Source organism: Burkholderiales bacterium (assembly GCA_035518095.1).
In the GTDB taxonomy this organism is placed as follows: Bacteria; Pseudomonadota; Gammaproteobacteria; order Burkholderiales; family JAHFRG01; genus JAHFRG01.
The window spans coordinates 1-55,081 of the sequence record DATIXX010000013.1; the positions used below are offsets into that span (position 1 = coordinate 1).

The 55,081-nt window shown below is 54.6% G+C and carries 50 protein-coding genes and 3 tRNA genes; 36 read left to right on the forward strand and 17 right to left on the reverse strand.

Annotation, left to right across the window (positions count from 1 at the left end; all coding sequences use genetic code 11):
• The first annotated feature begins 48 nt into the window (after nt 1-48).
• The 5 genes from VLV32_02715 (at nt 49) to VLV32_02735 (ending at nt 7,022) form a co-directional block, all read left to right on the forward strand.
• Complete coding sequence (locus VLV32_02715; GenBank protein ID HUL40810.1) at nt 49-999, forward strand: D-2-hydroxyacid dehydrogenase; 951 nt, start codon at nt 49-51, stop codon at nt 997-999.
• A gap of 64 nt (nt 1,000-1,063) precedes the next feature.
• Nucleotides 1,064-2,257 carry a malate--CoA ligase subunit beta gene (locus VLV32_02720; GenBank protein HUL40811.1) on the forward strand — a complete coding sequence of 398 codons (1,194 nt, stop codon included), beginning with the start codon at nt 1,064-1,066 and terminating at the stop codon, nt 2,255-2,257.
• 11 nt (nt 2,258-2,268) lie between these two features.
• Nucleotides 2,269-3,177 carry a succinate--CoA ligase subunit alpha gene (gene sucD / locus VLV32_02725; GenBank protein ID HUL40812.1) on the forward strand — a complete coding sequence of 303 codons (909 nt, stop codon included), beginning with the start codon at nt 2,269-2,271 and terminating at the stop codon, nt 3,175-3,177.
• Nucleotides 3,178-3,257: 80 nt separating this feature from the next.
• The gene (locus VLV32_02730; protein HUL40813.1) at nt 3,258-6,011 is read left to right on the forward strand and encodes a phosphoenolpyruvate carboxylase; all 2,754 of its coding nucleotides are present in this window, start codon (nt 3,258-3,260) and stop codon (nt 6,009-6,011) included.
• A 33-nt stretch (nt 6,012-6,044) separates the two neighbouring features.
• On the forward strand, nt 6,045-7,022 hold the full coding sequence (locus VLV32_02735; GenBank protein ID HUL40814.1) for a CoA ester lyase: 978 nt from the start codon (nt 6,045-6,047) through the stop codon (nt 7,020-7,022).
• A gap of 60 nt (nt 7,023-7,082) precedes the next feature.
• On the opposite strand, the gene VLV32_02740 is transcribed toward VLV32_02735, so the two are convergent.
• From VLV32_02740 to VLV32_02760, 5 genes are all read right to left on the reverse strand, one after another.
• Entirely contained in the window at nt 7,083-7,526 is a 444-nt protein-coding gene (locus tag VLV32_02740) for a DUF2721 domain-containing protein (GenBank protein ID HUL40815.1), read from the reverse strand.
• A 163-nt stretch (nt 7,527-7,689) separates the two neighbouring features.
• Entirely contained in the window at nt 7,690-8,418 is a 729-nt protein-coding gene (locus VLV32_02745; GenBank protein ID HUL40816.1) for a Mut7-C RNAse domain-containing protein, read from the reverse strand.
• A 112-nt stretch (nt 8,419-8,530) separates the two neighbouring features.
• On the reverse strand, nt 8,531-9,070 hold the full coding sequence (locus tag VLV32_02750) for a ferritin-like domain-containing protein (protein ID HUL40817.1): 540 nt from the start codon (nt 9,068-9,070) through the stop codon (nt 8,531-8,533).
• Between the two features lie 113 nt (nt 9,071-9,183).
• Entirely contained in the window at nt 9,184-9,714 is a 531-nt protein-coding gene (locus tag VLV32_02755; protein ID HUL40818.1) for a hypothetical protein, read from the reverse strand.
• Complete coding sequence (locus VLV32_02760; protein HUL40819.1) at nt 9,711-11,417, reverse strand: glutamine--tRNA ligase/YqeY domain fusion protein; 1,707 nt, start codon at nt 11,415-11,417, stop codon at nt 9,711-9,713. The genes VLV32_02755 and VLV32_02760 overlap by 4 nt, the downstream gene beginning before the upstream one ends.
• Before the next feature lie 235 nt (nt 11,418-11,652).
• On the opposite strand from VLV32_02760, the gene rimP reads away from it, so the two are divergent.
• The 7 genes from rimP to pnp all read left to right on the forward strand — a co-directional run bounded on the left by rimP (nt 11,653) and on the right by pnp (nt 20,083).
• Complete coding sequence (gene rimP, locus VLV32_02765; GenBank protein ID HUL40820.1) at nt 11,653-12,084, forward strand: ribosome maturation factor RimP; 432 nt, start codon at nt 11,653-11,655, stop codon at nt 12,082-12,084.
• A gap of 16 nt (nt 12,085-12,100) precedes the next feature.
• A complete protein-coding gene (nusA, locus tag VLV32_02770; protein HUL40821.1) occupies nt 12,101-13,573 on the forward strand; it encodes a transcription termination factor NusA in 1,473 nt (490 codons plus the stop codon).
• Nucleotides 13,574-13,607: 34 nt separating this feature from the next.
• Nucleotides 13,608-16,139, forward strand: a complete 2,532-nt coding sequence (infB, locus tag VLV32_02775) for a translation initiation factor IF-2 (protein HUL40822.1) — start codon at nt 13,608-13,610, stop codon at nt 16,137-16,139.
• A gap of 85 nt (nt 16,140-16,224) precedes the next feature.
• Complete coding sequence (rbfA, locus tag VLV32_02780) at nt 16,225-16,602, forward strand: 30S ribosome-binding factor RbfA (GenBank protein HUL40823.1); 378 nt, start codon at nt 16,225-16,227, stop codon at nt 16,600-16,602.
• Nucleotides 16,603-16,608: 6 nt separating this feature from the next.
• Nucleotides 16,609-17,502, forward strand: coding sequence for a tRNA pseudouridine(55) synthase TruB (gene truB, locus VLV32_02785; GenBank protein HUL40824.1), 894 nt, complete (start codon nt 16,609-16,611; stop codon nt 17,500-17,502).
• A gap of 116 nt (nt 17,503-17,618) precedes the next feature.
• The gene (gene rpsO / locus VLV32_02790) at nt 17,619-17,888 is read left to right on the forward strand and encodes a 30S ribosomal protein S15 (GenBank protein ID HUL40825.1); all 270 of its coding nucleotides are present in this window, start codon (nt 17,619-17,621) and stop codon (nt 17,886-17,888) included.
• Nucleotides 17,889-17,974: 86 nt separating this feature from the next.
• Nucleotides 17,975-20,083 carry a polyribonucleotide nucleotidyltransferase gene (pnp, locus tag VLV32_02795; protein ID HUL40826.1) on the forward strand — a complete coding sequence of 703 codons (2,109 nt, stop codon included), beginning with the start codon at nt 17,975-17,977 and terminating at the stop codon, nt 20,081-20,083.
• Nucleotides 20,084-20,155: 72 nt separating this feature from the next.
• Here the strand turns inward: pnp and dksA are convergent, their stop codons facing one another.
• The gene (gene dksA, locus VLV32_02800) at nt 20,156-20,518 is read right to left on the reverse strand and encodes an RNA polymerase-binding protein DksA (protein ID HUL40827.1); all 363 of its coding nucleotides are present in this window, start codon (nt 20,516-20,518) and stop codon (nt 20,156-20,158) included.
• 196 nt (nt 20,519-20,714) lie between these two features.
• Here dksA and VLV32_02805 point away from each other — a divergent pair.
• The 7 genes from VLV32_02805 (at nt 20,715) to VLV32_02835 (ending at nt 24,888) form a co-directional block, all read left to right on the forward strand.
• Nucleotides 20,715-20,791: transfer RNA gene (locus tag VLV32_02805), tRNA-Pro, on the forward strand.
• A 58-nt stretch (nt 20,792-20,849) separates the two neighbouring features.
• Nucleotides 20,850-20,926, forward strand: a tRNA-Arg gene (locus VLV32_02810).
• Nucleotides 20,927-20,975: 49 nt separating this feature from the next.
• Nucleotides 20,976-21,050 (forward strand) — tRNA-His (locus VLV32_02815).
• Nucleotides 21,051-21,395: 345 nt separating this feature from the next.
• On the forward strand, nt 21,396-21,683 hold the full coding sequence (locus VLV32_02820) for a hypothetical protein (GenBank protein ID HUL40828.1): 288 nt from the start codon (nt 21,396-21,398) through the stop codon (nt 21,681-21,683).
• A 51-nt stretch (nt 21,684-21,734) separates the two neighbouring features.
• Complete coding sequence (gene ppk2 / locus VLV32_02825) at nt 21,735-22,556, forward strand: polyphosphate kinase 2 (protein HUL40829.1); 822 nt, start codon at nt 21,735-21,737, stop codon at nt 22,554-22,556.
• A gap of 43 nt (nt 22,557-22,599) precedes the next feature.
• On the forward strand, nt 22,600-23,148 hold the full coding sequence (locus tag VLV32_02830; protein HUL40830.1) for a GNAT family N-acetyltransferase: 549 nt from the start codon (nt 22,600-22,602) through the stop codon (nt 23,146-23,148).
• 42 nt (nt 23,149-23,190) lie between these two features.
• Nucleotides 23,191-24,888 (forward strand): SulP family inorganic anion transporter, encoded by a 1,698-nt coding sequence (locus tag VLV32_02835; protein ID HUL40831.1) that lies wholly within the window; start codon nt 23,191-23,193, stop codon nt 24,886-24,888.
• Nucleotides 24,889-24,926: 38 nt separating this feature from the next.
• Here VLV32_02835 and smpB read toward each other — a convergent pair whose 3' ends face one another.
• Nucleotides 24,927-25,376 (reverse strand): SsrA-binding protein SmpB, encoded by a 450-nt coding sequence (gene smpB / locus VLV32_02840; GenBank protein HUL40832.1) that lies wholly within the window; start codon nt 25,374-25,376, stop codon nt 24,927-24,929.
• 51 nt (nt 25,377-25,427) lie between these two features.
• Here smpB and VLV32_02845 point away from each other — a divergent pair, with 51 nt between their 5' ends.
• Nucleotides 25,428-25,859, forward strand: coding sequence for a type II toxin-antitoxin system RatA family toxin (locus tag VLV32_02845; GenBank protein HUL40833.1), 432 nt, complete (start codon nt 25,428-25,430; stop codon nt 25,857-25,859).
• On the forward strand, nt 25,860-26,171 hold the full coding sequence (locus VLV32_02850) for an RnfH family protein (GenBank protein ID HUL40834.1): 312 nt from the start codon (nt 25,860-25,862) through the stop codon (nt 26,169-26,171).
• A 16-nt stretch (nt 26,172-26,187) separates the two neighbouring features.
• On the opposite strand, the gene VLV32_02855 is transcribed toward VLV32_02850, so the two are convergent.
• Nucleotides 26,188-26,670, reverse strand: coding sequence for a DUF4124 domain-containing protein (locus VLV32_02855; GenBank protein ID HUL40835.1), 483 nt, complete (start codon nt 26,668-26,670; stop codon nt 26,188-26,190).
• A 198-nt stretch (nt 26,671-26,868) separates the two neighbouring features.
• Here VLV32_02855 and guaB point away from each other — a divergent pair, with 198 nt between their 5' ends.
• Both guaB and guaA read left to right on the forward strand, forming a co-directional pair.
• Nucleotides 26,869-28,329 (forward strand): IMP dehydrogenase, encoded by a 1,461-nt coding sequence (gene guaB, locus VLV32_02860; GenBank protein ID HUL40836.1) that lies wholly within the window; start codon nt 26,869-26,871, stop codon nt 28,327-28,329.
• Between the two features lie 48 nt (nt 28,330-28,377).
• A complete protein-coding gene (gene guaA, locus VLV32_02865; protein ID HUL40837.1) occupies nt 28,378-29,943 on the forward strand; it encodes a glutamine-hydrolyzing GMP synthase in 1,566 nt (521 codons plus the stop codon).
• Between the two features lie 201 nt (nt 29,944-30,144).
• Here guaA and VLV32_02870 read toward each other — a convergent pair whose 3' ends face one another.
• Together VLV32_02870 and VLV32_02875 are read right to left on the reverse strand one after the other, a co-directional pair.
• On the reverse strand, nt 30,145-31,203 hold the full coding sequence (locus tag VLV32_02870; protein HUL40838.1) for an MBL fold metallo-hydrolase: 1,059 nt from the start codon (nt 31,201-31,203) through the stop codon (nt 30,145-30,147).
• A gap of 374 nt (nt 31,204-31,577) precedes the next feature.
• Complete coding sequence (locus VLV32_02875) at nt 31,578-32,180, reverse strand: hypothetical protein (protein ID HUL40839.1); 603 nt, start codon at nt 32,178-32,180, stop codon at nt 31,578-31,580.
• Between the two features lie 340 nt (nt 32,181-32,520).
• Between VLV32_02875 and tadA the strand changes: the two genes are divergently transcribed.
• The 3 genes from tadA (at nt 32,521) to fabG (ending at nt 34,393) form a co-directional block, all read left to right on the forward strand.
• Complete coding sequence (gene tadA, locus VLV32_02880) at nt 32,521-32,988, forward strand: tRNA adenosine(34) deaminase TadA (GenBank protein ID HUL40840.1); 468 nt, start codon at nt 32,521-32,523, stop codon at nt 32,986-32,988.
• Nucleotides 32,988-33,473: a L,D-transpeptidase gene (locus VLV32_02885; protein ID HUL40841.1), complete on the forward strand. Its 486-nt coding sequence runs from the start codon at nt 32,988-32,990 to the stop codon at nt 33,471-33,473. Before tadA ends, VLV32_02885 begins: the two co-directional genes overlap by 1 nt.
• 179 nt (nt 33,474-33,652) lie before the next feature.
• Nucleotides 33,653-34,393, forward strand: coding sequence for a 3-oxoacyl-[acyl-carrier-protein] reductase (fabG, locus tag VLV32_02890; GenBank protein ID HUL40842.1), 741 nt, complete (start codon nt 33,653-33,655; stop codon nt 34,391-34,393).
• 51 nt (nt 34,394-34,444) lie between these two features.
• Here the strand turns inward: fabG and mtnA are convergent, their stop codons facing one another.
• The 5 genes from mtnA to VLV32_02915 form a co-directional block, all read right to left on the reverse strand.
• Nucleotides 34,445-35,509 carry an S-methyl-5-thioribose-1-phosphate isomerase gene (gene mtnA, locus VLV32_02895; protein HUL40843.1) on the reverse strand — a complete coding sequence of 355 codons (1,065 nt, stop codon included), beginning with the start codon at nt 35,507-35,509 and terminating at the stop codon, nt 34,445-34,447.
• Nucleotides 35,510-35,607: 98 nt separating this feature from the next.
• On the reverse strand, nt 35,608-37,581 hold the full coding sequence (locus VLV32_02900; GenBank protein HUL40844.1) for a bifunctional aldolase/short-chain dehydrogenase: 1,974 nt from the start codon (nt 37,579-37,581) through the stop codon (nt 35,608-35,610).
• Between the two features lie 26 nt (nt 37,582-37,607).
• Nucleotides 37,608-38,390 (reverse strand): NRDE family protein, encoded by a 783-nt coding sequence (locus VLV32_02905; GenBank protein ID HUL40845.1) that lies wholly within the window; start codon nt 38,388-38,390, stop codon nt 37,608-37,610.
• Between the two features lie 21 nt (nt 38,391-38,411).
• Nucleotides 38,412-38,690 (reverse strand): DUF4936 family protein, encoded by a 279-nt coding sequence (locus tag VLV32_02910; GenBank protein HUL40846.1) that lies wholly within the window; start codon nt 38,688-38,690, stop codon nt 38,412-38,414.
• Nucleotides 38,690-39,751 (reverse strand): folate-binding protein, encoded by a 1,062-nt coding sequence (locus VLV32_02915; protein ID HUL40847.1) that lies wholly within the window; start codon nt 39,749-39,751, stop codon nt 38,690-38,692. The genes VLV32_02910 and VLV32_02915 overlap by 1 nt, the downstream gene beginning before the upstream one ends.
• A 108-nt stretch (nt 39,752-39,859) precedes the next feature.
• Here VLV32_02915 and VLV32_02920 point away from each other — a divergent pair, with 108 nt between their 5' ends.
• The 10 genes from VLV32_02920 (at nt 39,860) to egtB (ending at nt 50,260) form a co-directional block, all read left to right on the forward strand.
• A complete protein-coding gene (locus tag VLV32_02920) occupies nt 39,860-41,521 on the forward strand; it encodes a CTP synthase (protein ID HUL40848.1) in 1,662 nt (553 codons plus the stop codon).
• Nucleotides 41,518-42,405, forward strand: a complete 888-nt coding sequence (gene kdsA / locus VLV32_02925; protein HUL40849.1) for a 3-deoxy-8-phosphooctulonate synthase — start codon at nt 41,518-41,520, stop codon at nt 42,403-42,405. Before VLV32_02920 ends, kdsA begins: the two co-directional genes overlap by 4 nt.
• Nucleotides 42,389-43,672, forward strand: a complete 1,284-nt coding sequence (gene eno, locus VLV32_02930) for a phosphopyruvate hydratase (protein HUL40850.1) — start codon at nt 42,389-42,391, stop codon at nt 43,670-43,672. The genes kdsA and eno overlap by 17 nt, the downstream gene beginning before the upstream one ends.
• Complete coding sequence (ftsB, locus tag VLV32_02935; protein HUL40851.1) at nt 43,673-43,960, forward strand: cell division protein FtsB; 288 nt, start codon at nt 43,673-43,675, stop codon at nt 43,958-43,960.
• A gap of 274 nt (nt 43,961-44,234) precedes the next feature.
• Nucleotides 44,235-44,810, forward strand: a complete 576-nt coding sequence (locus VLV32_02940; GenBank protein HUL40852.1) for an HNH endonuclease — start codon at nt 44,235-44,237, stop codon at nt 44,808-44,810.
• A 353-nt stretch (nt 44,811-45,163) separates the two neighbouring features.
• Nucleotides 45,164-45,583: a quinol oxidase gene (locus VLV32_02945; protein ID HUL40853.1), complete on the forward strand. Its 420-nt coding sequence runs from the start codon at nt 45,164-45,166 to the stop codon at nt 45,581-45,583.
• Between the two features lie 52 nt (nt 45,584-45,635).
• The gene (locus VLV32_02950) at nt 45,636-46,694 is read left to right on the forward strand and encodes a 3-oxoacyl-[acyl-carrier-protein] synthase III C-terminal domain-containing protein (GenBank protein ID HUL40854.1); all 1,059 of its coding nucleotides are present in this window, start codon (nt 45,636-45,638) and stop codon (nt 46,692-46,694) included.
• 21 nt (nt 46,695-46,715) lie between these two features.
• Nucleotides 46,716-47,438: a methyltransferase domain-containing protein gene (locus VLV32_02955; protein ID HUL40855.1), complete on the forward strand. Its 723-nt coding sequence runs from the start codon at nt 46,716-46,718 to the stop codon at nt 47,436-47,438.
• Nucleotides 47,428-48,648: an FAD-dependent monooxygenase gene (locus VLV32_02960; GenBank protein HUL40856.1), complete on the forward strand. Its 1,221-nt coding sequence runs from the start codon at nt 47,428-47,430 to the stop codon at nt 48,646-48,648. Before VLV32_02955 ends, VLV32_02960 begins: the two co-directional genes overlap by 11 nt.
• 292 nt (nt 48,649-48,940) lie before the next feature.
• Nucleotides 48,941-50,260 (forward strand): ergothioneine biosynthesis protein EgtB, encoded by a 1,320-nt coding sequence (egtB, locus tag VLV32_02965; protein HUL40857.1) that lies wholly within the window; start codon nt 48,941-48,943, stop codon nt 50,258-50,260.
• Between the two features lie 92 nt (nt 50,261-50,352).
• On the opposite strand, the gene VLV32_02970 is transcribed toward egtB, so the two are convergent.
• Both VLV32_02970 and VLV32_02975 read right to left on the reverse strand, forming a co-directional pair.
• Nucleotides 50,353-50,964 carry a hypothetical protein gene (locus VLV32_02970; protein ID HUL40858.1) on the reverse strand — a complete coding sequence of 204 codons (612 nt, stop codon included), beginning with the start codon at nt 50,962-50,964 and terminating at the stop codon, nt 50,353-50,355.
• Nucleotides 50,965-51,268: 304 nt separating this feature from the next.
• A partial coding sequence (locus tag VLV32_02975) for a PilC/PilY family type IV pilus protein (GenBank protein ID HUL40859.1) occupies nt 51,269-55,081 on the reverse strand: 3,813 nt, incomplete at its 5' end.

Consider the following 55,081-nt stretch of genomic DNA (forward strand, 5'->3'; position numbering starts at 1 on the left):
GCCTCACACTCGACCGGTTCGATATATTGATCAAGGACCGCGGCACTCATGCAACACCACATCGTGTTTCTAGACCGTTCCACGCTGAGAGCGAATGTGCGCCGCCCGGCGTCTGAGCATACCTGGAACGAATACTCAACCACCGCGGCGGCTGAAATGCTCAATCGTTTAGGTGATGCCACAATCGCCATCAGCAACAAAGTGCCGTTGCGCAAGGAAACACTCTCTAAGCTGCCCAAGCTCAAGATGATTGCGGTCGCCGCCACAGGCTACGACGTTATCGACACCGATTACTGCAAGGCGCGCGGGATTGCGGTCGCGAATATCCGCAACTACGCCATTCACACTGTTCCCGAGCACGCCTTCGCGTTGATTCTGGCGCTGCGTCGAAATTTGCTCGCATATCGCCAGGACGTGGAGAACGGCGTTTGGCAGCAAGTCGATCAATTCTGTTTTTTCAACCATCCAATCGGTGACCTGTTCGGAGCTACTCTCGGCATTTTTGGCGAGGGCGCAATTGGTCAGGGCACGGCTAAAATCGCGCGCGGCTTCGGAATGCGTGTGTTATTCGCGGACCACGCTCCGCCCAAGGCTCCTGGTGTCGAATTCACGCCTCAGGACACCGTGCTGGCCGAATCTGACGTGATTTCTCTACATTGCCCGCTGACGCCTGAGTCCAGAAACATGATTGGGCTCGAGCAATTTCGCAAAATGAAAAGGACTGCGTTGCTCATCAACACCGCCCGCGGCGGCTTAGTAGACGAAGCCGCGCTGGTTCGCGCGCTCGACGAGAAATTAATTGCCGGGGCGGGATTCGATGTTCTTACCAAAGAACCGCCAAAGGAAGGCAACCCGCTGCTAAATGTGAGACGGCCCAATTTTATATTGACGCCCCACGTAGCCTGGGCTTCAGACAATGCCATGCAGTTTCTGGCCGACCAATTGATCGACAACATCGACGCCTTTGTAAGCGGCAAACCTCAAAACCTGGTGGTTTAAGGTGCCAAGTCGCAACCTCGAAAAAGTTTTGAAACCGAAAAATCTCAGCGCAGAGGAGTATTAAGTGAACATTCACGAGTATCAGGCCAAAGAACTGTTATCCAGCCTTGGCGTCGCGGTACCGCGCGGCGCGGTTGCATACAGCCCCGACCAGGCGGTATATAGCGCCACAGAACTGGGCGGCTGGCATTGGGCGGTGAAAGCGCAGATTCATTCCGGTGCCCGCGGCAAGGCGGGAGGCATCAAACTATGCAAGACCTATCACGAGGTCCACGAGGCGGCAAAGGCCATGCTAGGAAAAAAGCTGGTGACCGGCCAGACCGGACCAGAAGGAAAAATTGTCCAGAAACTTTATATCGAAGTGGCGGAGCCTTTTGAGCGCGAGCTTTATCTGGGTTACGTTCTGGATCGCAAGATCGAGCGCATTCGGGTCATCGCTTCGGCTCAAGGCGGCATGGAGATCGAGGAAATCGCCAAGAATTCTCCCAACGCAATTTTGCAGGAAATCGTGGAGCCGGCAGTAGGTTTGCAGGGCTTCCAGGCTCGCGAACTGGCGTTCGGTCTCGGGCTCAACATCAAACAGGTGGCGCGAGCGGTGAAAACCATGATGGGAGCTTACCGCGCGTTCCGGGATCTCGACGCAACCATGTTGGAAATCAACCCGCTGGTAGTGACTAAGGACGACAGGGTGCTGGCGCTCGACGCCAAGATGTCGTTCGATGAAAACGCGCTTTTCCGCCACCCCGATGTCGCGGAAATGCGCGACCCCGCGCAGGAGGACCCGCGCGAAGTACAGGCAGCCGAGCATAATCTGAATTATATCGGTCTGGACGGAGCAATCGGCTGTGTCATAAACGGCGCTGGACTGGCTATGGCGACCATGGATACCATCAAGTACGCGGGCGGCACGCCGGCGAATTTTCTGGATGTAGGCGGAGGCGCCTCGCCGGATCGAATTGCCGCCGCGTTGCGACTGGTGCTCACCGACAAGAATGTGCGCGCTATTCTGGTGAATATTTTTGCCGGAATCAACCGCTGTGATTGGGTTGCCGAAGGCATCGTGCAAGCCTACCGTGACGTGGATATCAAGGTGCCGTTCGTGGTGCGGCTGGCTGGAACCAATGTTAATGAAGGCCGCGAAATCCTGCGCGAGAGCAAACTCCCTCTTATCGTGGCGGAGACATTGCTCGAAGCGGCGCAGAAAGTTGTGGCCGCCGCTAAGTCGTCCGATAAACGCGGCGCCACGACTGCTTCATAGGAAGGACTACGATGAGCATATTGATTGACGAAAAAACCCCGGTCCTGATTCAGGGTTTTACCGGCGACAAGGGCACGTTTCACGCCAAGGAAATGATCGAGTATGGCACCAAGGTCGTGGGCGGGGTCACACCCGGCAAGGGCGGCATGAAGCACCTGGGACTGCCGGTGTTCAATACCATCAAGGAAGCCGTCGCCAAGACTGGCGCGAACGCCAGCATCACGTTCGTTCCACCTGCGTTTTGCATGGATTCAATCCTGGAGGCGGCGGATGCAGGAATCCGGCTGGTGTGTTCGATCACCGACGGCATTCCAGCGCAGGACATGATGCGGGTCAAGCGCTATCTCATGCGCTACCCGAAAGAGCGCCGCACGCTGATGGTGGGCCCTAATTGCGCAGGGATAATTAGTGCAGGAAAGGCCATGTTGGGAATTATGCCCGGGCACATTTACCAGCGTGGGACCGTGGGCATTGTATCGCGCTCCGGAACGCTCGGATATGAAGCGGCTGCCCAGCTCAAAGCGTTGGGGCTCGGTGTTACCACCAGCGTAGGTATCGGCGGAGACCCCATTAACGGCAGCTCCTTTCTCGACCATCTCGTGCTGTTCGAGCAGGATAACGAAACCGAAGCTGTGCTGATGATAGGCGAAATCGGCGGCCCGCAGGAGGCGGAAGCGGCAAAGTGGGTAAAAGAGAACATGAGCAAACCTGTTGTCGGATACGTGGCGGGGCTTACCGCACCCAAGGGCCGGCGCATGGGGCATGCAGGAGCCATCATTTCCGCAACCGGAGACAGCGCCGCGGAGAAAAGTGAAATCATGAAAAATTATGGCCTAGTGGTCGCACCTAGCGCTTCCGAGCTAGGTTCTTGTGTTGCAGACGTGCTGAAAAAGAAAAAGTCGCGAAAGGTTATTTCCTAAGCAATACCGTAGCCTTAATCTGCTGACATTGTTTCACGGCTGGCCTTGAACACCTGGATTTTCCTCTGGGCACACAAAATATGAAGCCCGACAACTTTTTTTCTCTCCCGACTCAGGCGGAGGCCATGGAGTACATGGCCTACGAGCAGCAACTGGTGAGTTTTTTGTTTGAGCTTTTGGCAGATGTCGTTGAGCGTCACGAGCCTCGGATCATCCCGATGCTGCGCGGCGAGTCGCGCCATTTTGATTTACCTGCCTCGGTGCTCGGAAGAGCGCTGCAGGCGCAAGGAATCTGGTTCCAGCTGCTCAGCATTGCCGAGGAAAATGCCGCAATGCGCCACCGTCGTCAGCTTGAGAATGAACGCGGTTATCAAAATGTGCGGGGAACTCTGGGCCAGGTTATCGCGGAAGCTGCGGGCAGCGGAACCGCGGCTGATGAAATATGCGCGCTATTAGACACTTTAAAAATCCGTCCCGTCATCACGGCGCATCCGACCGAAGCGAAACGCGTGACGGTGCTGGAAAGACACCGCAAAATATATCGTCGGCTAATGGACCTGGAATCGCCGCGCTGGACGGGCCGCGAACGTGAAAACTTGGTGGCAATGCTGAGAAACGACATCGAACTGTTGTGGTTTACGGGCGAACTTCGTTTGGAGAAACCGACTGTTTCCCAGGAAGTAGCGTGGGGTCTGCATTTTTTCAACGAGACTTTGTTTGATGCGGTGCCGGCACTGCTCGACAAGCTGGATTACGCATTGCGCCGCGCCTACCCCGGCGGGCACTTTCAGATTCCGCCCTTTTTCCAATTTGGTGCGTGGATTGGCGGCGACCGCGACGGCAACCCGCATGTTACAAACCGTGTGACCCGCGATGCGCTGTACCAAAACTGCCTGGCCAGCCTGCGCCATTATAAGTCTCGCCTTGTTGAGTTGCTGCAGACATTGAGCATAACTGAACGCGCCGCGCCCGTTACCGACAATTTCCGGGCCGCGCTGGCGCACGCGCTGGAACGCTCGGACAAAGGAGTTGCGATCTCCGCGCGCAATCCAGGAGAGCTGTTCCGTCAGTATCTAGCGTGCATGTTGCGACGGTTCGATTTTACGCTTGCTGAAGTTGAAAAAGGCCGTCCCATATCCGGCAACAAGGGCTATGCCAGCGCGGACGAATTAGTTGCGGACTTGAAGACGCTGGAGCAGGGATTGACGGAGAGCCAGGGTGAAACGCTGGCATGGTCTCTGGTCACTCCCATCCGGCGCGCAGTAGAAGCGTTCCGCTTCAGTACGGTTCGGCTGGACATTCGGGAAAACACAACGCGCATTACGCAAGCGTTGAACGAGTTGTGGCTCGCAACTCATTTTAATGACGGTGAACCACCCCGGTTTGATTCGGACGAATGGAAATCATGGCTTCTACAGCAGCTGGCAACGCCGTTGAGTCCCGGCCGCCCGGCGCCTCGCCTTTCCGCAAAAGCCAAGGAAACCTTGGGTATGTTTGGCCTCATCGCTGAGATGTGGAATGTTCTGGACAGGCAGGCATTCGGCACCTTCGTTCTCAGCATGACCCGTACCGTGAGCGATGTGCTGGGCGTGTACTTGTTGGCCAAAGAAAGCGGGCTCTTCTACGATCCTGCCGGAGTGGAATATTGCAGGCTGCCGATCACGCCGCTGTTCGAAACCATTGAAGATCTGCGGCGCGCGCCGGCAATCATGCGTGAGCTGCTCAACGTGCCGGTTATGAAGCGCAGCATCCACGCGCAGGGTGGGTACCAGGAAGTCATGATCGGTTATTCCGATTCCAACAAGGACGGCGGATTTTTTTCCAGTAATTGGGAGTTGGCAAAGGCGCAGGTCAAGCTCACGCAGCTTGGAAGGGAAACCGGTATACCGATTACTTTCTTCCACGGTCGCGGCGGTTCGGTAAGCCGCGGCGGCATTGCCACAGGACGCGCCATTGCGGCGCAGCCCGCGGGTTCCATTTGCGGACGTTTCCGTGTCACCGAACAGGGCGAAGTGGTGTCGTTCAAATACGCCAACAAGGGTACCACCGCGTACCACGTTGAAGTCTTGGCGGCGAGCGTGCTGGAACATTCGCTGAAATCAGACCGCGAGCAGGCATTACGCGCCAATCCCGAATTCGACGAAGCCATGGAAGCACTTTCGGCAACTGCGCAGGTTGCATACGGTCAACTTGCGCGCCATCCGGATTTGCCAGCCTATTTTCAGTCCGCAAGCCCGCTTGAAGAAATTTCATTGCTCAATATCGGCTCGCGCCCGACGCGCCGTTTTGGCGCGAAGAGTTTAGCCGATTTGCGTGCCATACCTTGGGTGTTCGCCTGGTCACAGAACAGGCATATCGTACCGGGTTGGTATGGCATGGGTGGCGGTCTCTCCGCTTTTCTGCAGGTTCGAGGCGCAGCAGGGCTTGGTCTGCTGCGGCGCATGTTCAATGAATCGCGGCTATTCCGCCTTATCATTGACGAGGTGGAAAAGACGTTGCTTCAAGTCGATCTGGACATCGCGCGTCAGTATGCGGGGCTGGTCGAAAATGAGCAGATTCGGGCGGAAATCTTTCACAGGATTGAGGCCGAATACCAGCTTACCCGCGAGATGGTGCTGAAGGTCAGCGAAGGCAAGGATATCGCCGAGCGCTTTCCAGAATATCGCCGGCGCTTTGGAATACGATTACCCATGCTTAATCAGATAAACCGGGAGCAGGTCGACTTACTGCGTCGCTACCGTCTGGAACCGGAGGGGGAAGCGAAAAACCTTTACCGTGATGCGCTGCTGCAATCGATCAACTGCATCGCCGCGGGTTTTGGCGCAACCGGTTAGCAAAATTTAATTTCAGTTTAGGAAAGGAACCTCATGAGCTTCACCGGCATTGAACCCGCAACCGCGCGCCTGCACCGCTCCGAGCTCGCCGTTCCTGGCACCAACACTGCTCTGTTCGAAAAGGCTGCGAAATCCGCCGCCGATATTATTTTTCTCGATTGCGAAGATGCCGTTGCTCCAGACGACAAGGAAAAGGCGCGCAAGAATATCATTCAGGCGCTGAATGAAATCAGTTGGGGAAGCAAAACCTTGATGGTGCGCATCAACGGCCTCGATACCCATTACATGTACCGTGACGTAGTGGATATCGTGGAAGCCTGCGCGCGTCTTGACATGATACTGATTCCCAAGGTCGGTGTACCGGCCGATGTTTATGCCGTGGATATGATGGTGACACAGATTGAGACGGCAAAAAAACGCTCGAAACGCATCGGGTTCGAAGTACTGATTGAAACTGCGCTAGGCATGGCCAACGTTGAAGCGATTGCACAGTCGAGCAAAAGGCTGGAAGCGATGTCGTTCGGGGTGGCCGATTACGCGGCGTCCACCCGCGCCCGCACCACGGTCATTGGCGGAGTGAACAAAGACTCGGGTGTGCTAACCGATAAGGATGCGAACGGCAACCGGCAATATTTCTGGACCGATCCCTGGCACGCAGCGCAAACGCGAATGATGGTGGCTTGCCGCGCGTATGGCCTGCGTCCGATTGACGGGCCGTTTGGCGATTTCAACGACCCGGACGGGTTTATCGCTGCAGCCAATCGCGCCGCAGTTCTCGGCTATGAAGGCAAATGGGCGATTCACCCATCGCAAATTGAATTGGCGAACAGAGTTTTCACGCCTTCTGAAGCAGAGGTAAGTAGAGCCAAACGAATCATGGAAGCCATGGCACAGGCTGCAAAAGAAGGAAAGGGTGCAGTATCGCTCGATGGGCGATTGATCGACATAGCAAGCATCCGCATGGCGGAAGCGCTGCTCAAGAAGGCTGAAGCTATCCGAGCCGGCGCGTAAAGCCCGTCGCGTCTCATTATGGGAGCGGGCGGGGTGAAGGTGAAGTCATCGTCGCTACCGCTAGTGAGGGCCGATTCTGAGAGTGGCGGTTGCGATATAGACCTCATACAAAAAACAAATCAGTGCAAAAATAAAAGCCATCATGGCGAAGATAAACAACACGCCGATCAGGCTGGGCAATTCCACGGAGAGAAACACTTCCAGAAAAAGAACCTGTACAAGCACGCAGATTAGCAGAGCACACACTGCGCTCAGGCTGATTGCCGCATATGATAGCCGGGCGCGCTTGGAAAGCACGGCAAGCCGTCTATGGAGATCTCTGCGCTCTTTCTCATCACTCGTAGACAGGCGGCCTTCAAGAACACGGGCAGAATCGACGATTCGGGCCAACCTGTTGGCGAGCACGGACAACGTCGCGCCTACGCCGGTAATGAGAAAGACCGGTCCAACTGCAAGTTGTATAGCGTGGCCAACCGCGGTGGGAGTCAAACCGTGACCGATCATAGTATCTGCTGAATCGTAGAGGAAGCCGTAGCAATTAGGGTCACAAAAGTCCAGATATCATGACGCAAGTAGTGAAAGAAAGGAAGGGTAATGCGTGGCGGGGCGGTCTGCTGCCGCGCTCTTTGACGTCGTCGGGCTTTCTATAAATTTGTTTCTAAATCAATCAGCCTATAGGGATCGGGCTGGTGAGCCAGGCGCCCAGCATTTCGCGCATGCGTGCCCAATGCGAACCTCGCCAATAAATGCGTCCGCAACCCGGGCAACGCGTAAACTCGGCGTAATGCTCGTAGATGCGATCGGGAACATGTCCAGTCACCTTGCTTTTTTCGAGGGCTTCGAGCTGAAGATTGCAATGCAGGCACAGCGTGAATGGCCGCATATGGCGCTCGAGGCCGAAGCGCACAGCAACTTCGCGCAGCTGCAATTCGGGTTTACGCGCGTGGACGAAGCAGCCGCGCGCCACGTCCCGAATTTTCAGCAGCTCGCGGTCGCGCGTGAGCACGATGCGCCGCTGGCGCGCCGCGATATCAATGATCTCATGGTCAGACATCGAGTTTTCGTACAGCGTATCAAAGCCGAGCATGCGCAGCATTCGCGCAAGGCCGCCGAGATGAGCATCCGCCACGAATTCTGGCGCCTTATCCGAGACTACTTCGACAAATCTGTGGGGGAAAACCTCGATCGCATCGCCTTCGCGCACAATGCGCGGGAGAGTCGCCGGATGATTGTTTACCAGCAATTGTCCAGCTTCAGTGTGTGGCACGCCGAGGGATTCAATCGCATGCTTGATGGTTGCGGCTCGCGCGCATACGTAATCGAACGCAACGTCTCTGCGGTCGCGGGCTATGAAGTCGGCAAGTTCCCCGTGGAACCTGAAAGTGGCGGTCGCCATGAGACCCGGTCTGATGACTCTTAATTTATTTTGACGTGGTCTTCACTTGAATGGCAGCAAAATGCCAACATAGTGAATTAGGTCGAATTTTGTTTTCTTAACGCGCTGAATATTACGAACCCAGCTTTTGCAGCAAACTCACCAAATCCTCAGCGTGCTCTTCTTCCATAGCCAGGATGCCTTCCATCATACGGCGGGTAGTGGGATCGTCGTTGCCGAGATAGACGATCATTTCCCTGTAACTGTCGATCGCGATCCGCTCGGCGACTAAGTCTTCCTTGATCATGCTAATCAGCGTGTCACCCTCGACATATTCGGCGTGGCTGCGGGTGAGCAATCCTTCCGGTGAAAAATTCGGCTCGCCTCCAAGCTGCACGATGCGCTGCGCAATTTGGTCGGCATGCATCTGTTCTTCGTTGGCATGCTCTAGGAATTCCTGCGCCACACTTGTGGCATTGATTCCAGCAGCCATGAAATGATGGCGCCTGTAGCGCAGCACACAGACTATTTCAGTGGCAAGCGCTTCGTTCAGTAATTTAATTACGGTTTCCCGGTTTCCTTTATAGCCAGGTGTAACCGCACCTTGTTCGATGTGCTGCCGCGCGCGTTTGCGCAGCGTCTTGATGTCGGTAAGAAATGGTTTGTTTGCCATGATTTTTCCCGGGGACTAGAAGGTTCGACTTTGGAGCGTAACATATTTAATTAGCGATTAGAGTAGAGATTTTCTTTATTTTGTTCATGTTCCGACCTACAGCATTCACGGTTTTATTGGTGGTTGCCGCCCTGAAACTGCCGTTGTTTGAAGGTATATACCACCCGCCCGGCTTGGTCAAAAATCACGGAGAAAATAGCGGAATAACCCCACAAGTCGGTGTAGTGATAATCCCATGACACCTGATCCAAATTAGGGAATGTTATAGTTTGAAAAGGGGGCCCAATCTTGTGCAGCACCTGTTCGTGAGTCATTCCCGCCGCGATTTGGGCGAAATGGTCTTCATCCAGCACCGGTTCGATCGCTTTGAGCGTCCCGCTTTTATCAAAGTAGACCAGGAAAGTTTGCGCACCCAAGGGTCCACGTGGATAGGCCCAAACGTCCCCGGCGGGTGTCATCCATGTGACTGTTGGTTTGCCCATGGCTTCTCGGATATCGGATTCTTTGGCAACGCCCGGCTTAAGCCCGTAGCCACTGTAGTAGGCGCAGCTTCCAAGCACCACCAAAAATACCCCAGAGAACCCTATGCGCTTGAGCAAATGGGCCGTGGCTGCCACGTGAAGTCGATAATGAAGATAATTCATTGTTTCGCGGACTGCCGGGTCCACGAATCGCGCAGCGTGGCGGCGCGGTTGAATACGGGCATGCCGGGCTTGGAGTCCTTTAAATCCGCGACAAAATAACCGTGCCGTTCGAACTGAAAACGGTCTTCGGCGTTGGCTGATGCCAGACCGGGCTCGAGATAGGCGCTGATTACTTCCTTGGAATGCGGATTCAAGAACTCCTTGTAGTCTTTGCCGCCGGCGTCCGGATGCGGATGAACAAACAGCCGGTCGTAGAGCCGCACTTCAGCCCGATGCGCATGCGCAGCAGAAAGCCAGTGAATATTGCCTTTTACTTTGCGTGCGTCTGCGCCGGCGCTGCCGCTCTTGCTTTGCGGATCATAAGTGCAGTGCACGATTTCAACTTCTCCCAGCGCGTTTTTTTCCACGCTCACGCACTTGACGATGTAAGCATAGCGCAGGCGGACTTCAGTGTTGGGCGACAGACGGAAGTAGCCTTTGGGCGGGTTTTCCATGAAATCCTCGCGCTCGATGAAAAGTGTTTTGGAAAACGGTAATTTGCGTTTGCCCATTTCCGGCTTTTGGGGATGATTGGGTGCCTCGCATTCCTCGATTTTGCCGTCCGTGTAATTGTCGATGATGAGTTTCAGCGGCCGCAGCACGGCAATGCGTCGTTCAGCGCGCTCATTCAAATCGTCGCGCAGCGCTTCTTCCAACAAGCCGACGTCAATCCACGAATCCGCTTTGGAGACTCCGATGCGGTCGCAAAAGAGGCGTATGGATTCTGGTGTATAGCCGCGGCGGCGCACGCCGACCAGGGTATTCATGCGTGGGTCGTCCCAGCCGTCCACATACTTGCCGTCGACAAGTTCAATGAGTTTCCTTTTGCTCATCACGGTATACGTGAGGTTCAATCGCGCGAATTCTATTTGTTGCGGCAACGGGCGCTTAAGCAGCTTATGCGTGGCCAGTTGTTCTAATACCCAGTCATAAAGTGGATGGTGATCTTCGAATTCCAAGGTGCAGATTGAGTGAGTAATGTTTTCCAGCGCATCGGAAATGCAGTGTGTGTAGTCGTATAACGGGTAAATGCACCATTTGCCGCCGGTGCGGTGGTGATCCGCGTGTCTGATGCGGTAAATTGCAGGATCCCGCATGTTGATGTTGGGCGATGCCATGTCGATCTTGAGCCTCAGCACGTGGGTGCCGTCTGGAAACTCTCCTGCTTTCATGCGCCGGAACAAGTCGAGATTTTCCTTGATTGAGCGGTTGCGATAGGGACTTTCTTTGCCGGCTTCAGTCAAGGTCCCGCGATACTCGCGAATCTGGTCGGCGCTGAGGCTGTCTACGTAAGCTTTGCCGGTTTTAATGAAATGCTCGGCAAACTCATAGAGTTTGTCGAAATAGTCGGATGCATAATAAAGGTGTTTGCCCCAGTCGAAACCCAGCCAGTGCACCGAATCGAGGATTGAATCCACATATTCCTGTTCCTCCTTGGTCGGGTTGGTATCGTCAAAGCGCATGTGGCATTCACCGCCATAATCCCGCGCCAGGCCGAAGTTGAGGCAAATCGATTTGGCATGGCCGATGTGCAGATAGCCATTGGGCTCCGGTGGAAAGCGCGTTTCCACCCGCCCACCCCATTTACCCGTGGCGTTGTCCTGGTCAATGAGGTTGCGGATAAAGTTGGGCGCGGCAGGCGATTCAGGAGACGTTTTTCCCATATTCGGAAGCTCTTTTAACATAAACCGGCATGAAAGTTAAAGAAAAAATTCCGACTTTTGTACCAAATGCTGAGGCAAATTCCACGCGAGAAGTCCTTGCAATAACGGTAAATGCTCGCGCCAGACCCGAGCCCGGTCATTTTATCCTATTTGATTCGCTTAAATATTTTGCTAGAATGGCGGAGTAAGAAATGGAGATGGGCTTTCAGCCCATTTTTTGTTTGTGATATTGATTATGGCGGATCTTCGGGCAAAAGTGGAAGCGGCCGTGAACGGCTTTGGGTTTGAACTCGTAGACATGGAAATGTCGGCGGGGGGGAAGCTGCTGAGAGTGTTTATCGACAAGTCGGGTGGAGTTAACGTAGACGATTGCGCCCGCGTCAGCAACCATCTTAGCCGCGTGTTTGCAGTGGAAAACCTCGATTACGAGAGGCTGGAGATTTCGTCCCCGGGATTGGACCGGGTACTAAAAAAAAGCGCGGATTTCGAGCGTTTTTCTGGAGAGAGAGCGCAAATCAAGGTGCGGGCGCCTGTATGCGGCCAGCGAAATTTTGTGGGCGTGCTTCGCGGGATCAATGGCGGGTTTTTGCAGCTTGAAGTGGACGGCAGGATGCTGGCGTTGGACATGGCCAATCTGGAAAAAGCCCGCCTGATCCCCAATCTATAGCTGGAGGTCGTTGGTTATGAGTCGTGAAATTTTATTGCTCGTGGATGCCCTGGCGCGCGAAAAAAGCGTTGACCGGGACATCGTTTTTGCAGCTTTGGAATTGGCGCTTGCGTCCGCCACCAAGAAGCGTTTTCACGATGATGTCGAAGTGCGGGTATCGGTGGACCGCAGCAGCGGAGAATACGCGACGTTCCGACGCTGGCAGGTGGTGCCCGACGAGGAACTGGAAGCGCCGACGCGCCAAATGACCTTGCAGCAGGCACAAAATCGCGGTCCGGAAATTCAGCTCGGCGAATATATTGAAGAGCCGCTCGAAGCCGTGGAGTTCGGGCGCATCGGTGCGCAAACCGCGAAGCAGGTCATATTGCAGAAAATACGCGACGCCGAGCGCGAGCAAATCCTGAACGATTTCCTGCAACGCAAGGAGCAGCTGGTAACCGGCGTGATCAAGCGCATGGAGCGCGGCAATGCGATGATCGAATCGGGCCGAATTGAAGCGTTGTTGCCGCGTGATCAGATGATTCCTAAGGAGAACTTGAGAGTCGGTGACCGGGTGCGCGCATATCTGATGCGCGTCGACCGCAACAGCCGCGGGCCGCAGTTGATTTTGTCGCGCATTGTTCCCGAATTTCTGATGAAGCTGTTTGAACTTGAAGTTCCGGAAATCGAAGAGGGTTTGCTGGAAATAAAATCTGCTGCAAGGGATCCGGGTTCACGCGCCAAAATTGCGGTGAAAGCGAACGACCAGCGCATAGATCCAATCGGAACCTGCGTTGGAATGCGCGGATCACGGGTACAGGCGGTGACCGGGGAGCTGGCTGGAGAGCGCGTAGATATTATACTGTGGTCGCCCGACGCCGCACAGTTCGTGATCAACGCCCTGGCGCCTGCAGAGGTGAGCAGCATCATGGTGGATGAAGAAAAGCACAGCATGGATATTGTGGTGGAGGAGGAAAACCTGGCTCAGGCGATCGGCCGCAACGGGCAAAATGTGAGATTGGCGTCAGAACTCACCGGCTGGGCGCTCAATATCATGACGGTTGCGGAGTCTCAGAAAAAAAGCACCGAGGAATCGGCGAATGTCAAGAAGCTCTTCATGGAGCGGCTGGACGTGGACGAGGAGGTCGCGGATATTCTGGTGCAGGAGGGTTTCAACACGCTCGAGGAAGTGGCTTACGTGCCGCTCAATGAAATGCTCGAAATCGAGGCCCTGGACGAAGAGACGGTCAATGAGCTGAGGAGCCGTGCTCGAAACGCGCTGCTTAACGAAGCGATTGCCAGCGAAGAGCGGGTGGAACATGATGCCGAGGATTTATTGACCCTGGAAGGAATGGACAGTCAAACGGCACGGATGTTGGCTGCCAAAGGTGTAACGACCAAGGAAGGGCTGGCTGATTTGGCAGTGGATGACTTGCTGGAAATCACCGGCATGGATGCCGACCGCGCCAAGAAGCTCATCATGACGGCGCGCGCGCCTTGGTTCGCTTGATGAGGCTAAGGGCACGGTTTAGGAAATAAGAGCCATGGCACAGATGAATGTTGAGCAATTTGCCCGCGAGCTGATGCTGGATCCGTTGCGCCTGATCGAACAATTGCAGGCGGCCGGGGTCAACAAGAGGCTCGCCGAAGATTTACTTACCGAGCAGGACAAGACTCAGTTGCTGGAGTACCTGCACCGGGTTCACGGGGCCAAAGACCAGAAAAAGAAAATCACGCTGACCCGCAGGCAAACTTCCGAAATCAAAAAATCAGACAATACCGGAAAGGCGCGCACGATTCAGATCGAGGTGCGCAAAAAACGCGTGTTTGTGAAACGCGACGAGACGGCAGCCGACGAGGAAGAACGTAAAATCGCTGCGCCGGTGCTGGATGCCCAGCAGCTGGCTCTGCGCGAGGAAGAAGCCAAAAAACAGGCGGAACTGATAGCGCGGCAAAGCGAAGAGCTGCGCGATAAACATGAGAGAAAACGCAAGAAACCCGAAATCAAGACCGAAGAGGCGCAGCAGGCCAAACCGCTGCCGACAGCCACGCTGACTCAGCTCGTTCCATCCGGAACCGGAGGCACCTTGCATAAACCGGCAGTGACCCCGGAAAAAGCCGCGAAATCGCAAAAGAAGGCTAAGAAGCAGCCCAAGGTCATCTGGCAGGACGAAACCGCTCGCAGACGCACGATCAAAACCCGGGGCGATTTTACCGGCGGGCAGGGCTGGCGGGAGCGTAAAGCACCCAAGCCGAGGCAACTTCAACAAGAAAGCCAACCTCAACAGCCACATGCATTCTCTATGCCCACCGAGGCGATGGTGCACGAAGTTCTGGTACCCGAGACCATTACGGTCGCCACACTTGCCCAGAAAATGTCGGTGAAGGCTGCGGAAGTCATTAAGGTGCTAATGAACATGGGCACAATGGTCACCATTAACCAAGTGCTCGACCAGGACACCGCGATGATCGTGGTGGAGGAGATGGGACACATCGCCAAACGGGCTAAACTGGATGATCCCGAATCCTTCTTAACTGAAGACCAGCTACCCAAGGAAGCAACGTTATTGCCGCGCGCTCCGGTGGTTACGGTGATGGGACATGTGGACCACGGCAAGACTTCGCTGCTTGACTATATCCGCCGCACGCGCGTGGCAAGCGGCGAAGCCGGGGGAATTACTCAGCATATCGGCGCGTATCACGTTGAAACCCCCAGAGGCATGATTACATTTCTTGATACGCCGGGACATGAAGCGTTTACTGCCATGCGCGCGCGCGGCGCAAAGGCAACCGATATTGTAATTCTCGTGGTGGCCGCGGATGACGGCGTGATGCCGCAGACCGTTGAAGCCGTGCATCACGCCAAAGCCGCCAAGGTTCCAATCGTGGTCGCAGTAAACAAAATTGACAAGCCGGAGGCCAATCCCGAGCGCATCAAACAGGAGCTCGTGGCGCAGGAAGTCGTGCCTGAAGGTTGGGGCGGCGATACCATGTTTGTCGAGGTTTCCGCCAAGACGGGGAAGGGCATCGACGCGCTGCTGGAGAGCGTACTATTGCAAGCCGAAGTACTCGAGCTCAAAGCGCCACGTGATACCCCCGCCAGGGGCTTGGTGATCGAGTCGCGGTTAGATAAAGGACGTGGACCGGTTGCCACAATTCTAGTGCAGTCGGGCACCTTGCAGCGGGGCGACGTGCTGCTGGCGGGAGCTGTGTTTGGGCGCGTGCGCGCGATGTTTGATGAAGCGGGACGCGCGGTGCAGGAAGCCGGACCTTCGATACCCGTGGAAATCCAGGGTTTATCGGATGTGCCTGTAGCGGGTGAGCAAGCCCAGGTTCTAGGCGACGAACGCAAAGCGAGGGAAATCGCTCTGTTCCGCCAAGGCAAATTCCGAGACGTGAAGCTTGCCAAGCAACAGGCGGCCAAACTCGAAAATGTGTTCGACCAAATGGGGGAGGGCGAGGCTAAAACACTTTCCCTGGTGATCAAAGCCGATGTGCAAGGTTCATATGAAGCTCTCGCGCATGCTCTTCAAAAACTTTCCACCGGAGAAGTCAAGGTCAATATCATACACAGCGGAGTCGGAGCCATAACCGAATCGGACATCAACCTGGCGCTCGCTTCGAAGGCCGTCGTGATCGGCTTTAACACCCGGGCCGACAGTACCGCACGCAAACTTATAAGCAATGCTGGCGTGGATGTGCGGTACTACAATGTCATATACGACGCGGTGGACGAAATCAAGGCTGCGCTGTCCGGAATGCTGGCTCCCGAGCGCAAGGAGAACATCCTCGGTCTGGTGGACGTGCGGCAGGTATTTCAAATTTCCAAAGTGGGTGTCGTGGCGGGCTGTTATGTTTTGGAGGGCCTGATCAAACGTAATTCCATGGTGCGGGTGCTGCGCGATAATGTCGTGATACACAGTGGAGAGCTGGATTCACTGAAGCGCTTTAAGGACGATGCGCGGGAAGTAAAAGCGGGCTTTGAATGCGGCCTGTCGATCAAGAATTACAATGACATTAAAGTTGGCGACCAGTTGGAAATTTACGAAGTCGTTGAAGTCGCAAGAACACTGTAGGGAAATTGGGGCTAATAACGCCCGGGTTGTCGACGCGTTACCTGACAGTTTTGCCACTAACCCCTTGTCACACCATTAATCGCGGATATTCGCGGTGCCAAAAGACTATCCTAGAACACGGCGCGTCGCTCAACAGATCCGAAGGGAACTGGCGGAAATCATGCATCATGAGTTAAAGGATCCTCGAATACGCATGATTACGCTTACCGACGCCGAAGTATCGCCGGACTACGCTCATGCCAAGATTTTTTTTACGCACCTTGGAGAATCCTGTCAAACGGCAGAAATCTTGAGCGGCCTGGAACACGCTGCGGGGTTTCTCCGCAGCCAGCTCGCGCATCGCCTCAAACTTTACGCGGTGCCGGAACTGCATTTCATATACGACAGCTCGGTTGAACGCGGCATGCGGCTCTCCAGCCTAATCGACCAAGCGGTTTCGGAAGACAAGAAACATACGTCTTAACTAACCTTGCGCAAGAGGCAAATCAACGGGGTATTGCTACTCGATAAGCCGGCAGGGCTCACCTCCAACGCTGCGTTGCAGAAGGTAAAGTCGTTTTTTCAGTCCGCGAAAGGCGGGCACACTGGGACGTTGGATCCGCTGGCGACGGGTCTACTCCCGGTTTGTCTCGGCGAAGCGACAAAGTTTTCGCAGAGCTTACTGGATTCGGGCAAGTGCTATGAAGCCGTTGTAAGGCTAGGAGAGACCACTTCAACGGGTGATGCCGAAGGAGAAATCCTCCAGCAGCGACCCGTCGATGTTTCTGCGGCGCGGGTGGAAGCGGCATTGAACTCTTTGGTCGGCAACCTGAGCCAGATTCCACCCATGTATTCCGCGCTAAAGCACCGGGGAAAACCGCTTTACGCCTATGCAAGGGAAGGCAAGCTGGTGGAACGGGCGCCGCGGACTGTGCGCATTGAAACTTTACGACTCGATCGCATGATGGGCCAAGATATTATGGTTACGATTCACTGCAGCAAAGGCACCTATATCCGCGTATTGGCCGAAGACTTGGGGCAAATAATCGGTTGTGGCGCACATTTGAAGATGCTACGACGGACTCGGGTCGGGCCCTTCCGTCTGGATGAGGCCTACACTCTGCAGCGGCTTGAGGCGATGAACTTGGAACAAAGGGATGCGAGCCTTCTGCCAATAGAAAGTCTATTGCTGGCGCACCCGAAAATACTTCTTGACGATGAAAATTGCCGCAGTTTTGTGCGTGGCAATACTGTAAAGCAAACTGCTTCCACGTTCGGCGGAATCGTGAGGATCTATAGTTTGAAACAGGGGCTTATCGGTCTTGGTGAAATTACGCCGGAAGGCGAGATAAAGCCCAAGCGCCTGCTCGCCACAAGCGCGTAATATTGTGAGGAAGCAGCGACGGGTGATTGTTGGAACTCATGCGCGAGCACAATTGCGACTTGAGCAAACAAGCCTATAAAAGGTAAAATAGCGTTTTTTGCCCCGGAGAGCAGTTAATGTCGGTAACGAGCAGCCAAAAATCAAAAATTGTGCAGGATTTCCAAACAGCCAAGGGCGATACCGGTTCCCCGGAAGTACAGGTTGCGCTGCTGACCGCGCGCATCAATGATCTGACCGAGCATTTCAAGGTGCATGTAAAAGATCATCACTCACGCCAAGGTCTGTTGCGCATGGTCAGCCGCCGCCGCAAACTGCTGGATTATCTTATGAGTCACAGTGCCGATCGCTACCGCAAGTTGATCGAACGACTTGGTCTGCGAAAATAATGCTTAAATTATGCTGCCACATCGGTGTTCGGTAATGAAGCGACAGCTTTCGTGCTGAACCGACGAATTCTCAAAGGTAAGCCGTTTTGAAGCAAATCAAAAAAAGTTTTCGTTTTGGAGATCACGAAGTCACCCTTGAAACCGGTGAAATGGCGCGCCAAGCGACCGGCGCCGTCATGGTCAACATGGATGACACGGTGGTGCTGGTTACGGTGGTCGGAGCAAAGCAGGCAACATCCGGTCAGGATTTTTTCCCACTTACAGTAGATTACCAAGAACGTACGTATGCCGCTGGGAAAATTCCCGGCGGCTTTTTTAAGCGTGAAGGCCGTCCCTCGGAGAAGGAAACGCTGACCTCGCGTTTGATCGACCGCCCCTTGCGACCCCTGTTTCCGGAAGGCTTTTACAATGAGGTGCAAATCATTGCGACAGTCGTTTCTTCAAACAATGAAATTGATTCCGACATCCCCGCTATGCTGGGTGCCTCCGCGGCGCTGGCAATTTCCGGGATTCCGTTTGACGGGCCAATTGGGGCAGCGAGGGTAGGGTTTGTCGACGGCGAATACATATTGAATCCCACTGCCACGCAGTTAAAATCGTCTCTGCTGGATCTGGTTGTTGCGGGCACGGAACAAGCGGTTTTGATGGTCGAGTCGGAGGCGCGGGAACTACCTGAAGACGTCATGCTTGGTGCCGTGATATTCGGTCACCGGGAAATGCAGGCGGCTATCACAGCCATCAACGAGCTTGCAGATGAGGCAGGCACGCCGCTTTGGGACCACCAGCCTCCAGCTAAGGACGAGGCGCTGGTCGCTCGAGTCGGTCAGTTGGCGGAAGCTGAATTACGCAAGGCCTATGAGCTCAGGCAAAAGCAAGCACGCAGTCAAGAGATAGACGCGATTCGCAGCCGGGTGCTGGAGGAACTGAAAGGCGACAACCCCGATTCTGAGCGCGAGAACCTTGTGAAAGCCGTTTTCGTGGAGCTGGAAGCTAAAATAGTACGCAGCCAGATTCTGAACGGCGAGCCTCGCATTGACGGACGTGACACGCGCACCGTCCGGCCGATTGCCATCCGCACCGGTGTATTGCCACGTGCTCACGGCTCGGCGCTGTTTACTCGGGGTGAAACGCAGGCATTGGTGGTCGCCACACTTGGCACTGCACGCGACGGACAGATTATCGATGCGCTCCAGGGCGAATATACCGACCGTTTCATACTTCATTACAACATGCAGCCTTATGCTACCGGGGAAACCGGTCGCGTCGGTTCGCCCAAGCGGCGCGAAATCGGCCATGGCAGGCTGGCAAAGCGTGCATTGATCGGTGTGTTGCCGACGGTGGAGGAATTCGGATATGCCATGCGCGTGGTATCCGAAATCACCGCATCTAACGGTTCGAGCTCGATGGCCTCGGTGTGCGGGGGGTGTCTTGCACTTATGGACGCAGGTGTTCCAATCAAGGCGCATGTCGCCGGGATCGCCATGGGACTTATCAAGGAAGGTAACCGGTTCGCTGTGCTCACCGATATTTTAGGCGATGAAGATCATCTTGGTGACATGGACTTCAAGGTCGCGGGCACTGAAAAAGGCATAACCGCATTGCAAATGGATATCAAGATACAGGGCATCACCAAGGAAATCATGCGCGTTGCGCTCAACCAGGCACGCGATGGTCGCATGCACATTCTTGAAATGATGAAACAGACCCTGCCCAGTGCGCGCGGGGAAATTTCAGTTTACGCTCCGCGCATCATGACCATAAAAATCAAACCGGAAAAAATCCGCGATGTAATCGGCAAAGGCGGAGCGGTGATCCGCGCGCTTACGGAAGAAACCGGAACCTCAATTGATATCGCGGAAGACGGAACCGTGACCATCGCTTGCGCCGCCTCGGAAGGTTGTCTGCTCGCGAAGAAGCGCATAGAAGATATTACTGCCGAAGTCGAAGTGGGGCGGGTTTATGAAGGCACCGTGCTTAAGCTTCTGGATTTCGGCGCGATTGTCAGCGTGTTGCCGGGTAAAGACGGACTGCTGCACATCTCGCAAATTGCCAATGAGCGCGTGAACAGTGTGGCGGAATATCTCAGGGAAGGGCAGACGGTTAAAGTGAAGGTACTGGAAGCTGACGAAAAGGGCCGGCTGCGCTTGAGCATGAAGGCCGTTGCCACGGAAACCACAGCCGCTTCGCAAAGTTAAGTTTTCCGTGCAAAAAAAGCAAAGGGGCGGTCGAACAAACCGCCCCTTGTGATTTCCGGCGCAGAAAAAAGACTATTTAGCTACCTGCTTCTCCCGCAGCTCGTCCAGCGTTTTGCAGTCTATGCACAAGGTCGCGGTGGGACGCGCTTCAAGGCGCTTCAGGCCGATTTCAACACCGCAGTTTTCGCAATATCCATATTCCCCCGAGTCGATTTTACCGATGGTCTCTTCGATTTTCTTGATGAGCTTACGCTCGCGGTCGCGGTTGCGCAGTTCTAGAGCCATGTCTGATTCCTGGCTGGCGCGATCATTTGGATCGGCAAAAATCGTTGCTTCGTCCTGCATGGTGTGCACCGTCCGGTCTATATCCTGGCTCAACTCGACTTTCAGGGCTTCCAGGATCTTTCGGAAGTGCCCACGCTGCTTCGGATTCATGTATTCTTCCCCTTTTTTTGGCACGTAGGGGGTGATTTGTTTATGTAGCTCCGGGGACATCTTCGTAGCATCCATTATTGGAAAAACGCCTTGATATCAGAAAACGAATTATACCGCAAGTCCAATCCGCTCGATTTGATTTTTGCTGCACGGTGAATTGACCTTTGTTTGGGTCAAGAGTATATTTACGCCCTTCCGGGGTGTAGCGCAGCCTGGTAGCGCGCTTGCTTTGGGAGCAAGATGTCGGGAGTTCAAATCTCTCCACCCCGACCAAGTCTCAAACCCGGTTGCTGGGCTCAACATTTTTTCGCAGGCGGTTGCTTTGGCTACAGTGCCCGTAGCTCAACCGGATAGAGCACCAGCCTTCTAAGCTGGGGGTTGTGGGTTCGATTCCCGCCGGGCACGCCATACTTGATGCTTTGATACCGAGTCGCGTGCCGACATGCTTGCTTCAATGGTGGACGTAGCTCAATGGTAGAGTCCCGGATTGTGATTCCGGTTGTTGTGGGTTCGAATCCCATCGTCCACCCCAAAATTTCAGAACGTCCAAACAACCCCCTACATGCTTCGAATCTGTTCGCAAATCAAGTGCTGCGAACGCGCTCTTTTTCGAGCCTTTCGAACGCCGATCGAATGAGCTCCTGACTAATGCTGCCAAGAAAGATGTTTCTCAGGGAGTTGCAGCGGTGCCATCGTATCGCACAATTCTGGGCAGAATTAGGGCGCCAAGACCAAATCAGATGATGTGCGATTTGCGAGAGAGCAATTACTCCCAAATCATGGAAGTGCGGTTCCAGAAGCAATATAATTTAGGCAAACGATTTAAGTCTTGACATGAGCCAGGGGCAGTGGCCGCGTGCGGCCAAAGGAGGCAAGCATGAGTGAAATTTCAAAGGATATCGGTGTCCTCGCCGTCCTTGCAAAGAGGATGGTCGAGGAAATACTGCCCAAGGCGCTGCAAATAAAGGAACGCGTTGACCGAGGCGAGGTGCTGAACGATCTCGATATTGCGTTCCTGGAGCGGGTGTTTGCGAACGCCAAAAACCTCGGGCCCATAATCGACAAAGATCCGCGCGCGCGCGATGTCGCGGGACGCATGGTGTCACTGTATAAAGAGATTATGGATAAGGCGCTGGAAAACGAAAAAGCCCAAAAAGGTTCCTGAAGACGAATTGTTTGGAGCGCGCGCCTGAAAAATCACTAAGGAGGCAAAATTATGGCTGACGACAGCACAGAAAAACCTAACAAAGGTTCCAAGGGCAAAAACAAACTCAAGAATAAGCAATACTTGAAAGAACTCGCGAAGCTGCATGTCGAGCTTGTCAAGCTCCAGGAATGGGTCAAGCGCAAAGGCCTCAGGGTTTGCATCGTCTTCGAAGGGCGCGACGGCGCGGGCAAAGGTGGGACCATCAAGGCGATCACCGAGCGCGTGAGCCCTCGCGTATTCCGGGTCATCGCGCTACCATCGCCGACCGAACGCGAGAAAAGCCAGATGTACGTGCAGCGTTACCTGCCTCACCTGCCGGCGGCCGGCGAAATAGTGATCTGGGACCGCAGCTGGTACAACCGCGCAGGCGTCGAGCGTGTGATGGGTTTTTGCCCCCCAGAACACGTAAAGCGCTTCCTCGAATTGGTACCCGCCTTCGAAAAGCTAATGGCCGAAGACGGAATCATCCTGTTCAAGTATTGGTTGGAGGTCAGCATGGCTGAGCAAACCCGCCGGCTCGAGGCGCGTATCAACGACGGGCGCAAAATCTGGAAACTCTCGCCAATGGATCTTGAGTCATACAGCCGCTGGTATGACTACTCGCGGGCGCGCGACGATATGTTCAAGATGACTGACACCGCATGGGCGCCGTGGTACGTGGTGAATTCGGACGACAAGAAGCGCGCGCGGCTTAATGTTATCACCCATCTGCTGAGCAAAATCCCGTACAAGAAGCTGAAGGGCGACAAAGTGAAGTTGCCAAAGCGGCAAAAGCCCCACGGCTATCGGGAACCGGACTATCCGTTCAAGTATATTCCCGAGAAGTTTTGAGGCGGCAAGTGGTCAGACTGCTGGTCGCCCGCTCGACGCTGCGATGAAAGCCGCTGCGCCGGTAGCCGAATTCAGGCCTGTCGATGTGCGGTTGCGAGGCGGGCAGCGGGTAACCTTGCGCGCGGTACGCCTGCAGGACAAGGAAGAGCTGCAGGCTGCCATCAAACGGCTTTCGGCTGAATCGCGTTACGCGCGTTTCATGACCGCACTGCGCGAGTTGCCGCCGCAGATGCTCGAGCGCGCGACCAATCCTGAGGGAAGCCGCGAGTTGCAACTGGTTGCTGTCGTGCCGGAGGGCGCGCGGAAAAAAATCATCGCCGGTGCGCGCTATGCCGCCGGAGCCGGGAGTACGGACTGCGAGTTTGCAGTCGCTGTTACCGATGAATGGCAGGGGCAGGGTCTCGCGCGCCAGCTCCTGGAAGCATTAATGCAAACCGCGCACGCACGAGGGTTCGAGCGTATGCAAGGATATATCCTTGCATCCAACACGCGCATGCTGAGTCTCGCAAAACGTCTTGGCTTCCTAGAAGTAGCCAGTCCGGAAGGCCCGATGGTTCGCATGGTTCGTTGCAATCTAACTCGCATTTCCTGATTTAACCTATTCGGCATGCCACATAAGCCGTGAGGTAACACGATGTCGAGCAACCGACCCGGCGGCTTCCGCCTCCCAGTGCCTGATTGGATCCGTGATTACCAAAAGCAATGGATTCAGCTGGACGTTATCGCGGGGCTGACTGCTGCGGCAGTCGTGATTCCAAAAGCGATGGCTTACGCCACAATCGCCGGGCTTCCAGTGCAGGTAGGCCTCTATACCGCGTTTCTGCCGATGGTGATCTACGCAGTGCTCGGGACGTCGCGGCCGCTCAGCGTGAGCACGACTACAACGCTTGCAATTCTGGCGGCCGCGGAATTTGGTGAGGTGGTTCCAGGCGGCGACCCAAGCTCGCTTTTAGTCGCTTCGGCAACATTGACATTGCTGGTCGGGGCAGTTCTGGTTCTGGCTTCGTTCTTGAGACTGGGCGTGGTGGCCAACTTTATATCGGAACCGGTGCTGATAGGATTCAAGGCAGGTATCGGGCTGGTCATCGTACTCGACCAACTGCCGAAGCTAATGGGGATTCATTTTCAGAAGGGCTCGTTTTTTCATAATGTCCTCGCCATTGTACAAGGCGTTCCACATGCGTCAATGACTACAGCGGCGTTGGGCGTGGTCATGATCGGGATACTCGTGGCGGTCGAGCGTTTTTTTCCGCGAGCGCCAGCGCCGATCATTGCAGTTGCCAGCGGAATCGCAGGAATGAGCCTCTTCGGGCTGCAGGATTACGGCGTCGGCACTGTTGGCCAGGTTCCAACGGGCCTTCCGTCGCTTACTTTGCCGAACTTGCAGCTGATCGTTCAGCTCTGGCCGGCAGCCTTGGGAATCGCGCTGATGAGTTTCACCGAATCGATTGCCGCCGGACGCGCGTTTGCCGAGAAGGACGAGCCAACGCCGCGCGCGAACCGTGAATTATTCGCGACGGGACTTGCGAATATCGGGGGCGCGCTGTTGGGAGCGATGCCGGCGGGGGGCGGGACCACGCAGACTGCGGTGAACCGGCTTGCCGGAGCACGCACCCAGCTCGCGGAATTAGTCACGGCCGCAGTCGCGCTGTTCACGATGCTGTTCCTGGCCCCCTTAATCGGCCTGATGCCGGAAGCCACTCTCGCCGCCGTCGTGATCGTCTATTCGATCGGCATGATAAAGCCGGCGGAGTTCCAAACCATCCTCAAGGTGCGTCGAATGGAATTCATTTGGGCGCTGGTTGCAATGGTCGGAGTGGTGCTGCTGGGAACACTGCAGGGAATCCTCGTTGCCATCATCGTTTCGATCCTGGCCCTTGCCTACCAAATAGCTGACCCGCCGGTGCATGTGCTGGGACGGAAGCCGGGTACCAATGTGTTCCGCCCTCGTTCCAAAGAGCACCCCGAGGACGAAACGTTTCCTGGTTTACTACTGCTGCGGACGGAGGGGCGCATATTTTTTGTGAACTATGAACGCATTGCCGACAAGATAAGGCCGCTCGTCGTCCAGGCGCAGCCGAAGGTCGTGGTTCTCGATCTCGAAGCCGTATTCGATCTCGAGTATAGTGCGCTCAAAATGCTGACCGAAGCCGAGCAGAGAATGCGCGACCGCGGAATCTCGCTGTGGCTGGTCGGTCTCAATCCGGGAGTGCTGGAGATGGTCCAGCGTTCGCCCCTTAGCGGGATCCTGGGTCGCGACCGGATGATCTTCAATCTGGAGCAGGCTGTCGCCAAACACCAGGCTTCCCTGGCGCAGGGAGATACTCGTTAGAACTTGTCTGCTGCGCGCGGGACGATCGCCTTAACCGTTTACCGGTTTTTGGCGCGTAGCAAGCGCTGTTTTTGCCGCTGCCATTCGCGTTCTTTTTCGGCTTCGCGCTTATCATGCTGCTTCTTGCCTTTAGCGAGCCCAATTTCCAACTTTACCTTGCCACGGGAGTAATGAATATCCAGCGGCACTAAAGTGTATCCTGCGCGTTCGACCTTACCGATCAGTGTATTTATCTCGTTGGAGTGCAGCAGCAACTTGCGGGTGCGAGTAGCATCGGGTAAAACATGTGTCGAAACGGTCTCCAGCGGGCTAATATGGCACCCGGTCATGAAAAGCTCCCCTTTGCGCACCACGACATAAGCTTCCTTTATTTGGCAGCGGCCCGCGCGAATGGCTTTGACTTCCCAGCCCTTGAGCACGATGCCCGCCTCGTATTTTTCTTCGATAAAGTAATCGTGGAATGCTTTTTTATTTTGAATAATGCTCATTAGGCGCGGACACTGCTAATATTTTATGATTTTATCAGCTTTCAGAATGCCATGAACCAGGTAGACAGATCGGTGCTGGTGGGCTATACGGCGCAGCAAATGTTTTCTCTCGTTGACAGGGTGGAAGAGTATCCCGAGTTTCTGCCTTGGTGCGTTGGCGCGTCGGTCAGCCAACGAACTGAACAAATTACTTTGGCGACGATTCGCCTTAAATACGGCTACCTCAAGCATAGCTTCACTACCGAGAACACCAAACATGCGCCAGATTCAATCGAAATGCATTTGGTACACGGCCCGTTCCGTTGTCTTGACGGTAGTTGGCGCTTTATGGAATTGGGCGAATCGGGTTGTAAGATCGAATTTCGGCTGTGTTATGAGTTTTCCAGCAAGCTACTGGAAAAACTACTCGGCCCCGCTTTCAAGCACATCGCTGACAGTTTCATTGACGGTTTTATCAATCGTGCCAAGGCGCTTTACGCTTGAATGATGAAGGAAATCAGCATCGAAGTGGCCTACGCCGCCCTCCGCGGCCAGACCATTATGCGGCTACGCGTGAAACGGGGCACCACAATCGGCGAAGCGATAAAACAATCCGGTATTCTAGAGCAATATCCGGAAATCGATCTTGGCACAAACAAAGTTGGAATTTTCGGAAAGATAGCGAGGACCGATTCGCCGTTGCGCGATCGGGACCGGGTGGAAATTTACCGCGCGTTGATCGCCGATCCCAAGGAGGCGCGCCGCCGCCGCGCTCACGCAGCCATTAGCACGCGAAAAAATACCCGCGGCGCCTGAAATCGGATCAAATGAATTATTTTGGAGGGTTACACCAGGAGTCCGCGCTTTTTTGCGCGTTAGCGATTTCCTCCTGCCGCTGGTTGTCGTCGAGATATTCGCGCTCGCCCTTGTCGTTAGTTCGGGTGACGCGCGCACCGGACTGCAAGGCGTGCAGGCTGTCAAGAGCGCGTTGGCAGTTCTGCTGGCGCTGTTTGGCGTCAGCCAACGCTTTTTCTTCCTTAACCTGTTTTTCCTCCGCTTCTACTTGGCGCTTGCGGAATTCAGCGTCCTGCTCAATGTAGGATTTAGTTCCCGGCGCTTTTTGGGCACCGGACTCAGCGTCGGCTGCAGTGCCCGATCTGATGTTCAAAGTTTGCTCTTGCGTTGCGCCGGGGGCCGGCTGATCCGAATAATGGACCGTGCCGTCGCTATCGACCCATTTGTAAACGTCGCAGTAGGCATTTGTCGCGGCCAGCAGCGCCAGCGCAATTGCACCCAGTACATGCGTATACGGCATAACAACTCCTGTAGGGCAAAATTACCCGTTAGTGTATTCCAAAGAATCTATAAAGTGTAGGACTTAGCGCACAGTGCCAAGCGGCCATTGACTTGAATTGCCTGGGAAATTCAGGTCACCCGCTCCTGACGTCCGGGCGTCTAATATTTACCCCCCGATGCACCTTGCGTATAATGTTATTTTGCAAAGGAACAAAATATGCAGGTAATTCAAAAAGCATTGACCTTTGATGATGTTCTGCTGGTTCCCGCACACTCCACAGTTCTGCCGCGCCACGTAAATCTCTCCACGCAATTGACTCGCAAGATAACATTAAATATCCCGCTGATTTCGGCGGCCATGGACACTGTGACGGAAGCGCGGCTTGCGATCGCTGTTGCGCAAGAAGGCGGAGTGGGCATCATTCACAAAAATATGCAGGCCAAGGCGCAAGCCGCCCAAGTTGCGAAGGTCAAGCGATTCGAGAGCGGCGTGGTGAAAGATCCGATCACAATTCCCCAGGACATGAAAGTGCGAGAGGTCGTGAATCTCACGCAACAGCACAAAATCTCAGGTTTGCCGGTAGTCGAAGGCGCGCGGGTCGTCGGCATAGTTACCAACCGTGATTTGCGCTTTGAGACCAATCTCGATCAGCCGATTAAAAATATTATGACCCCGCGCGAGCGGCTGGTGACCGTGAGAGAGGGCGCGAGCCGAGAAGAGGCGCTGAAATTGATGCACAAGTTCCGCTTGGAGCGGGTGCTGGTGGTAAACGAAACGTTCGAACTGAAAGGGCTGATTACGGTCAAGGACATACTCAAGTCCAGCGAACATCCGGATGCTTGCAAAGACGAACTCGGGCGGTTGCGGGCGGGCGCTGCGGTGGGTGTCGGCGAAGGTACGGAGGAACGCGTCGAAAGCCTGGTCGAAGCAGGCGCAGATGTGATTGTGGTGGACACCGCACACGGTCACGCACAAGGCGTTCTGGACCGCGTGAAATGGATTAAAAAGCACTTTCCTACGACTCAAGTTATTGGCGGCAATATCGGAACGGCGGATGGCGCGAGGGCGATGATGGACCACGGTGCAGACGGAGTAAAAGTCGGAATCGGACCGGGCTCGATTTGCACCACGCGCATCGTTGCCGGAGTCGGCGTGCCGCAAATCACCGCAATTCAGAACGTGGCGCAGGCTCTCAAAGGCAGCGGAATTCCGATAATAGCGGACGGGGGCGTACGTTACTCCGGCGATATCGCCAAAGCTGTCGCTGCAGGCGCGAACGTGGTTATGCTGGGCGGGCTGTTTGCCGGCACTGAAGAAGCACCGGGAGAAATCGAATTATTCCAAGGCCGTTCGTATAAATCTTATCGTGGTATGGGCTCGCTCGGTGCGATGCAGCTGGGATCAAGCGACCGTTATTTTCAGGAGCCCGAGATGAACGCCGACAAACTGGTGCCTGAGGGTGTTGAAGGCCGGGTGCCCTACAAAGGCAGTGTCGTGGCTGTAATGCAGCAGTTGACGGGAGGGCTCCGCGCAAGCATGGGTTATGTCGGCTGCTCAACCATTGATGAAATGCGTTCTCGAGCGCAATTCGTCGAAATCACTTCCGCGGGTATGCGCGAATCGCATGTTCACAATGTGCAGATTACCAAGGAGGCACCGAATTACCGCGTCGAGTAAGGTGCGCCAAATTTGCATGACCGGGCGCTCCGAGACTCTAATCCTGCAATGACGCATCAAAAAATCCTCGTTCTTGACTTCGGTTCCCAGTACACGCAGCTCATCGCTCGCCGCGTGCGCGAATCAAAAGTTTACTGCGAGCTGCATCCGTATGACGTCGGTGAAAAATTCATAAGGGAATTCAATCCGCGCGGCGTCATACTGTCCGGCGGGCCAGCCTCGGTGGTCGAAGGTAACGCTCCGCGTGCCCCACAAATCGTTTTCCAGCTCGGAGTGCCGGTGCTGGGAATCTGTTACGGTATGCAGACCATGGCGGCTCAACTCGGCGGGGAAGTTGAAAACGCGCAGGTGCGCGAATTCGGACACGCTGAGCTGCGCGCATGCGGCCATTCGGCGTTGCTAAAAGATATTCAGGACCGAAGCGACCAAGAAGGCTACGGACTGCTCGATGTCTGGATGAGCCACGGCGACCGCGTAAATACGCTCCCCGAAGGCTTCAAGGTCATTGCCGGGAACGATGCCAGCCCGATTGCAGGCATGGCGGACGATACGCGCAAGCTTTACGGCCTGCAGTTTCACCCAGAAGTGACGCATACGCGGCAGGGCAAGCGCATTATTGAGCGCTTTGTGCATGAAATATGCGGGATAAAGGGCGACTGGAATATGCCCGATTATGTTGAGGAGGCGGTCTCGAAAATCCGTAACCAGGTGGGCAAGGAAGAAGTTTTGCTTGGGCTCTCCGGCGGCGTGGATTCGGCCGTAGCCGCAATGCTGTTGCACAGGGCTATCGGCAAGCAGCTCACCTGCGTTTTCGTGGACAATGGCCTGCTGCGGCTCAATGAAGCCAAACAGGTCATGGATACCTTCAGCCGCAATTTGGGCGTTAAAGTCATCATGGTGGACGCCTCCGCCAAATTTCTGAAAAAGCTGGCGGGAGTGTCTAATCCGGAGCAAAAGCGCAAAATCATCGGTAAGGAATTCATCGAAGTCTTCCAGCGCGAAGCGAAGAAGCTCCGGCAGGTCAGATGGCTGGCCCAAGGCACAATTTATCCTGACGTGATTGAATCCGCCGGCGCCAAAACCAAGAAAGCGCAGTCCATCAAATCGCATCATAATGTCGGCGGCCTGCCTAGAACACTGCATTTGAAGCTGCTCGAGCCGTTGCGGGAATTGTTTAAGGACGAAGTGCGGGAGCTGGGTTTAGCGCTGGGCGTGCCGCGCGAAATGCTTTACCGCCATCCGTTTCCCGGCCCCGGCCTGGGCGTAAGAATTGTGGGCGAAGTGAAGCGCGAATATGCTGAATTATTGCGCCGAGCAGATGCCATTTTTATTGATGAGCTGCGCGCTTCAGGCTGGTATAAGAAAACCGCACAGGCATTTGCGGTGTTCCTCCCGGTGAAATCAGTAGGAGTTATGGGTGATGGACGTACCTATGAATATGTCGTGTGCTTGCGCGCGGTCACGACCCAGGATTTCATGACCGCGCAATGGGCGGAACTGCCTCATGATTTATTATCGAAAATTTCCAACCGTATCATCAACGAAGTGCGCGGTATCAATCGCGTGGTATACGATATCTCTGGTAAACCGCCGGCAACGATAGAATGGGAATAAGGCTACCGATAGGCAACGCAGAACCGGCTGTGAGTCGCGTTCGCGGACTTTTCAGTGAACAGCCTTGGCCGCAAGACGCCGCTATGAAGTTACCCCAGTGACCTCGTGCGTCTAAGTAAAGACAAAGGGCCAGAGCCGCATTTCTCCGCTGCTACGGAGAAAATTCAACTCTGACCCGAATTGCTGTTGTTATTGCGCGTGCTAAGCCGGTTGCGCGATTGGAGCTTTTGGACAGCAAATGCAGCCGCTTAGCGCGTGCAATTCACGACAGCTGCGCAGATCCTCCTGGTCCATTGCCACCATATGCGGCTGTCCGGCTTCGGCAAGCGTCGTGACCGTTGGGCCAAGCAGGATCGTGCTGCCAAGGCCGGCATAGACATAATGGTCACCATATGTCTGTTTCAGCGTCCCAAACGCACGCTCTCCGGTGCAATGAACCGGCGCAATCCATGCGACCTGCAACTTATCGTGCAGGTTACCGGCAATCTGGCTGATTTGCTCGTTTGTCGCAGGCAGCAGATGCGTCCCGCCGACGACAAGGTGGATCGGCTTTTTGGTCACTGCTTTTGTGGTTTCTACGACCTTTTCTATCGTCGGATGACTACAACCGACCACGAGGACGATTCCGTCCGGGGTGTCGATTGCTAACGAGATCTCCATCACATCCAGATCAACGCCCCAAGAACCCTTTAACATGATCAATTGAAATCCGGGCGCTATCTCGGTGTTTCCTCTCAACCGTTTGAAGTTTGCCTGCGGCCACGGTGTGCCAAAACTAAGCTTTTCAGGCGGTTTACCGTCAAAGTAGCGCATATCGGCGGGCAGCGATTCATTACGCTTGTAGAAGGTTCCCGGCAAGGTGGCGCCGAACACGCCAAAATTCTCATGTGGTACGTATATCGGCACACCCGGATTGACGGTCATCAAATAATTCAAGCCACTCGTATGATCGCCGTGACGGTGCGTCACGACCGCGAAATCCAGCTGGGTGAGGTCGATGCCCTTCGCCTTCACGTTGTGCGCAAAAATTTCGGCGTTGTCTCCGGTGTCGAACAGAATGCGCTTGCCCCCATACTCGATGTATGCTGAAAAACCCCAGTCTTTTTGCATGGTCGATGTCTTGCCGAAAGCATCATAGAGCGAGGTGATTTGCGCTTTCTTGGAATCCGCATTTGCGGCTTGCTCCTGTGTCGCGGTCGACGCGCATCCGGCAAGGAGCACTGTGACACCGGACTGCTTGAGAAATGTACGCCTGTCCATGGTTAAAGACGACGTGAGCCAATCGAGCCACGGTTTAGCTTTCATTGGTTTGCTCCACTATTGAATTGCTTATAAATTTGCCAACAGAAAATCAAAGCAGCTACAGCCTCTGGTGACTGCCAGCACTTCCGCGCATCTTATTCTTTTAGGGCACAATTTAACTTATAGCAAGAAAAATGAAAATTCAAGTAACATTTAGTTTTGCACCAAGCGTGCTGCTCATTATCCTGCACGAGTCTAATACTAACCCGTTGAAAAGCGAAACTTGTCATTGAGCCTGAACACACTAATGCCGCGGCCGGGCGGCGGATTTTCGTCGAATGCAGCAAGCAGGAAATCGCTGCTGCTTGAGCGAGCCGGGATGCCGAACCTGACTAGAAGTCTGTGAATTCAAGACTGTTCACGACGGCGGTTGCCTTCTCGCGAAACGCGGCGTCTTGATGACCCGGATAATATCGATGCGAATAGCCCAAATTGACCACAATGTTTTTGTTTTTGGGGTGGGCGCAGGCAAGGGCAAGCGACTCGAGGATCATAACCCCTTTGTTTCCGGACGGCTTAGCGGCTGCGTTGTCCACCATTAGCACATATGATTCTGCACAATCGGTCCCTTTTTTATCGTACGCAGAAACATCGTGTTGAATGATTTTGTAGCGCTTTCGATCAATGGATTTGCTTTCGCCTTCTTTCACTAGACGAACAAAATCATCTCTTGTCTTATACGGCTCGATCGCAACGAGGGTCCCCTGAATAACGAAAGTCTCATCGGGAGTCTCACTCCCTTTCCCTAGGGCTAATTGGGTTTGGTTTCGCCCTACGACGTACCAACCTTTTTCATTCAGCGGTAAAAGCGAATATCCCTTTTGAACAATTCTTTCAGGCGGAATCTGTATCTGCTCAACCCTCGACTGGGCTGAGCTACAAGAAACGATAAGTAATGAAACAGAGAAAATGATCGGCGTGGAGCAGTACTTCATGTTTACTCCCATTCGTGGTGGATGACATTACGCAGCGCTTGAGCGCGCCGTCATGCCGCGTCCAGGCATAATACCCATGGGCACGAATAATACAAGCTTCCAAAGCCGTATCCGGAGAATACCAAGCGCATCGGTTAAGGACTCATGAACACAGAAGCAGCTCGGCGCCAGCAGCGTACTGCATTTATTGAGGCCGCCCCTGATTCTCAGCTTGTGTTATTCTGAAAAGCCTTTCAATAAAATTGAACCAACATGCTGCAGTTTGCCGAATATGCTTCCGACGTTGCCGTTCGCCTTTGGACGAATGAGGGTGAATAGCCTCGCATCTAAACGTATGCCAATGGTCGACTCGCTTGATAAAACGTTAATGCGCGAAGCCATTTCAATGGCGCAACAGGCCCAGCTGGCTCTGGAGGTACCGGTAGGCGCGGTGGTGGTATGCGATGGCGTAATCATCGGGCGCGGTTATAATGCTCCGATTTCCAAAAATGACCCGACTGCCCATGCCGAAATTCAGGCGCTGCGCGATGCCGGTCAACGCATAGGCAATTACCGTTTTCTTGACTGTTCGCTCTATGTCACTTTGGAACCTTGCGCAATGTGCGTTGGCGCCATTATGCAGGCGCGCATTACGCGTTTAGTGTATGGTGCAGCCGATTCTAAAAGCGGCGCTTGCGGTAGCGTGATAAATTTGTTGGCGGAAACACGATTGAATCATCACACGCAGCTCGTATCGGGAGTGCTTACCGAGGAATGTGCAATCCTGTTAACGCGGTTTTTCGCCGAGCGCCGACAGGAGAAGGATTGATGGCGAAGATTGTTGTAAGCTTGCGGCAGCAAACTTTAACGCTGCTGGACGAGAAGGGCAAAGAAGTAACCCGCCATCCAGTTTCCACCTCGAAGAACGGCGCGGGAGAGTTGAACGGCAGCTATCGCACGCCGCGCGGTTTGCATGTAATCCGCGCCAAAATTGGCGCCGGGCAACCAGTCAATAGCGTGTTTGTCAATCGGCGTCCCACCGGAGAAATTTACACGCCTGAACTCGCCCGACGCGACCCGAAGCGCGATTGGATTCTGACGCGCATTCTGTGGCTTTCGGGATGCGAGGTCGGTTTCAACCGCTTAGGCCAAGTCGATACCATGCGCCGTTATATTTATATCCACGGCAGCCCCGACAATACAAAGATGGGCCTGCCAGGCTCAATTGGCTGCATCAGGATGCGCAACAAGGATTTATTAGACTTGTTTGATGGCGTAAAGGTCGGGACCCTGGTAGAAATTCGCGAAAACTGAGTCTTCTCATCCACTTCCCGAAAGTTTTGTCGACTCGGGCCGCAATATCCCGTAACTGGGCAATTGCCTGTTGCAAACAGTAGCATAAGGCAGTGTGCAAAATTTATTGTGCATTGCACAATGCTGTGCTACACTTGTTTTGAGTTATTGGAATTTGTTGATTCGGAAGGAAAATGTGCATGAGACTCGCGGGCAAAATTGCGATTATAACGGGTGCCGGACGCGGGATTGGACAGGCTACCGCTATAAAGTTTGCCAAGGAGGGGGCGAAAGTTATCGCCTGTGATTTGACGCCGGAATGGCTCAATGAAACTGTCGAGAAAATCAACTCGGCAGGCGGCGAGGCCACGGGTTTTGTAGTGGATGTGCGAGACAAATCTAGTATCGATAAGATGGTCAGTAGCGTCGTGAAGAAATACGGCCGCATTGATTGCCTCGTGAATAACGCGGGCATCGTAATGGACAGTCAGCTTAAAAATATGACCGAGGAACAGTTTGACAAGGTGATCGACATCAACCTCAAGGGTGTTTACAACTGCACCAAGGCAGTGGTGGATGTCATGTTGCGCCAGAACTCGGGCGTCATCCTTAACGCGTCATCCATTGTCGGTTTGTACGGAAATTTTGGACAGACTAATTATGCCGCGAGCAAGTTCGGCGTGATCGGGATGGTAAAGACCTGGGCCCGGGAACTGGGTAAGCGCGGGATCCGCACGAATGCAGTCTGCCCTGGGTTCATTGAAACCCCTATATTGAGCTCGATGCCGGATCGGGTCCTGAGAGCAATCGAGGAGAAGGTGCCGCTCGGTCGTCTTGGAAGACCGGAGGAAATCGCGAATACCTATGCATTCCTCGCTTCCGATGAGGCAAGCTATATCAACGGCGCTGTTATAGAAGTTGGCGGCGGCGTCACAATTTAAACCCTCGCCAAAGCCAGCTATTTCACCTTTGACTTTATCTCTCCGGTCTATCTATTTTTGCTTTTTTGGAAAGAGTTTTTTCAGCTTGTCACGGTTAGGGGAGAGCACTACGCCTTTCTCGGTAATAAGCCCGGTCACCAATTGCGCAGGCGTTACGTCAAATGCCGGGTTGCGTATTTTCACACCCTCAGCAGCCCACCGAATATCTCGGTACCCTAAGACCTCGGATTGCGGCCGCTCTTCGATGGGGATATCTGCACCACTTGCAATACTGAGATCGATACTGGAAAGCGGGCACGCGACATAAAATGGTATGGCGTGGCGCTGCGCCAGTACCGCCAGCATGTAGGTGCCTATCTTGTTGGCCACATCACCGTTGGCCGCGACCCGGTCTGCGCCGACGATCACCAAATCGAGTTCCCCGCGGCCCATCAGATAGCCGGCCATATTGTCAGTAATTAGCGTCACCGGGATATTTTCCTGGATCAATTCCCAGGCTGTAAGCCGCGCGCCTTGCAGGAAAGGTCGGGTTTCGCTGGTGAAAACGCTGACTGTGTTGCCTGCTTCTACAGCCGACCGAATCACACCCAGCGCCGTGCCATGGCCTGCGGTCGCCAGTGCCCCGGCGTTGCAGTAAGTAAGAATTCTTGCATTATTCTTGACGAGAGCCGCGCCGATCTCGCCGATCGCATGGTTAACGCGCAGATCCTCGGAGTGAATCGCGTGTGCCTCGTCCAGAAGTTTTTGCGCGACCTCCCCGGGATTGCGTACCTTAACTTTGTACCAGACTTGGCGCATGCGGCGCAGCGCCCAAAATAAATTGACCGCAGTCGGCCGGCTGTCCGCAAGCTCCGTAAAGCTCTTTTCCAGCCCCGAATTGAAATCTTTTTGCGGCAGTTGTTGCAAGCGCTGTGCTTCCAATGCGATGCCAAAAGCAGCCGCGCAACCAATTGCAGGCGCACCTCTAACCACCATGTTGCGAATTCCGCTCGCAACAGCCGCTGCGGAATCAAAGCTTACGTATTCAAGGCGCTCCGGCAGGACGCGCTGGTCGATCATTTCCAGCTTGTTATTACGCCAACGCAGCGTTTCAACCTTGTAATCGGCTCGAATCATGATTTCAAATTATCGCGGGCAATGTGGAGTCCACCTAAGAGGTAATTAAGGCTTTGCTAGCAGGCTTTAACAAAGCCGGCTCGGCCGGGTGAAATGGATCAAATGACCCGCTCGTTGCCCCCGTCCACAGGCACCTGCGCGGCAGTGGTCTTGGCAAACAGCGGTCCGCACATTTCTGCGGCGAGCTCGGCAACATTTCTGCTTGTAACCTCGGTCTTCAGCACATTATTCTTCTTGTATTGCTCGACGCCGAGCCCGTATTGCGCCGCGCGCGACTCGAGCACAGCTTTGCTCCAGATGGCGGTATCGAATACCGCGTTGGGGTGGATGATATTGACGCGGATGCCCTCAGAGCCCCATTCCAGCGCCGCAACCCGCGCCAGCTGGTTGAGCGCGGCTTTGGATGAAGAGTACGCGGCGGCACCCGGTCCCGGCGCAGGGACATTTTTGGAACCGATGACGACCGCACGCCCGCCTCTGGGCGAGAGTTTCAGCAACGGGTGGCATTCGCGCATCATCAACAAGTTGGCATCCAGATTGATGTTCATTACGTCGCGCCATTCCTTAGCATGCAAAGCTTCAATGCGGCGGCTGGCCGGAAAGATTCCGGCATTGAGTATGAGCATGTCCAGTCCGCCGAATGCTTTTACACCCGACTCGAGCGCGCTGGCGACGGCCTTGTCACTAGTTACATCGCAACGTATGCCAAGAAAATCCTTGCGGTTGTACAGCAATTCGATTGACGGATTTAGATCGAGCCCAATGACCGCCGCGCCGCGTGCAAGCATGGATTCTACACACGCTTTGCCAATACCCGAAGCGGCGCCCGTAACCAAGGCGATTTCCCCTGCAAACAAGGGGGGCGTGCCGCCTTTTTTGAGCTTAGCCTGCTCGAGATCCCAGTATTCAACGTCGAACAACTCCTCTGCTGGCAACGCGGTGAATCCGCCCAAGGCAGTGGCGCGCAGGATAATTTCGATGGTGTGCAAATAGATTTCCACGACAATGGCCGCGTCTTTAGCGGTTTGCCCCACGGCGCACAGTCCGAACTCAGGATCAAGAATCACGCGCGGCGCCGGGTCCAGCATGGTTTTCTTTTCCTTTGCGGTACGCATATGCTGGTGGAAATATTTTCGGTACAGCGTGGCATAAGCATCAACTGTCCTTCCCAGCATGGGTAGCCGTTTGGTGCGAATCACATGGTCGGGTGTCGCCGGCCCCTGCTGCGAAATTTTTCCAAGGTCTCTGCGTTTTGCGAATCCTAGGGTTTGAGTATTCGTACAAGTACTGATGATGGCCGGGAAACCCGCGACTTTTGAAATCTTCCTGCGCAATAAGGCAAGTTCCGTTTTGAGAGGTCTTTTGGGGACGGCGGCCGAGCGAGCGGGGAGTGTCCAGGCGCCTTTACTGGCCAGATATTTTTCGGCGCGCGATACCAGCGCAATCATGCGCTCATAGGATTGTTTGGCGGTCGCGCCGAAAGAAAAGATTCCATGGTTCATAAGTACCATTCCTATAGTGGCTTGCTTTGCTTGCTCGGCGAACAGCTGCGCGCAAACTTGCGCCAGCTCGAAGCCCGGCATCACATAGGGAATGATTACCACGTCTTCACCATAGATTTCTCGGATGCGTTCCTCGCCGTTCGCAGTGTTGGTTACCGCAATTACCGCATCGGCATGGGTGTGATCTACGTATTTGTAGGGAAGAATCGCGTGCAGAATGGTCTCAATCGATGGCGCTGGAGCGGAGGCCCGTGTCATATGTGTTTTCAGCTCGTTTACCATTTGTGGATCAGAGAGCGATTTAAGCTGCGCAAGCCGCAGCAGGTGACGCAAACGAACCGGAGAAAAACCCGCGGATTCTATGGTCTCCAAATCCCAGCCGCTGCCTTTCACATATAAAATGTCTTCGGGTTCTCCAAGTATATTGCTCTCGCGGATTTTGACGGAAGTATTGCCCCCGCCGTGCAGTACCAGCGATTTGTCGCGGCCCAGGAGGCGCGAGGAGTAAACGCGAAGTTGCAGATCGCCTTTAAATGCCGCTGCTTCTCTGTCGTTCCACAAGCTTTTCATGGCTCACATTTGGGGTTGATGGGGCATTATATAAGAGAGGCGGTGTCAACCATGAATTCGTGATGCACCGTGCCCCCTTCGCGGCCCGCGTGCCTAAACGAGCGTTCAATGAGTTCGACCCGATTGTTTGCACGTATAAAGAGCAGCGTAGAGGATCGTGTGCCGTAATCGGCAGTGGCGGTGAAAGCCGACGACAGCCGCCGTTCCCGTTCCAGTCCGATACCGGTGTTCGGCAGCTCTTTATCCTCTGGAACAAAACGATCGGCGAGTATCGCGAACAGGGCCTCAACCGACGGAGGCTGCGGCGCAGAAAAAAGGCGGATAAGCTGCTTCTTTGCGCGCTCGACTTTGGGCCAGGGTGTATCCAGCAGATGGTTGCTCAAGCCGTACAGTCCAGGGGCAAGTTTTTGCATTTTTCTGCCGCGGTTCGAATAGTAATAAACATCGCTAATGTCTCCGGCAATCAGATTAAAGCCGTCGTACTCGGCCGCATGCTGCTGTAGCCGCTGCAGATAGTCCTGCGGTATGTCGTTTCCAACAAGATAATTACTAACCAGCACGCCGCGCGATGGCGCATTTTTCTTCTGAGTCAAACCCTGACGAAAATTAGTGACGGCCGCGAATCGACCTCGGCGCGTGACGCCAAGCCAGGTGCCGCGCTTCTGCAAGTCGCGGCCGCCGAGTACTTGCGGATGGTCTTCCCAGAATGCCGCCGCTGCGGTGGGACGTTCGTAGTACTCGTCGCGATTGGCGGCGATCAGCAAGGGCCAGTCCGGCGACAGCCGGTAGGCGACCAAGACAAGGCACATATTTCAATGGCCCATCATTCGCTAAACAATGAAACACTCAGTATGCCGTTGCGAGCCCGGCTCGAGAAATTGGCGTATGTGGTGTTCCTCGACAACGCGCGCCAAGGCAGCCTCGAAACTCTCTGCAGCGACGTTCTCGTACACTTCCATCCACAACAAAGCGTCGCCCCGTTTCTTTATCAAGCGACCGGCAATCCCGGTTCGATCACGCAAAGTCGCCTGCATTTCCCGGATGCGCGTTTCCAATACCGCCGCGCCGGCGGCCTCCACCCGGTAATAGATGTAGAAGTTAAGCGTCATCAAACGGAATACGGAAGCGGCAATAATTTTATAACGGGGCCGTCCGGCGATTTCCAGTGGAGATTTTTGCCGGCGGCGGCGATTTGGATAACCGCAAGCACATCGTACCCGCCCTCGGGCGAAGCGGCGCCATTGACAACCGTGCCGCTTGTTTGGCCGTTACCATTTGCGCCGAACAGCTCGTCAGCCGCCTGGGGGGCGGCATCGCTGAGGATGTTGGCAAGATACATGCGTCGCTTAAGCGTCCCTAGGTGCTGTGCGCGGGCTACAATTTCCTGTCCCGGATAACAGCCTTTGCTGAAGCTGACTGCTCCGACGATTTCCATATTGAGCATTTGCGGTACGAACTGTTCCTTTGTCGCAGGCGCAATAACGGCAATTCCACTGCGAATACTGAGCCAATCCCAGCACGCCGTTCCGACCGGCGTGGTGTTTTGCCTCAACTGCTCCCATAATGCAGGAGCTTGCTGGGCATCGCAGATAATTTGAAAGCGGTCCGGCGATATGCGGATCAATGTTGCCGATTCGTGATGTTTCACTCCAAGCATGGACTGCGGAATGGCGCCAAAGCAGTTCTTCGCGAGCATCTCAGCGTTCCTTCCGGCGACACCCAGGCACACGTGTGTGTCGCCGGCATCGGTTATTCTTACTTTCGAACTCAGTATAAATTTTGTAAGCCGATTTCGAATGTCCTCGCTTAAGCCGGCATGCAACTGCGCGAAAAAGCCGTCGGTTGCTTGCCAGAGCAACAGACTCGCGAGCACTCGGCCCTTTGGCGAGCAATAGCTGCTGTACTGCGCCGCTGTTGTGCCGAGGTTTTGCACGTCACTGGAAAGCTGCCCGTGCAAAAAAGCACGGCTGTCGGGGCCCCGAAAATACAGTAAACCGAACTGGGCAAGATCGCAGAGTATAGTGCCTGTTTGAACGGCGCGAAGTTCCCCCCCGGGATCGCCAAAATGACTTACCGCATCGTTTTCGATTGTTGCACCTGCACTTTGTAGGTAACGTCGCCAGCCGGAATACATGAGAAAGTCGGAAACATGGATTCGCGAGGTTAACAAGGCACCATTTTAACAAAGCGCATGCGACTCGGCTTCGACTGCGGTCTCTTTAATTGTTAGCTCATGCTTTTTACGTTATCATATGCTCGATAACTTACTGGTTATCTCATGACCAAGTATATTTTTGTAACTGGCGGCGTGGTCTCCTCCCTCGGTAAAGGGATCGCCGCCGCCTCCCTTGCAGCCATTCTCGAATCCCGCGGCATCAACGTCACCCTCCTCAAGCTTGACCCCTACATCAACGTAGACCCCGGTACCATGAGCCCGTTCCAGCATGGTGAGGTGTTCGTTACCGAAGACGGCGCAGAAACCGATCTGGATCTCGGCCATTATGAACGCTTTGTCAACGCCAAGATGAGCAAGCGCAACAATTTCACCACCGGTCAGATTTACGAAAGCGTGATTAAAAAAGAACGTCGCGGCGATTATCTCGGCGGCACCGTGCAGGTGATCCCCCACATAACAGACGAGATCCAAAGTTTCATTCAGCAGGGAGCAAACGCCGCGCAGGTCGCGATTGTCGAGATCGGGGGCACGGTGGGAGATATTGAGTCGTTGCCTTTCCTAGAGGCGATTCGCCAAATGAGCATCAGGCTAGGCCGCCATAATACGTGCTTTATACACCTTACGTTATTGCCCTATATCGCTTCCGCGGGGGAGATCAAGACCAAGCCGACACAACACTCGGTGAAGGAACTGCGAGAAATCGGAATTCAGCCAGACATTTTGTTATGCCGTGCTGACCGGCCGTTGCCGGAGGACGAGCGCAGGAAAATCGCATTGTTTACCAACGTGGAAGTAGAGGCTGTGATCTCGGCGATCGACGTGGACAGCATCTATAAGATACCCGGCATGCTGCACAGCCAGCGCCTTGACGACATCGTTTGTAAAAAGCTCGATATTACCGCTGCGCCTGCCGATTTGCGCGCCTGGGAGAAATTGGTAGAGGCGCTGGAGCATCCGTTGTACGCGGTGGATATTGGGCTGGTTGGCAAGTATGTGGACCTAACGGAGTCATATAAGTCACTTTCCGAGGCGCTCATTCACGCCGGAATACATACTCATAGCAAAATCAACATTCATTATATTGACTCGGAAAGCCTGGAAAACCAGGGTACGGCCTGTCTTGATAAGATGCACGCGGTATTGGTGCCGGGCGGATTCGGCAAGCGCGGGGTCGAAGGCAAGATCAGCGCGATACGGCACGCCCGTGAAAAAAGCGTGCCTTATCTTGGTATCTGCCTGGGCATGCAGCTTGCGGTGATCGAGTATGCGCGACACAAGGCGGGAATGGAAGGCGCCCATAGCACCGAGTTCGATGCCCAAACGCCGTATCCGGTGATTGCTTTGATCAGTGAATGGCGCAACCGCAACGGCAAGGTGGAACTACGGGATGCTCATTCCGACTTGGGCGGAACGATGCGCTTGGGCGGCCAGGAGTGTCTGCTGCAACGGGGCACATTGGCGCGGCAGATTTACGGCGCGCCAAAGGTGGTGGAGCGGCATCGTCACCGTTACGAGGTCAATAACCATTTCGTGCCGCGGCTTGAGCAGGCCGGTTTGCGAATCAGCGGCATTTCCGCCAACGAGGATTTATGCGAGATGATCGAGCTGCCGGATCATCCCTGGTTTATCGCTTGTCAGTTTCATCCCGAATTTACTTCTACACCCAGAGCCGGCCATCCGTTGTTCAAGGCGTTTATCGAAGCTGCATTACGCTATGCCGGCGCGCACGCAGAAAGCATCAAACAACTGAGTGTGGTTCGATGAAATTGTGCGGCTTTGACGCCGGACTTGAACACCCCCTGTTTCTAATAGCTGGCCCCTGTGTCATCGAATCGCGACAACTGGCCTTAGATAGCGCCGGTGCGCTCAAGGATATTTGCCAAGAGCTTGATGTTCACTTTATTTACAAGTCTTCTTATGATAAGGCAAACCGCAGCTCTGTAAAATCGTTTAGAGGCACAGGGATAGAAGAGGGTCTTGATATTTTAAGTGAGGTGAAGTCGAGGATCAAAGTTCCTGTGCTGACCGATGTACATGAAATTGCCGATGTGAACAGGGTGGCTGCGGTGGCCGATGTGCTGCAAACGCCGGCCTTTCTATGCCGTCAGACTGACTTTATTTATGCCGTGGCAAGCGCAGGCAGGCCTGTAAATATCAAGAAGGGCCAATTTCTCTCGCCTGGCGAGATGAAAAACGTGGTTGAAAAAGCCCGAGCAGCCAGCCGCCAGGATAACATCATGGTGTGCGAGCGCGGCGTCTCCTTCGGCTACAATAACCTCGTCTCGGACATGCGCTCGCTAATGGTGATGCGCGAAACCGGGTGCCCGGTGGTCTTCGATGCCACGCATTCAGTGCAGTTACCCGGAGGCGAGGGCAATAGAAGCGGCGGTCAGCGCGAGTTTGTGCCGGTGCTGGCGCGCGCGGCGGTCGCAAGCGGGATTTCAGGGATCTTTATGGAAACTCACCCCGATCCCGACAAGGCTCTGTCGGACGGCCCCAACGCTTGGCCGCTTGGACTCATGCGCGAGTTGCTGCAAACCTTGAAGGAACTGGACCAGTTGGTGAAACAAAAGGGTTTCGCGGAGGAGAGTTTGTGCAAGACGCCGATTAAGCACGAAAAAAAGGCAAAATATGAGCGCCATCGTTGATGTGGTTGCACGGGAAATTCTCGATTCGCGAGGCAATCCGACCGTAGAAGCGGATGTTCTGTTGGAATCCGGGGTATTGGGGCGCGCGGCAGTGCCGTCGGGCGCGTCCACCGGAAAGAACGAGGCAATTGAATTACGGGACGGCGACAAGCAGCGCTATTCTGGGAAGGGTGTTCTCAAGGCGGTGGAGAATATCAATACGGAAATATGCGAAGCGATCATCGGGCTGGACGCCGTCGAGCAAGCCTTTATCGATCACACCTTGATTGATCTAGACGGAACTGAAAACAAATCGCGCCTCGGGGCCAATGCCATACTGGCGGTTTCCGTCGCGGTGGCCAAAGCTGCGGCGGAAGAATCCGGTTTACCTTTGTACCGTTATTTCGGTGGATCAGGACAGATGCATATGCCGGTCCCGCTGATGAACGTAATCAACGGCGGAGCGCACGCCAATAACAACATCGACATGCAGGAGTTCATGTTGATTCCGCTGGGAGCAAAAAGCTTTCGTGAAGCGCTACGCTATGGCGCTGAAGTGTTCCACACGTTGAAAAAACTGATTGAAGAAAAAGGCATGCCTACGACCGTCGGCGACGAAGGAGGCTTTGCCCCTAATCTTGAAAACAATGAGGCGGCGCTGCGCCTGATTGTGCAAGCGATCGAGAAAGCAGGCTTTCGGCCGGGAGCGGATCTAGCTGTCGGCATTGATTGCGCAAGTTCGGAGTTCTTTAAGAACGGCAAATATGAACTTGCCGCCGACAGTCTTAGCCTCAATTCCAAGCAATTGAGCGATTACCTCGCCGCCTGGGCGGACAAATATCCCATAATCAGCATCGAAGACGGCATGGCGGAAACCGACTGGGAAGGCTGGAAGACGCTGACACGGCGCTTGGGAAATTCCTTGCAGCTCATTGCTGACGACATATTTGTGACCAACACAAAAATCATCGCTGAAGGCATCAGACAGGAAATCGCCAACTCGGTGCTCATCAAGATTAATCAGATCGGCACACTTAGCGAAACATTTGCTGCAATCGACCTCGCCCAGCGCTCCGGCTACACCGCGGTAATTTCCCACCGGTCCGGCGAGACCGAGGACACCACAATCGCGGATATCGCGGTCGCGACAAATGCGATGCAGATAAAAACGGGCTCGCTGTCGCGCTCTGACCGCCTGGCAAAATATAACCAGTTGCTACGGATCGAGGAGGATCTAGGCGACATTGCGGTTTATGCCGGCCGCAACGCTTTTCACCAGCTGCGCTGAATGAAGCTCGTTACTCTGATTCTGATTGCTCTGATAGCCGCGCTGCAATATCCGCTGTGGCTGGGTAAGGGTAGTTGGTCCAGAGTTTGGGAAGTGGACCGCCAATTGCAGGATCAAATTCAGGCCAATCAGAAACTCCGTGCGAGGAACGCGGCGTTGGATGCCGAAGTGCGCAACTTGAAGCAGGGACTGCAAGCGATTGAAGAGCGCGCTCGCTCCGAGCTCGGAATGATCAAGCAGGACGAAATCTTTTTTCAGATTCTAGACGATAAGCAAAAAAGCAATTGAGATTTGCCGGCGCGACGCGTTGGCCTGCGGCAGTGTGCCTTTGGTCTTAATTCCAGGCAGTTTCCCAACCCTGTTTGTTCCGGCCTTTTGCCAGCCCGTTTAATCTAAAACGATAGTTTTAATCAGCGCACTAAGTCGCTAATTTTTGAGATAATACCACTCGCTTAAATTTCAGCCGAGAGTTACAATGATCGCGCGGGAATTCGGGTACTCTAAATTTGTGGAATAGCAAAAATATTTGCAGCAGTTTGGGCCTACATTTGAGCAGAACTAAATGATTACGCCGCTGGTATTGACACTCGATGCCGCCGGTCTTCCTCGCCGCTGGATCGATACGCAGGAGGCGGTTCTGTACTATGCACGCAACCTGGTTACCTGGTCGCTGGGAAACCCGGTGTGCGTGTACCGTGGGGGCATTTCAAGGCTGACCGGCAAGCGTTCAGAAATCGCCCCGAAACCCATAATCGCGGTACGCGGCAAGGTGCATACTGCGCATTTCGGATCCGAGCCGTGGCTTAACCGCGACACACTATTTCGGCGCGACCGGCACATTTGCGCGTTTTGCGGCGGCCAATATCACGCGCACGATTTGACCAAAGACCATGTCACGCCGACTTCAAGAGGCGGGAGCGATCGCTGGACGAATGTCGTGACGGCCTGTCGCACCTGTAATGAGCTCAAAGCCGACCGCACTCCTGAGGAGGCGGGAATGAAACTCCTTTATGTGCCGTATGCTCCGAATCGCTATGAAGGCATGATACTGGCGAACCGCCACATCCTTGCCGACCAAATGGACTATCTTCTCGCACACGTTCCCAAAAACAGCAGGCTGTGGTCGGGCAGGGACTAGGCCGGATTCGCCGCGCTTTGCGCACCAGGGTTTGCAAATCTCAAATTTGAGCTCCAGGCTTCGGGATAGGTGCCAAGTCGGTGCGTGACCATGCTACCGGCATAAGATTTTTTGGAGTGATAGCTTCGTAACTTAGTATTTAGCCTGACAAGCGCAGCCGGCGCGTTCCCGATCAATGGCACGCTTATTCCAACCGCAGATTACTCTGTCATGGCGTCGCTAACTTGCTGCTTCACAAGGACCGTTTTACTAATTTGGTCCCTGTGGCTTTTTGGCTAGAGGCGGTAAGTAAAACCTAGGCGTCGTTGCGAGGTCAAAATCAAATCGTCTTGCGATAGTTAGTAGGAGGGATCATGCAGCGATTGCTGGCGTGTTTTATATTTGGGTTCGCGGTATTCTTTTATGGTGCCGCTATCACCTATTCACAGGACAAAGCTGATACCTATACTGCCACCGTGGATCAGGACGGCGTTCAACATGTTCGCATCATAGGGGGCAGTTATTTTTTTAAGCCCGACAGAATCGTGGTAAAGAAAGGCATACCCGTAGAACTGATTGTGAGCAAGGAGCCGGGTCTAGTGCCCCACACGATTGTTGCGAATGCGCCCGAAGCGGGGATCGTTTTCGATGAATCCTTGAGCAGCGACCCCAAAGTCATCACATTTACCCCGAAAGCAACAGGTGAATTTGTTTTTTATTGCAAGAACAAATTGCTGTTTTTTCAGAGCCACCGCGAGAAAGGTATGCAGGGGGTCATCGAGGTGGTGGAGTAACGGTTGCTCGAGACAATGCAAAAGGTCTATGTATTCGTTTTCGGATTAAGCCATGTTCATAACAGGTATCGGAACCGCCAACCCGCCGCAGCGCTACACTCAGGAAGAGTGTTGGGTTGCGCTGCAGGAAAGCGCGCAGTATAAGCATCTCAACCGGCGCGCGCGCGCGGTGTTGCAGAAGGTCCTGTTGGGTGAGAATGGAATACGCACCCGATATCTCGCACTCAATCCGCTTACCGAAGTATTTGATGCAACACCAGACAAGCTGCATCAGCGTTTCGCTCGGCATGCCCCTGTTCTCGCGGTTCAGGCAGCGGCCAGCGCTCTGCATCAAGCTGGGCATCAGGCGGATGAAATAGACGCGATTATTGTCAGCACCTGCACCGGCTATCTTTGCCCGGGTCTTACCAGTTATGTGGCGGAAAATTTGGGATTGCGACCGGATGTGCTGGGACTTGATCTGGTGGGTCAGGGTTGCGGCGCTGCGCTGCCGAACCTGCGTACTGCGGAAGCATTTTTGACTGCCAAGCGTTGCCAGCGCGTACTTTCGGTTTGCGTGGAGATTTGTAGCGCCGCGTTCTACATAGACAACGATCCTGGCGTGCTGATCAGCGACTGTTTGTTTGGCGACGGCGCGGCAGCCGCGGTACTTGCGGATCAACCGAATCAGCGGTTGCGCCGAATCGAATGGAAAGAAAGTGTGTCGCGTATCGACCCGCTTAACCGCGATACACTGCGCTTCGAACAAAAAAACGGCATGTTGCGCAATATACTGACTCCGCCTGTGCCGCAACTTGCCGCTCGCAGTGCAGAACTTGTGCTCGGCGACGTACTGGAAAAGACCGGCGTGTCGCGCAACCAAATAACTACGTGGATCTGGCACGCCGGAGGGCGCGATGTGTTAACGGCTTTACAGCAGCAGCTCAGTCTTGCGCCGGCCGATCTTAACTGGAGCAGTTCGGTATTGAGCGAATATGGCAACTTAAGCAGTCCGTTTGTCTATTTTGTGCTGCAGGCGGCGCTCGAGGGGCACGCGCCAGGTGGCTGGTGGTGGTTGTCTTCTTTCGGTGCCGGTTTCAGTTGTCACGGTACTCTGCTGCAAATTCAGTAGGCCACAGAAATACGCGCGACGATGCTGCGTTGTGTTGAGCCTGAATGGCTTGATGAACTGCCGCCGGAAGATCCCCGAGCCATCCGCTCGAGAGGCGATTTGCAACGTGTCAACAGATGGATGGGGCAGGCAGGGATTATGCGGAGGGCGTTGCTCAGCAGCCGCGGCCTAACCGCGCCGCGCGTCGTGCTCGAGCTGGGAGCAGGCGACGGGACTTTTATGCTGACAGTAGCTCGCAGCCTCGCGCTCGGCTGGAAAAACGTCAAGGTGATTTTGCTTGATTGCAAAGATATCGTCAGCAACGAGACGCTACACGGGTTTAAGGCCTTGGGATGGGACGTGGAAACGATTAAAGCGGACGCATTTGAATTTCTGGGGCAAGCTAAGCAGCGTTCGGTCGACGCTATCACGGCAAATCTTTTTCTTCACCATTTCCGGCATGAACGATTAACTCAATTATTGCTCCAGGCCGCGCGAGTTGCAGATCTGTTTGTAGCATGCGAACCGCGTCGCTCTACGTTGGCTTTGGTAGGAAGCAGGCTGCTATGGGCCATCGGATGTAACAGCGTGAGCCGGCATGATGCCGTCGTGAGCGTAGGTGCGGGATTTGCCGATGAAGATCTTTCCGAGTTATGGCCTGACCAAGACGACTGGCGATTGACAGAGCGCGCGGCGGGGCTTTTCACGCATTGTTTTGTGGCACAGCGCAGCGGAAGATCAATGGGTCCACAAAATGAAATATGACGCCCTCATCGTCGGCGCAGGACCGGCCGGAGGAACGGCTGCGTTGCTGCTTGCCAAGGCGGGATGGTCGGTTGCGGTGGTGGAAAAATCAAAATTTCCTCGGCGCAAGGTTTGCGGTGAATTTATATCCGCGACCAGTTTTCCGCTTTTTCATAGGCTCGGGATTGCGCGGCAGTTTTTTGAGCAGGCAGGTCCGGAAGTGCGCGAAGTGGGCTTATTTGCCGGAGAAACAGTATTAACCTCGGCAATGCCCGGTTCAAAGAATTCCGATGAATTATGGGGCAGGGCGTTGGGGCGGGAACATTTGGATACGCTTCTGTTGGATGCCGCTGCGGCGGCCGGCGCGCAGGTATGGCAGCCTTGCGCCGTAACGCATCTGCAGCGACGCATCGAAGGTTTTACCTGTACCGTTTCGAATCGCGGCACAATGGTGACATTACAGGCAGGAATCGTAATAGCGGCCCATGGATCGTGGCAGCCGGGAAGTTTACCAACACAAGCTGTTCATCGCTTGCGCCGTAATTCCGATCTGTTTGCGTTCAAGGCGCATTTTGTGGACTGCGATCTAAAGCGCAACTTGATGCCGCTGCTCATTTTTCCCGGAGGGTATGGGGGAATGGTGCAAAGTGACAATGACCGCGTAAGCTTGTCTTGCTGCATCAGGCGCGATTATCTGCGGCGCCTACGCCGCGAGTTCCGCGACATCAACGCAGCGGATGCAGTACTGAAACATATCGAAGCTCGCTGTCACGGCGCGCGTGAAGCGCTCGCTCGCGGCCGAGTGGAAAAGACTTGGTTGGCTGCGGGTCCAATCCAGCCGGGCATTCGCAAGCGCTATTTGCAAGGCATTTTTTTGCTGGGCAATGCCGCAGGAGAGGCGCATCCTATAGTGGCTGAAGGCATCAGCATGGCAATGCAATCGGCATGGATATTGTGCGACTACCTTGTCGGGCGGCAGCAGGACGCTTTGGGTGGAACAGGGCTCGAAATACTTGCCAAAGATTATTCTGCGACTTGGCGAGAAGGTTTCGCGAAGCGAATTCATGCAGCAGCGATGTTCGCGCATCTCGCTATGCGGCCTGCAACTTCGGCTATGTTGTTGCCGCTCCTGAAACTGTTTCCCAAGATATTAACTTTGGGGGCCAAATTGAGCGGAAAGACAAAGCACGTGGCACTGGCGCGGCGCTTGCGCGTATCAGGAACGATGTAAAATCGGGTTTTCACGGGGTCGCCAGATATCAAGACTTTACATGAATTAATTAATGTAATACTTTGTATATGCAACTATATTATAGAGTCCAGCGACCGAACAAGAATCACGCCAACGATATATCCTTTATGTTTGTTGCTGCATGGTCCAATGCTTGTTAGGCTATCTACCGTGAATAGCACCCTCCGCGTTGGAAAAGGAAACCGAACCCGCAGCTTCTAATTTGTTTGCCGTCTTTAGATTTCGAGCCAATCGGAATCTGCCATCTGCATGCCTTTGGAGGATACTCGCGATGCGCAAGATACCCAGCAGAAATCCGCGTTTTGAAAAAAAACTCTTGATCCGTGAAGCACCGACGTTTTTATCCGAGCTCGCAGAGCGCTACGCGCGCGTGCGAGAGACCAGCAAGCGGCTGCTAGAACCTTTGACTGCAGAAGACTGCGCGCTGCAATCAATGCCGGATGCGAGTCCGACAAAGTGGCATTTGGCACACACAAGCTGGTTCTTCGAAACCTTTATTCTCGAGCGCTTCGTCGCACATTACCGGCCGTTTCACCCGGCTTACCGCGTGCTGTTTAACTCCTACTACAATACGGTCGGAGACAAGCATCCGCGCCCGGAACGAGGCTTGATTTCGCGACCCGATATAAATGAGGTGTTGGCTTACCGAAGCCATGTCGATGAGCAAATGGCGGCGCTGTTCGAGGAGCCGCCCGCCGATCGAGATGAATTCGCGGCATTGGCGGAACTCGGAGTTAATCATGAGGAGCAACATCAGGAATTGATGCTCACGGACATCAAGCATCTGTTCTGGAAAAACCCGCTCCGGCCCGCTTATCGGAGCCAATGGCCGCTAACCATGGTGCGAGCGCGGAAAACGCGGCGCATCGCGTTCGCAGGCGGCACATTCCAGGTCGGAGATTTGGGAATTCGGTTTGCATTTGACAACGAGCGGCCGCGTCATGCAGTGATCTTGCGTGACTTCGAGATTGCATCCCATCCGGTAACTCATGGAGAATTTTTGAATTTCGTGGAGAACGGCGGATACCAACGGCCGGAACTTTGGCTGTCAATGGGATGGGATATTCTGAACCAGCAGGGGTGGCAGGCGCCGCAATACTGGGAGCGCGACAATGGCGATTGGTATACCTTTACGTTGCACGGAATGGAAAAAATCGATCCCCATGCGCCGGTTAGTCATATAAGTTTTTTTGAAGCGAACGCCTATGCGCGCTGGGCCGGTGCGAGATTGCCAACGGAGGCCGAGTGGGAGAGGGTTGCATCGGAAATTGCGGTAGACGGAAATTTTCTTGAAAGCGCTGCCTTGCATCCGCTGGCATTGCGGCGCGATCCGCCCCGTCCCGGACTGGCTCAGTTATTTGGGGACGTCTGGGAGTGGACGCAAAGCTCGTATGCACCGTATCCCGGATTTAGGCTTGCCCAAGGCGCGGTGGGCGAATACAACGGCAAATTTATGTGTAACCAGTACGTGCTGCGAGGCGGTTCATGCGCAACACCGAAGGCACACGTTCGCGCCACATATCGCAATTTCTTCCCGCCCGAGGCGAGGTGGCAATTCAGCGGCCTGCGTTTGGCGTGGGACGCGCAATAGGTTCATCGATTGGGTTAGTGGCGTCATTGGAACTCAAATGCGAGTTGCAGCCATAAGTTAGTCAATTGCGACTCCTTGCCGCGACAATTTGGTCAGCGGACCGGAAGCGCCAAACTGATAGCAACGATATCGACGCCCGGATCGTAACTGCTGAACAGGTCGTCGTGAGATAAATGACGGGCTGCTAACTCAATTCGCATGTCGTTCGCGAATCGGCGCCCAACGCTCAATTCGAAATAAGCTTCTTTGGCGCTGCCCAGGTTCTTGCCGTTGCCGCGGCTGTAGCCGGCTAATGCAAAAGTCGAAGCAATTTCCATTTGATAGGGAAGAGAGACATTAAACCTCAGCCCGCCGTAACCGTATATCGAGCGGCGGGCAGTCGCGGCAAAACCAATCACAGGCTGGCTGTTCCAGAAATGCTGGCCCCCGAATCGGTATTCAGCTGCAAAAACTGGGGTTGGATCGCTTCCCGCACCGACATCAAAAGCGCCGGCGCTCACCGCCGCCAGGCCAACGGGCGCTTGGGGCGGGGGCGGGCTCAGGATTGCTTTTCCGGTCACTAAAACGTCCGCGACGATAATAAATGCGGCACCTGCGTCTGGGTTGAAACCGGAAGCGTGGGACGCGGAAGCCAACAATAATCCGGCCAGAGCCAGCCACGGGTTCCGCCCCATTTTTACCGCCGCGCCGTTTGCGTGAAACATTTGAAAAACCCCGATAACGCAGACGTTCCAGCCCTTGTTTCCTATCGTCTTTGCTTAATAGTACCGGAATACGTGGAGCACCTTCGGAGGTAATAAATATTTTTCGGTTCTGGAGATGCAAATTTTAGCAATTACCAGGGCAAGCAGATAGCCACAACCTCTTGCCTGCTAGGCCGGGTATCTCAGTCGCAGCAGAATGAAAGCTTTTTAGGCGGGCGATTTTGGAAAGAAACGATTCAGAACGGGATAATTTTGCATCGACCACCGGTGTCCGCCGTATTAGGGCGGACACCGGGATTGATGGTCACTGCCTGAAGATTTCGCGCCATGCGCGCCTCTTTAGCGGTCCGGCAGGCGGGGGCGCGCCAGGGTTGTTTTCCAGGACACTGGCGAGTCCGCCGGTCGAGCCGCTGAGTATTTTGTACTCTTTGCCGCTACCGGTCGCGCCGCTGATGACGGTGGGGGTGGGAGCGATACCCACGGTCGAGGCGATGCCGCTTACATAGTACTGTGTACCATTGACGGTAACCAAGTCGCTCGTGGTGAAGTTATTATCGCCGTTCACGTCAAAGGGCGAGAAGGTGAGCGTTCCCCCGCTGATTGGATCGAGGTCCATGGTCCAGGTGGTGCCACCGGCGGTGCACAGGTTTGCCGAGGGCGTGGCGGTGTTGACGACCAGTTTCTGGGTACTGATGATGGGGTTATACGCCACCCGTTCCCCGGTTGCGGTACCAGAGCCATACACCGGGTTGCCGCTCGCATTCACATTCGGGAAATCCATGTACCAGCCGGTATTTGTGGGTGCAGTCGTATAGTTGACCGCATTTTGGCTGGTGACCCTGAAGGTGCCCGCACTTGTTGTGACATTGGCAAGCACGGATTGGGAGACCAGTAGGCTACGCCCGCTCACCGTTGATCCGTTATCCCAGATGCCGTACAGCGTTTGTTGGCTTACATTTGACGCGTCGCTAGCCTGCAGATAAAGGCCCGTGCCAAAGAGCACCATTTCGCCCCCATTCGGATTGGGATAGACCACCGGTGCCGAGGTGATCGGTTGCGCATTGTTGGAGGCGTCCTTGGCGGTAAAGAGCGGCACCGGAGATCCAACACCGCCAAACGCTGTCTTCCAATTGGAGGGGTTTGAACTCGTAACATCGAATTTCCACATATTCCCTTGGAGATCGCCGACATAGATATAGTCGATGACCCCATCGCCGTTGGCGTCCACCAACGCGGGTTGGGCCAGCCCGTTGGGGGAGCCTGCTGTACCGACCATGGTATCGAGCTTGATGTAATTGGTGCCCGCGACCCAGGAACTGCCGGTGGCGCCGGGTTGGATAAACAGGATATAAACTACGCCATGGCCGGTCGCGCTCGCGTGATTATCCAGCGGGCCTTCGGCACCGCCCATGTTGGGGCAGGGCCGCACCGTGCAGGAGTAGGTGTTGTTGTAGCCGTTGCCAAACACCACTGCCCACTGGCCGTTGGCCATCTTGCCAATTTGCGGCTGGCCATAGACAAAGCCCAGATCCGCATCATCGGAGTCGGTGAATTCCCACAGCGCAAGCTTATTGGCGTTGGCTTCGGTAAATTGGCTGGGATCGGTCACATCGAGGGCAAACACACCCTGGCCGCCCGCCCTTAAATCGCCCACGAGCACGCTCTTCCAGTTGGAGGCGGCGGGGCAGGGGTTGGCGAGTAAGGGGGGGGTTGGCATGCACACGTCTTGGACGATGGCCGTGCCATCCACATAATAGCGGTGCACGTAGTTTTGCGACATGAACTTGGGCAAATCGGAATAAATCCGGCTTGGCACATAACCCAGTACTTCGTCACCGCCACCGGAGGCTGTGCTTTGAACCGCATTGAATCCATGCAGCAAGCCGTCGTTCGCACCCATGTACACCACCGGAGTGCGGTTGGCGTAGGTGCTGGCAAAGGTTCCATACGTTGGATCCGAGGTATGCGCAACATCGGTGCTGCCGGGCGCGCCCACATATTGCGGGTTGGAATTGATGATGTCTCCCAGCTTGCTTACCGGACGCCTTCTGAAGGTGTTGGCGGAGGTCCCTTCATTGCTTGCATCACCCCTTAAATAAGCCAGCCGCGAAGAGCCCAGCGCATCTACCGTCCCACTGGCATTTTGATTGAGGTAGGCCGCAAGCGTTGCATTGGCACTCACGTTGCTCCACTCAAAGGGAATGCCGGAATTATTATGGGCAACGCCGGACGCCGGGTTGTAGCTGATGATCACGCGGCTCGTTGGCAGTTGCGTGTTGATTTGCTGGCCCGAGTCCCAATCCGCCGTGTTAGAAATGTTGCCGTTCAAGTCCACCGGATAGGACAGCAGCTGCCCGCTCCAGTCGGCGCTATTAAAGCGCGCCTGAAATACCCGGGTTCCGGTATTAAGCGAGGTTGAGTTGGTCGCAACCGAGGTCGACGATGAAACACCCAATATCTGGGTAAAGGCCCGATCCAGCGATATCTGCAGCTGGCCTGGATTGGTCACGGGGAAGTAATTATCCGGGATGCCATCGCTGCCATCGAGCCCCGTGCTGTTGATCACTTTGTCCCACTCGGCGACTTGGTCGGGACGACCGTTGCCATTGAGATCATGAAAGCCGCCGTATTTCGCCACATACCACAGCGGATCGTTCAGCGTGCCGCCGACGCCGGTCACGTTATATGTAGCGCTCATCGATGGAACCACGGGATTATTGTCGATCGTGCAAGCACTACATTCGGTCGTGACCGTACCGCTGGGCGAGGTGTACTGGTAATAGAAGCCGGGCTTCGAGGTCGTGGCGGTCGCGGGATCAAGGCAACCGGTGCCGCCGTTAATGGACCAATTAGCAGAATTGCTATCTTGTATCCCGGAAAAGAAATGGGCGCCATCTTTATTTGTTCCGGAGATGACATAGCCAAACCCGTCGCAGCCGTTGCCACCGCGGCCCGCCACTTTTGTCGATACCGTGATTTGACTCGTGCTGGTATTGACCTGGTAGCTGATAATTCCATCTATGTCCAGCTCGTAGTCTGCGCCTTGCCCCGATTCGTCCCATTGGACTAGGTAGGTGCCAAAGGGACCGGTCGCGTTGGTGCCGGTGGTGATAATTTTAAAGTCCACAATTTGTCCAGGGCCGAAGGTGACGATCTGGTCTTCAAACTTGCCCGCGGGCATGATTGTGACTGTCTTGGCGCCCACCGGAATGGTGATCTTCGGAACATTGGGCGATAGCGTAAGCGCAGATGTCGTGACTTTGAGCGAATTAGCATCGCTCGCGGGCACGGTAAGATCAGTGCGAATCCGGTTGGTATGAGCCTCATAGGCGATACCTGCAATATCGTAAGAACCCTGATAGCGGGGCTGGTCGGGGCAGATGCCCGACGCGCTGCCCAAGGCGCTAATGACCTTAGGTGAGCAGGTGCTATCGTTCACCGAGCCGCTGTTGCCGATTAACCAGGTGCCCCCGTTGATATTCTCATGCTGGCTGTCGCCGATGGTATTGGTCCATTGCTGGGCGCTTTGCGCCGTATTCAGGTCGGTTATTCCACCCAGTTGGTCGCTGTCAAAGGATTGGGTCGCAGCATTGATTACCAATGTGTTCAACGGCGCGCAGTATGTATTGGCGCTCAAGGGATCGTTCCAGCTGGGTTGCGAGAGCCCTAACACGGTGTCCTGAACCGTGCCGCTATAGGTAAATTGCGGGTTCGGGGTTTTATGCGCTAAATAACGCAGCGACTCCAGATACATTTCCGAAATCGGGTTGCCCCAAGAGCCGCAACGGCCTTCAGAGAAATCCCCCCGGTTCAGGTACGACCCCGGTGGGCCGCTGCCCGAATTGGCTTGGACGATGCCGCAATTGTCGCTGGGCGCGCCTGCCGGGGGGACGGCGTCACTATAACTTCCCCACGTGCCCCCATTGCTGTCCGTGCTGCCCCAGTAATAACCGTAAAGCTTGAAGTCATCGAGGTTATCAACAATGCTGCCTGCAGCAGGGCGCAAGAATTGGCCAGTGCTCGAATTGACTTCATCGGTAAACGAGCCTGCGTTCTTGCGCAACACTCCGCCCGATTTGTTTTTCGCATAGCTTCCTGTGAAAAGGCCGAAACTCAT

What these genes read in the sequence shown, in the direction of transcription:
- VLV32_02715 (HUL40810.1), top strand. Translation starts at nt 49, where the DNA reads ATGCAACACCACATCGTGTTTCTAGACCGTTCCACGCTGAGAGCGAAT.
- sucD (HUL40812.1), top strand. Translation starts at nt 2,269, where the DNA reads ATGAGCATATTGATTGACGAAAAAACCCCGGTCCTGATTCAGGGTTTT.
- VLV32_02730 (HUL40813.1), top strand. Translation starts at nt 3,258, where the DNA reads ATGAAGCCCGACAACTTTTTTTCTCTCCCGACTCAGGCGGAGGCCATG.
- VLV32_02735 (HUL40814.1), top strand. Translation starts at nt 6,045, where the DNA reads ATGAGCTTCACCGGCATTGAACCCGCAACCGCGCGCCTGCACCGCTCC.
- VLV32_02740 (HUL40815.1), bottom strand. Translation starts at nt 7,526, where the DNA reads ATGATCGGTCACGGTTTGACTCCCACCGCGGTTGGCCACGCTATACAA.
- VLV32_02745 (HUL40816.1), bottom strand. Translation starts at nt 8,418, where the DNA reads ATGGCGACCGCCACTTTCAGGTTCCACGGGGAACTTGCCGACTTCATA.
- VLV32_02750 (HUL40817.1), bottom strand. Translation starts at nt 9,070, where the DNA reads ATGGCAAACAAACCATTTCTTACCGACATCAAGACGCTGCGCAAACGC.
- VLV32_02755 (HUL40818.1), bottom strand. Translation starts at nt 9,714, where the DNA reads ATGAATTATCTTCATTATCGACTTCACGTGGCAGCCACGGCCCATTTG.
- VLV32_02760 (HUL40819.1), bottom strand. Translation starts at nt 11,417, where the DNA reads ATGGGAAAAACGTCTCCTGAATCGCCTGCCGCGCCCAACTTTATCCGC.
- rimP (HUL40820.1), top strand. Translation starts at nt 11,653, where the DNA reads ATGGCGGATCTTCGGGCAAAAGTGGAAGCGGCCGTGAACGGCTTTGGG.
- nusA (HUL40821.1), top strand. Translation starts at nt 12,101, where the DNA reads ATGAGTCGTGAAATTTTATTGCTCGTGGATGCCCTGGCGCGCGAAAAA.
- infB (HUL40822.1), top strand. Translation starts at nt 13,608, where the DNA reads ATGGCACAGATGAATGTTGAGCAATTTGCCCGCGAGCTGATGCTGGAT.
- rpsO (HUL40825.1), top strand. Translation starts at nt 17,619, where the DNA reads ATGTCGGTAACGAGCAGCCAAAAATCAAAAATTGTGCAGGATTTCCAA.
- dksA (HUL40827.1), bottom strand. Translation starts at nt 20,518, where the DNA reads ATGAATCCGAAGCAGCGTGGGCACTTCCGAAAGATCCTGGAAGCCCTG.
- VLV32_02820 (HUL40828.1), top strand. Translation starts at nt 21,396, where the DNA reads ATGAGTGAAATTTCAAAGGATATCGGTGTCCTCGCCGTCCTTGCAAAG.
- ppk2 (HUL40829.1), top strand. Translation starts at nt 21,735, where the DNA reads ATGGCTGACGACAGCACAGAAAAACCTAACAAAGGTTCCAAGGGCAAA.
- VLV32_02830 (HUL40830.1), top strand. Translation starts at nt 22,600, where the DNA reads ATGAAAGCCGCTGCGCCGGTAGCCGAATTCAGGCCTGTCGATGTGCGG.
- VLV32_02835 (HUL40831.1), top strand. Translation starts at nt 23,191, where the DNA reads ATGTCGAGCAACCGACCCGGCGGCTTCCGCCTCCCAGTGCCTGATTGG.
- smpB (HUL40832.1), bottom strand. Translation starts at nt 25,376, where the DNA reads ATGAGCATTATTCAAAATAAAAAAGCATTCCACGATTACTTTATCGAA.
- VLV32_02845 (HUL40833.1), top strand. Translation starts at nt 25,428, where the DNA reads ATGAACCAGGTAGACAGATCGGTGCTGGTGGGCTATACGGCGCAGCAA.
- VLV32_02850 (HUL40834.1), top strand. Translation starts at nt 25,860, where the DNA reads ATGATGAAGGAAATCAGCATCGAAGTGGCCTACGCCGCCCTCCGCGGC.
- VLV32_02855 (HUL40835.1), bottom strand. Translation starts at nt 26,670, where the DNA reads ATGCCGTATACGCATGTACTGGGTGCAATTGCGCTGGCGCTGCTGGCC.
- guaB (HUL40836.1), top strand. Translation starts at nt 26,869, where the DNA reads ATGCAGGTAATTCAAAAAGCATTGACCTTTGATGATGTTCTGCTGGTT.
- guaA (HUL40837.1), top strand. Translation starts at nt 28,378, where the DNA reads ATGACGCATCAAAAAATCCTCGTTCTTGACTTCGGTTCCCAGTACACG.
- VLV32_02870 (HUL40838.1), bottom strand. Translation starts at nt 31,203, where the DNA reads ATGGACAGGCGTACATTTCTCAAGCAGTCCGGTGTCACAGTGCTCCTT.
- VLV32_02875 (HUL40839.1), bottom strand. Translation starts at nt 32,180, where the DNA reads ATGAAGTACTGCTCCACGCCGATCATTTTCTCTGTTTCATTACTTATC.
- tadA (HUL40840.1), top strand. Translation starts at nt 32,521, where the DNA reads ATGGTCGACTCGCTTGATAAAACGTTAATGCGCGAAGCCATTTCAATG.
- VLV32_02885 (HUL40841.1), top strand. Translation starts at nt 32,988, where the DNA reads ATGGCGAAGATTGTTGTAAGCTTGCGGCAGCAAACTTTAACGCTGCTG.
- fabG (HUL40842.1), top strand. Translation starts at nt 33,653, where the DNA reads ATGAGACTCGCGGGCAAAATTGCGATTATAACGGGTGCCGGACGCGGG.
- mtnA (HUL40843.1), bottom strand. Translation starts at nt 35,509, where the DNA reads ATGATTCGAGCCGATTACAAGGTTGAAACGCTGCGTTGGCGTAATAAC.
- VLV32_02900 (HUL40844.1), bottom strand. Translation starts at nt 37,581, where the DNA reads ATGAAAAGCTTGTGGAACGACAGAGAAGCAGCGGCATTTAAAGGCGAT.
- VLV32_02905 (HUL40845.1), bottom strand. Translation starts at nt 38,390, where the DNA reads ATGTGCCTTGTCTTGGTCGCCTACCGGCTGTCGCCGGACTGGCCCTTG.
- VLV32_02910 (HUL40846.1), bottom strand. Translation starts at nt 38,690, where the DNA reads ATGACGCTTAACTTCTACATCTATTACCGGGTGGAGGCCGCCGGCGCG.
- VLV32_02920 (HUL40848.1), top strand. Translation starts at nt 39,860, where the DNA reads ATGACCAAGTATATTTTTGTAACTGGCGGCGTGGTCTCCTCCCTCGGT.
- kdsA (HUL40849.1), top strand. Translation starts at nt 41,518, where the DNA reads ATGAAATTGTGCGGCTTTGACGCCGGACTTGAACACCCCCTGTTTCTA.
- eno (HUL40850.1), top strand. Translation starts at nt 42,389, where the DNA reads ATGAGCGCCATCGTTGATGTGGTTGCACGGGAAATTCTCGATTCGCGA.
- ftsB (HUL40851.1), top strand. Translation starts at nt 43,673, where the DNA reads ATGAAGCTCGTTACTCTGATTCTGATTGCTCTGATAGCCGCGCTGCAA.
- VLV32_02940 (HUL40852.1), top strand. Translation starts at nt 44,235, where the DNA reads ATGATTACGCCGCTGGTATTGACACTCGATGCCGCCGGTCTTCCTCGC.
- VLV32_02945 (HUL40853.1), top strand. Translation starts at nt 45,164, where the DNA reads ATGCAGCGATTGCTGGCGTGTTTTATATTTGGGTTCGCGGTATTCTTT.
- VLV32_02950 (HUL40854.1), top strand. Translation starts at nt 45,636, where the DNA reads ATGTTCATAACAGGTATCGGAACCGCCAACCCGCCGCAGCGCTACACT.
- VLV32_02955 (HUL40855.1), top strand. Translation starts at nt 46,716, where the DNA reads ATGCTGCGTTGTGTTGAGCCTGAATGGCTTGATGAACTGCCGCCGGAA.
- VLV32_02960 (HUL40856.1), top strand. Translation starts at nt 47,428, where the DNA reads ATGAAATATGACGCCCTCATCGTCGGCGCAGGACCGGCCGGAGGAACG.
- egtB (HUL40857.1), top strand. Translation starts at nt 48,941, where the DNA reads ATGCGCAAGATACCCAGCAGAAATCCGCGTTTTGAAAAAAAACTCTTG.
- VLV32_02970 (HUL40858.1), bottom strand. Translation starts at nt 50,964, where the DNA reads ATGTTTCACGCAAACGGCGCGGCGGTAAAAATGGGGCGGAACCCGTGG.